A 57,671-nucleotide genomic window follows, 5' to 3' on the forward strand; every position below is an offset into this window, starting at 1 on the left:
TGTTATAACCCAGAACATCACAGTTCAATTGAATGCCTCGGGGACTGCAGTAATAACTTCAGCGCTAATTGACAATGGTTCTAATGACGCTTGTACTATTGATTCGATAATACTCGATAAAACAAGCTTTACTTGTAGTGATATAGGACCAAATACAGTAACGTTAACTGTTACTGATGTTAATGGAAATACAGCGTCTGGAGTTGCTGTGGTAACTGTTGAGGATAAAATAAAACCTACTGTAATTACACAAGACATCACAATTTCCCTTAGTACAATTGGAACTGTAAGCATTACAGCTAATCAAATTGATAACGGTTCTACAGATAATTGTGGAATCGATAAAAAGGAATTGGATAAAATGATTTTCGATTGTACTAACATCGGAATAAATACGGTAATCTTAACTATTACTGACCTTAATGGAAACTCTGAAATTGGAACTGCTGTAGTAACAATTTTACCAGTACCAGAGCCAATAATTCCAAGTTTATCACAAGAATTTTGTTCAATAGATGCCCCATCGATAAGAGATATTGATATAAACGATGCAACGAATGTAAAATGGTTTACTGATGCAACTTCTACTCAAACGTTATCCCTAAATGCAAGTATTAGCAATGGGATATATTATGCTGCTACTGCATATGGAAATTGTTATAGTAATCGTATTCCTGTTCAAATTAGCATTAAAGATGCACCTGCTCCAACAGGTAACGAGATACAATATATGTGTAAAGAAAAAGAAACTGTAATTACAGATCTTATAACAAACGAACAAGAAGTCTTATGGTATACTACAGCCACAGGTGGTAGTCCGTTGTCATCAACTACAATTTTAGAAGATAATAATAAATACTACGCGTCATATATAGGATCTGAATGTGAAAGTACGAAGAGATTAGAAGTAACAGTTCATGTGCGTTATTGTGATGTTTCGGTAAATAATGGAATTTCGGCCAATGGCGATGGTAAGAATGATTACTTTTTTGTAGAAGGCGCAACAACTTTCCCTGATAATAAACTCGAAATTTTTAACAGTTGGGGAGGCCTAGTGTTCGAAGCTAATCGCTATGGATATAATGATAATTTATTTAAAGGCTATGGCAATAAGGGAGTAGGAAGTGGGGCTGGTTTACTGCCTTATGGGACTTATTATTATGTCTTTAGCTTTACTAATCATGATAATAAGCGTATCACAAAAAAAGGCTTTTTACACCTAAATCCTTAATATTTAAACCAAAATACTCAAATGAAATTTAATTATATATTAGCCTTTGCGTTTACTTTTATTCTATTTTCTGCAAGAGGCCAACAAGATGCTCAATTTTCTGACTATAAACTTAATATGTCTAGTTTTAATCCTGCTTTTGCAGGATTCTTTGACGGAAGCGTATTATTGATTCACCGCTCACAGTTCACCGGATTTGAAGGGGCACCAGAAAGTAAAAATCTAAATATCAATATTCCACTTACAATGAATATGGGAACTGGAATTAATGTATCAAGTGAAAAATTAGGTGTAACAGAAGAATTAGTTATAGCAGCTGACTATTCATACACGATTTTTACCGATGAAATTAATATGCTTTCATTTGGACTTAAAGCTGGTTTTAATATGCTCAATGTAGATTATACACTACTTGATTTACAAAACAATAATGATATGAGTTTTGAGAATAATATCGAAAATAGAATAACTCCAAGAATAGGAGTTGGGTTTTTATTTAACACTCCTAAATGGTTTATTGGAGTATCAACTCCAAATTTTATTAGGGAAAGTTATAACCCAACTGTTAAAGGAATATCAGTTACAAAACCTCAAATTTATTTTACCACAGGATATCAAACTGCACTTACAGACGAATTATTATTTAAGCCTTCAATATTAGCAAAAGGAGTTCAAGGAGCGCCGTTAGCAATAGATTTTGCTTTTAATTTTGAGTTTAAAGAAAAGTTTAGATTTGGAACTTCATATCGTTGGAAATCAGCAATTACTGGGATAATAGGAGTAGATGTAGTTCCTGAATTTCAAGCAGGCTATGCATATGATCACAACATCAATGGATTAGGAAAATACGCACCATCATCACACCAGTTTTATATAAAATATACATTTAAGCAGTCAAAGTATATGCGTCGCGATTGTGGGTGCAGTTTTACAAGCCCAATTAATAATATTGGTTATTAGGTTGTAATTCTATGGGTTTAAATGAATTATTGCCCAGGTAGGAGTTGTTCTCTAATTACTTTAAACAAGTCAGTAGACAATAAAATTGAACTAGAAAGCCCAACCATAAAGTTGGGCTTTTTGTTGTTCTAACATTAAAAAATATATTTTAGATTTGATTAAATAATCTTAATGCTAAGAAATTTCGTGATTATTTAATTTATTAATTGTCCGTCTACATCATTCTTTTTTTTAGCTTTGTCCATAGCGTAATCAATATACAATCAAGAATATATTATGGATATAGGCAAAGAACTTTTATTCTTTTTTAGTGCTTTAGGAGCTTTTAACGGAATCATCCTAGGAGCCTATTTCTTTTTTTTTACCAAGAAAAAGTATTTTGGAAATTATTTTTTAGGCGCGCTTTTATTCGCGTTAAGCATACGAATAGCAAAATCGGTATTTGTCTATTTTGATCCCACTTTACCTAAAACATATCTTCAAATTGGACTTTCGGCATGTTTTTTTATAGGTCCTTTTTTATACTATTTTTTTAAAGCTTCAGTAAAGAATATAAATACAATGCCAAAAAACTGGAAGCTTACACTTCTTTTTTGGTTATTATTAATTGTCACTGTAGGAACATTATATCCGTACAAAAATTATCCAATGCTTTGGAATCTTTATTTTGTAAAATTGATCTATTTACAGTGGTTTATTTATATTGTTTTATCTGGTTTTACAATTAAAGCAATACTAAAAACTATTATTAACAGTAAACAAAAAGCCAGTCCAGCCGAAACATGGTTAGGAATGATTTATTTGGGAAATGTGCTACTCTTTACATTTTATTTTCTAGCATTAATTAACGCACCATCTGTTTCCTATATCAGTGGGTCTATTATTTTTTCATTCATTTTGTATCTGATTATTTCTGTCCTTTTGTACAGAAAAAAAACAGATGATTTGTTTTTACTTAATTCATCAAAACATTCAAGCAAAAAAGTAAATTCGGCTGAAGAAACAATTATATCCGAGAAACTTGAAAATATAATGCTTGAGAAAGAATTGTATAAAAATCCAAATTTAACTTTACAAGATTTAGCCAAAGAAATAAATTACACAAGCCATCAATTATCACAGTTCTTAAATTCTAACTTAGGAAAAAACTTCACTACTTATGTAAATGAATTTAGGATAAACGAAGCTTGTAAAATTATGACAACCAATGATAAAATTACTTTAGAATCTATTGGGTACGATGTAGGTTTTAATTCTAAATCTACTTTCTTCGCAGCATTTAAAAAGCATACAGGAACAACACCTGCTAATTATCAACAACGTGCTTTATTGACCTAAAATAGAGTACAGATATATAAATCCGTACTCCCGATTTCTACTTAGATTACCTCTCATAGCGATTTACGATTGACTTTTGTACCAACAAAAAATCAAACTCTTAATCGTACTATTTTATGAGAATACTTATCGCTGCTTTTATTTACACTTATTGCTTGCTAATTGCTTCCACAGGAATTAAAGCACAATCAATACAACATATTTCAGGAAAAATTGTCAATCATAATAATGAAGTTATGATGGGCAATGTATCTTTATTATCTGTACGTGATTCAACTTTAATTAAGCAAAATGACTTTTTGGACGGCACGTTTGAATTAGCCGCAATCAATCAAAATAAAGTAATAATTCGTTTTGCATCTGTCGAGTTCAATACCACTTTTATTGATGTAAACTACAACGGAAATGAACATATAAATTTAGGAACTATAATTGTTAAGGGAAATAACAATCAATTGAATGAAGTCGTTATCAAAAATCAAACTTCACCAATAAAATACGGCCCAAACGGATCTGTTGAAGTCAATGTAACCAATACAATACTATCTACTAGTAGTTCTGTAAATGAATTATTAGGTAGAGTCCCTAATGTTATTGTTACTGAGGGGCAAATAAGCGTATTAGGAAAAGGGGAGGCAATTATTTATTTAAATGGAATATTAATTAGTACTGAACGCTTTGCTGCAATTCCTGTTTCACAAATTGCAAAGATTGAAGTTATTTCTAATCCATCTTCTAAATATGATGCAGAAGGAAAAGCAGTAATTAATATTATTACAAAGAAAAACAAAGAGAGTGGAATTATGGGAACAGCAAATCAGCAAGTTACTGTTTCAAAATTTGCAGGTACAAGCACCAATTCATTATTGGATTTTAATTATAATAAAGGGAAATTTTCATTTATAACAAACTTCGGATTGCAATTAGGACACAGTCGGGAATTGTTATATACAACTAGAATAAGACCTGATCCAACCGAATATATGAAGTCTGAACTTACTACAGATTGGAAGCGAAGGTTTAATAATTATTCAAATTTTGGATTTGGACTACAGTATTCTTTTTCGGATTCTGATTATATTTCAATTGAATATAGTGGCAATATCGAAGATTTGGGTGGAGTAGTAGAAAGTCGCAATTCTATTTTGACAAATAGCAGTACTATTTTTTATGCCACAGATGTTGATAAAAATGATGTTAGACTGAATCAATTTATTAATTTAAACTATAATGTAGTTAATAGTACCAATGGGTCGTCATTATTTATTGGAATGCAATATTCTAATTATAATAGTATGGTTAAAGATCTTATAAGCGAAAACGGTTTGGTTGATGTTCTAAACTCAGGAAGATTCTTAAAAAACAATGCCGATTATAGAATTAACATCATAAATACTCAGGCTGATTACTCAAAGAAAATCAGTGATAATAGTAAGTTAGAGTTTGGTGCAAAGCTAAGCACTGCTGCTATTAAGACTAGCTCTTATTTTTTAATTTCGGATAAAAATAATCCTGAATTTGAGCTTAACGACCAACTTTCAAGTGATTTTAAGTATGATGAGCAAATAGGAGCAGCCTATTTTAATTACAGCAGCTCTCTATCAGATAAATTTAATTTTTCTGTTGGCGCTCGAGGCGAATGGACCAATTATGAATTGAATACCACAGCAAATGGCAAACAACAATTCAAAAAAAACTACATAAATATATTTCCTAATTTACTAGTGAATATGCCAGTTTCAGATGATTTAAAATTACACGCTTCTTATGTTTCAAGAATTACAAGACCAAGATATCAGGGGCTTAATCCGTATGTTATTTATCAGGATCCATTTACAACTATTGAAGGAAATCCAAATCTTAAACCTGAAAAAATTCATGCTTTTGAAGTTGGTGCTTTGTATAAAAAATTTGATTTTAAGTTGGGATATAACTATAAAATTGACCCTATAACTGGTGCTGCTCTGCGAGGTAATAACCCAAATAGCTACATTCTAAAGGGAATTAATATGGATAAGGAAGACAGTTATTTTGCCTCAATTTCAAGATCATTAGCTACAAAATGGTGGAGTTCAACCAATACAGTGAGTATGAATTATTCTAAACTAGTTGATAATACCTATTCATTTGCTTTAGGAAGAGCTACGCCTCAGATATATTTGTATTCGAATAATACGTTTACCATTCCTAAACTATTTAAGATTCAGTTGCTTGCTTGGTATCTGGGCGATAAAGGTTATGGTTTAGGAGAGGATAATAAACGTTCTACAGTGACATTAGGAGTAGAAAGAACCTTTTTAGACAATGCTTTAAAGTTGAATTTTACTGCAAATGATATTTTTAAAGGTTTTAATCGTTCCGGAAATTATGAAGTAGGACAAACAGAGATTTATTATCATAGAACGTATACTACCAATTATTTTAAACTAATCGCAACTTATAATTTCGGTAATTCCAAAAAAACGGATTATAAGAAAAAAGAAATTGAACAAACAGAAAATAGTAGAGCAAGGTAATTGATATAAAACAAAGTAGGCTTAGAAATTTAATTCTAAGCCTATAAGTTGTTACAAATTAAAATTCTAATTGGGCTATTCTATCGTTATTTTCTAATCGAATAGCAGTTTTGTTGCTTTCAGAAGGAGTTTGTGTTGGGTACCAATTTCGGTTAGGTTTTACAATAATTAACAGCCCTTCATCATCACCAATGGCAGTAAAAGCTTCACTATTGGCATTTTTGCTAAAGAAGTTGAGTTGGTACTTGTTTATCAAATCTTGACCTAGTACTAAAGGAGATTCATGCACAATACCGATTTCGCTAATACTGAGTATAGATTTAGTATCAAAGGATTTAGTTTCTGAATTAATAAGATCATGTCTTGCAATAAATTCTAATAAATTACCACTGTTGTCATAAAAGTAAACAGCATTGGCATTCCAAGTTTCGAATCTAGTGATTACATTTTCGTCTTCAATACAAATTAAATCAACTTTATTTCTACACCATTTTATAGCTTCATCAAGTTTATTATTAGGAATATTGAAGGCTAAATGATAAATAGAATTGAAATTTTTATCCTCAATGAATTCTAAAACCGAAATTCCTATTTGAAAAGATACCGTTGTTGAATCGTTTTTTAAAATTTGAAACCCGAGAGTTTGTGTATAAAACGCAATAGTTTTTGGGATATCGTTAGTTTGAATTTGTATGTGCTGTAATTTCATTTTTTATTTGTTAGACAAAGAAATTGGTTAAAATCTTAGTCGTTTATACAAATATATGAAAACACGATTGTACAAATAAAGGAATGTAATTGTATGCGTCTATAAGAGAATCATGTTTTTTTATGTTTCAATTTAAGTTGCATTTAAACTAGGAGTCAAGCCAATTCTTAAAATTATTAATTTCTTTTTTGCTCAAAATAATCGGGTCCGTGTCTGGGATAGCAATGTTTAATAACAATTCAATTTTCTGACTAGAATGTTTAACAATTTCCTGAATATGGTTTCTGTTTAAAATGAATTTTCGATTGACTTTAAAGAAAAGGGCGGGGTCTAATTTATAGATTAGATCTTTAAGATTACTATTGTAAAAATAGCTATTACCAGAGTTCGTATAAATAAACAAATGTTTACCTGTAGCGTAAAAATAAGCGATAGTCTGATCGTTTATTGAAATCAGTTTGTCTCTATGATTTACCAAAAAATGATGTTGAACGCTAGTTTGACTTTCAAGAGCAACGAGCGATTCTACAATTGGATTTGGGTTGAATACTTCTTTTATATTTTGATATTTTGATAATGCTTCAAGTAGTTCTTGCTCTTCATAAGGTTTAAGAAGGTAATCTATTGTAAAATGTTTAAAGACTTTTACTGCATAAGAGTCGTAAGCAGTAATAAAAATCACAGGGCATGAAACAGTTATTTTTTCAAATATATCAAGGCTTTTTCCGTCACCTAGATGAATATCCATGAAGGCAAGATCAACCGTGTTTTCTTTAAAAAAAGCAACAGCATCTTTTACAGATTTTATCAAAGTTATTTCACTTATAGAAATAATACTTTGTTGTTCCAGAATTGATTTTAGATAACTTGAAGCAAGATGTTCGTCTTCAATAATTACTATTTTCATTTGATCTTGTATTTTTTGTAAAGTTAAAAAAAAAGCCCCGTTAAACGGGGCTTATTAATTTACAATTCTGGATTGTTTAGTCTTGCATCTAATGGGAAAGGTAATGTATATCTCGGATCATTTTGAATCAAAGTATAAGTCTTGCCACCTATTGTGTGTTCGATCTGTTTTTGAGTAGTTCTTCTTAAATCAAACCAACGTTGCCCTTCAATAGAAAATTCACGTTGTCTTTCTTGATATACAAAATCAAGAAGTTCTGTTTGATTCATAGCACCAATCTTTGTGCTCAATTGAGCGAAACCTGTGGTATTATATCGGTTTTTTATGAAATTCAATAGTGTTGTTCTAGCAGTTGCAAGATCATTTAATTGCACTGAAGCTTCCGCTTTTGTCAAATATAATTCAGAAGTTCTAAACGTGTTTTTCTGATTTAATTCGCCTCCCTTTTTGAAGATTAATTGACTACCGCTTTTCTGGTAATACAAATTAAAACGCAAATCATTTGTTTGATCATACACATCTGTTAACGTAGGAGCTACATAGGCAGATCTTCTTATTTTGTTTTCAAATGTAATTTCAAGAGCCATTATTGACTCTTTAGTATCATAATTGTTTGGAAGAATAGGAGTGGTATTTAAATCAACTAATGCGTTATTAATCGCCAGTCCCTTTTCTGTAGCTTCTAAAGCTAGAGCCCATTGTTTTTGATACAAATAAACACGTGATTCCATTGTATATAAAGCAGCCTTAGAAAAACGATAGTTTAGTCCTTTTGCTTGAGTGTCTAGGTTCAATAGTTTTTTTGCAGCTTCTTTATCCGAATGAATTTGAGCGTAAATAACAGCAACACTTTCTGGTATATAAGCTTGTTCTAAATCTATTTTTAATGCCAATGGAACACCTGTATCTGAACTTGCAGTTGCTGCATTGTATTGTTTTCCAAATAAGTTAACTAAATCAAAGTAAGCTAATGCTCTTAGTGCGTAAGCCTCACCAATCAATTGATCTTTTTCTGCCGAAGCTTCAAGTTTACCACTAGCTTCATTAATAATTACATTGGTATAAAAAATACAGTTATATAATCCTGCATATGGAAATTTTGTAGAAATACGATCTGGATTTGCATCATTCCATATATAGTTATCTTTATAGAATGCTAAATCATTACTTTCTTCTTCCAGAATCATTTCATCTGTTCTTAAAGCAGTAAGTGATTTGTGTAATGGAAAAGTTGAATATCCTCTAGTAAGAACAGCTCTAAAATCAACAAGTGTTTCAGGAATTACTTTACCTACAGGCTTTACGTCAAGGTAATCATCACAGCTTGAAGCTACAATAGCAGCTACAAAAAGAAATAGGTATTTTGATATGTTTTTCATCTTAAATTAATTAAAAAGTTATGTTACATCCTATTGTTAATGATTTAGGAATTGGTTGTGCGTAAATGTTTCCATAAGTTTCTGGATCAAAATATCCTTTATAATCAGAACTAATAACAAATAAGTTTCTTCCTTCAATACTGAATCTGATGCTATCCATAAATAATTTTTGCATTGCTTTTTTAGGTAAAGTGTAACCAAAACGCAAACTACTCAATCTCATATAACTCATTTCATGTACCCAAGTGTCTAAGTATTTGTTGGTATTCATTGGATTTGCACCACCATACCACTTGTAAGCCATCCAAGAATCACCAGCGCCATCATTACCAACAATTCCTGGTAAGTTAGATCCTGTATTAGTAGGTGACCAAGCATTAAGAATATCAGTCGTAAAGTTTTGTCCGCGATCTACCAATGCCCCATTGTAAGGAGGTGTTTCAACAACAGTTTGCTTAATATTAAAAGTGGTAGCAACTGTAATGTCAAAATTATGAATTTTGAAAGTATTGGTAAAACCACCGGTAAACTTAGGATCTAAATCTCCAGCATAAGTAAATAAATCTCTTATCTCTTTAGTATCAAGTTTAGACTGTGTGAATTCTCCAGGAATGATATCAGCTAAAGCATCATACAATTGAAAAAAGGTTTGAGTATTAACCGTTTCTCCTTTTTTATTTACAAATAAAGGGTATCCATTTTCATCAACTCCATTAGTCTTTAAAGCAAATACAGCTCTTACTGGGTAACCTTGTAGCGATGGAGTAAGCTCATTTTCTCTTATTTGTACACGATCAACATGACTCTTATTGTGTGAGAAATTAATGTTAGTTGTCCATTTAAAATTTGGACGATCAATATTCTTAGTTGCCAATGCAATCTCAAAACCTTTATTAGTTACTTGTGCCCAGTTTAAAGTTGTGAACTCAAATCCGTTTTCTACAGCAAGCGATTGAACACCGATCAAATCACTACTTTTTCTTCCATACATATCAGTAACGATACTAATACGGTTATTGAATAAACCTAAATCCATACCAAAGTTGGTGTTTTCAGTTTTTTCCCATCTAAGCTTATCATTAGGAGGACTTAATATAGTAATAGTAGGTTCAGATTGCCCTGGTAAAAGACTTACATTACCATAATCTCCTACTACAAATGGAGATGTTCCTTTGTCTATATTCCCTTGTAATCCATAAGACGCACGTAATCTTAAGTTAGATATTATTTCATTACCTTTTAAGAAATCTTCTTCAGATACTAACCAAGAAGCAGAAGCAGCCCAAAGTGGTAAGTATTTGTATTTAGGATCTACACCAAATAAATCAGAACCATCGTAACGAACACTTCCGAAAAAGGTATATTTTCTGTCGTAAGTATAAGATGCTGTTGCAAAAAATGATGCAAATGCATTTTCATTCTTAGACTTTTTGTAGGCTCTATAAGCAGCATCATCTGCAAGATCAGCGCTAGGGAAAATTATTTGAATTGAAGTCAAGGTTTTAGGATCGTAACCAAAAGCTTTTGTCGCAATATTAGTATTGTAGTTTCTTCTTAATTCACTACCAGCCATAACTTCTAACTCATGTTTTTCATTGAAAACAGTAGAGTAGTTTAACATCGTTTTCCAGTTGTATTGGAAAAAATCGGTATTATTATTTTGAATTATACCTCCTTCTGGAAGAAAATAACTTGGTTTACCATTATTAAATCTACGTGTTTTTTCTCTTTCTTTTCTTGTAAAATAAGTGTCTTTACCAGCATATTTTTCACTTGAAGTATTGTCAAATTGTAAACCAATTTGTGTACTTGCTTTTAAGCCTTTTGTTATTCTGTAATCTACATCAAGGATAGCTTTAATAGCTCTATTTTTTAATTCGTAAGATGAATTTTCTCTTTCTTCTATAAAGTTAAAAGGAATGTAAGTATCAGAATAACCGCTAATATCTTTATCATAGTTATAACTTCCATCAGGGTTAAATGGAGTTAAATATGGGTTTACTGTTCTTGAATAATTTGATGGATTTGTAAAACCGTCTGTGTCCGTTATGTATGATTTTGTTTTGCTTTCAGATCCAAATAATCCAATACCAATATTTAATTTATCTGTTACTTCAAAATTGTTTTTTAAAGTAATATTATATCTATCATAACCAGTTCCTATTGTAGCACCTTCTTCATTATAGGCACCTAAAGAGAAATAATAATCAGATTTTTCACCACCACCAGAAAAGCTTAAACCATATTGCTTATTTATAGATGTTTGGTATAATAAGTCACCCCAATTTGTATTGTTATTTCTTAAACTATTAATAGCATTTTGTGTACCAGGTGATAATGCCGAAAAGCCACCATTTCTATAAGTTCCTAATTCATTAGCTTGATTTAAGATACGAGAAACTTCACCACCACTAGTTCTATATGTCAAGTCAGATCGACTAGCTAATCCTAATTCTAAATCAATTTTTTGAGAAGCATCTAAAAGATTTAATTTTGAAAGATCTGGTTTTTGAGTAACGAAAGTATTAGCAACAAAATTTACTTTCATACTTCCTTTTTTACCTTTTTTAGTAGTAACAACAATTACTCCATTTGCAGCTCTTGCTCCATAAATCGCAGTAGCAGCAGCATCTTTTAAGATAGTGATGTCTTTAATATCATCAGGATTTAAACCTGCAATAGAAAAATTGTTTAATTCATCGATATTATCTTTGTCAAAATTCTTTGGTACATCGTTACTCTCTAAAGGTAAACCGTCTAGTACCCATAATGGATCTTGAGAACCAGAAAGTGATGCAGTACCTCTAACTCTAATTTTTGCAATTGCTCCTGGAGCCCCTGTAGCTTGAGTAACAGCAACACCCGCAACTTGACCAACTAATAATTGATCTAAACTTGCAACACCCGCTTGTTGAATATCAGCCATATTAACTTTGGCTACAGCCGAAGTCAGTTTTCTTTTTTCAATTTTTTGGTATCCAGTCACAACAACTTCCTTAAGCTCACTTAAATCTGCTTTTAAAGAAATGTTATAATTGCTTTGAGAAGTAACATTAACAGTATAAGATTGGTACCCCATGTAGGTTACACGTATACTAGTAATATTATTGCCAATTTTTAATTCAAAATTACCATCAAAATCGGTAACTGTTCCAATACTAGCGCTTTCAATAACGCCCTTTTGGTTTGTACTGTTAGAAACAGAACTGTTCTCAACATAAACAGTTGCACCTGGAATAGGTAATTTATCTTGATAGTCAATTACCTTTCCTTTAATTGTTCGAGTTTCTTGAGCATACCCGACCACCGTCAGGAATATACTTAAGATGTAAATTAATTTTTTCATTTCTGGGTTTAATTGGGATAAAAGTTATAAAGTGGTATTTAAAGCTCTTTCTATTCGTTGAATCAAATCAAAATAATGGTTTTGAGTTTCTTGATTTCCAATATTTTTCTTCGTTCTTAATAATTGTAATACTTGTTTTAATTCTCCTTTTTTATCAGATGTAACTTCAGAAACTCTCTTAAGAGATGTCTGATTGATGTTACGTGCCATTCTTGATTCATCTAATTGATTACATAAATGAGGAATATTTAAATTCTCTTTTATTTCGATTAGTTTTTTACCATCTGTTTTCTCAAAAAGTTTATTTGTAGAAACGATAAGGACATCAACATAATTTTTTTGTGTCATACGCTCCATAATCGTTAAAGATTTATTCTGAATTGTTGGAGCGAAAATGCTTTGACGCATCGTTTTAAATAATTGTGTTACAGTAAACACATTTTCTTTAGCACCATTACGTTGAAATAATTCATCTTCTGTAATTCTCAATAAACGATCATCACTAAGCATACTATAGATAATACCGTATTGTAATTCTCTTGCTAGAGTATAAGGTGTGTACTCATATGGTCCAAGTGGAGAATCTTTTAATGGATTTGTTTTATCTAATATTGAATTAAAAAATAACCATTCAGGAATAGTGATACTATTTTTTAATAAATACGCAACCGCTCTTTTTTGGATAGCTGCAGGAACTGCTACATAACTTGCTTTATTATCACCATGAACAGTTGTGTTAAGGTAAACACCTCCAAGGTTACCTAATACGTGTCTGTTGTAAAGTTGCCATTGTCCTATAGTACCAATATAAAGTTTACCAGTTTCATAATATGATTCGTCTTTATCGTATGTCCAATCTAGAATACTATTAACAACTCTTTTTAAGTTTTTAAGCCCGTATTCACTTGCTTTCATAGCATCATTTCCTAAATCTTCTGATTGAGAACGAGGATCAATTATTTCTCCTTGTTGTTCACCATAAAAATAAATTGGATCATTTTGATGTTTTTCAATTAAGCCATTTAAAGCCGTGTGCTCTTCTTTTACTTCAGGATACCATCTGTAACCCCATTCGATAGCATATTTGTCGTATTCACCAATTTTTGGCGTAATAGCTTCTACATGGTCTTCTGGTTGAGCGATATAATTGTAACGAGCATAATCCATTATAGATGGAGCTGTTCCACCCATTTTAGCAGTAAAATCTTTAGAACGTAATGATTCAACATCATAAGCAAAAGAAGATCCCATATTGTGTTTTAAACCAAAAGTATGTCCAACTTCATGAGAAGAAACAAATCGGATAGCTTCACCCATGTGTTCGTCACTAAATTTATTTCCTCTAGCTTTAGGATCAATTACACCAGTTTGAATACGCATCCAGCTGTGTAATGAAGTCATTACATTATGCCACCAAATAATATCAGATTCAATGATTTCACCACTTCTAGGATCTACAACCGCAGGTCCCATCGCATTCGATTTTGGAGAAGCTACATAAGTAATAACCGAGTAACGTACATCATCGATATCAAAATCAGTATCTTCTTCTGTAGGCTCTTTTGCTATAACCGCATTTTTAAATCCTGCTTTTTCAAAAGCTACTTGCCAATCACGAACACCTTCTATAATATAAGAACGCCATTGTTTGGGAGTAGACGGGTCAATATAATAAACGATAGGTTTTTTAGGCTCTACCAATTCACCTCTACGGTATTTTTCAATGTCTTCTTTTTTAGGTTCTAATCTCCAACGAGTAATTAGTTCTTTTTCACGCATAGCATGTTGATTATCACTAAAATACCAGTGTTTTTCAGTAAAGTAACCAATTCGTTTATCTGAGAAACGAGGTTGCATAGGCACCTTGTCCAATAAAACAATATTACTAGTTACTCCAAGTGTAACCGATAGGGCAGGGCCACCACCTTCACTAATTGAAGTAGTAAGTTGTGATTTAACTACAATGTTCTTAGGGAATGACTTAGCAAATTCAATATATGAAAGTTCCGATTTTACAGAACCTCCAAAACCAATGTTGCTTAATATATCATTAAAGCTTTTTTGTTTACCATCAAAAACTTTATTTGCCTTAATTATAACCGAAGTTGAATCATTATTTTTTGCTTCAATATCAAAAACTTCTATAATAGATTCAGAAAAGTTATTCATAACAGAAGCAGTTATTGCGTCCCCTTTTGGAGAAGAAACACTTGGAACTGATGATTTAACCCAAACTTTTTTTGCTACAAGGTCTTTATGAAAAGTAATGATCTTATTCTCATAATTCATTCCTTTATTTAGACCAGCCTCATTAACTTGCATTGGGACATTAGAAATTTTATTTACCACAAGAAATTCTCTTTGAAAAAGAGAATCGTTTATTTCAAGATAAAGATCAGTCTTAACCTGTATTATATTAAATAAGCCCTTTTTTAGCGTACCGTCTTTAATAAGGTCATTATATTTTTTTCCTTTTTTGTTACTTGTAGAATCTTTAACTTGTTCCGTTTTGTCTTTTCTACTTTTTTTGTCTTTTTTCTGCGCAATAATAACACCACTATTAATCAATAATAGTAGAATTAATGTGTTTTTTAAATTTTTCATTAATGCCTTTTCCCTCATTTAAAGTTAAGTTTAGGTTAATTTTTCGCCTAAAATATCCCATCTTTTACGTTAAAAAAAACAAAACGGAGTGAGTGGCTTTTTTTTGGGAGTGAATGCTTTTTTTAGTCAATTAAGGGTAAAATACACACAAAAAATTCATCCGTTTTAAATGTCTCAAAATCGGTTTTTGAATAGAAATTATAAATACTCTTTAAGTATTTGTGACCAAATTTAGATTCCTTCTCGAAGTTTGGTTTTTCGTTTAGAGTATTAGTAATGATGACCATGTTTTCTTTAATAATAATCGTTATTTTTAAAGGGCTCTCATCTGAGGCAATATTGTGCTTAATTGCATTCTCTATGGCAATCTGAAAAGATAAATAAGGGACTTTCTTTGATAAAGCCTCATTATCTTCTACTGTTATTGTAAATTCAAACTCTTCTTTAAACCTAGTTTGTTGCAAGAAAATATATTTCTCAATAAAAAGAAGCTCCTCTTTAAGACTAACAATATTTTGCTCTGGTGGATTGATTAAATACCGATAAATTTTAGATAAATTCAGAGTGAATTTACGTGCCACTTTAGTATTACTCTCAATTAACATATAAAGAGAATTCAAAGAATTAAATAAAAAATGTGGATTTATTTGTTCCTTTAATTGTTGTAATTGGATTAATGCTTTTTCCTTTTTTATTTTTTCATTTTCTAAGAGCAATTTGTTTTTATCTTTTGCTAAATCTTCTTTCTCCTGAAAACTTTTACGCGTAAAAATTGCAAACAAATAGAAGAACACAAGTAGGATTACTGTAGTTATAAAGTAAATTAATGAGGCATATTTTTTTATAGCATCTACATCTTCATTTGCAATATTTTCGGGAAAGTTTACGCAAACGTACCAATCAGTCCCATCCACCTTTAGTTGTTGTGTGTATCTTACAATGTCTAGTTTTAAGTATTCTGAAAAAGCTGTTCTCTTGGAGAAGTCTTTTTGGAGTGCAAAGATTGTATCAGACGGAACGACATCTGTAGATTTAAAAACATTTTGTCTTATAAATTTGATTTCAGGATGATAAAGTATTGTTCCTTCTTTATCGTAAACAAAAGCATAATTTTCTGCCAATTGGTCTACAGTAGAAAAATAAGATTGTAATTCCTTTAAATCAATGTCATAACCATAGCGAACTCTTTCCCCATTTTTAGTTGTAGCTTTAAAATAAATGCGCCAAAAAAAGTTTTGATCCTCTTTAATAATAGTATTCAATTTAGCTTTATCATCGTTTTTAGCAATAAAAGCATTTATTTCCGTAGTTAAGTTGGGATTTTTTTTAGAGTTGCTAAATTCAATTTCACCATCATTTATTTGGAACCAATTGTTCTTAACTAAATTTTGATTTGCATGTATTGCACTTAAAACTTTTAAATTATCGGATAAATTGTTACGAGTACTAATTTCAATAATCTGATTTATTTCTTTTTGGATTTCCAGAAAACGTGAAAACTCTAGCGCTAAGACTTCTTGTTTTTTAATAAAACTACGTAGCGAATTGGTCGAATTTGATTTTTCGGATATCTGTGTTATTAAACTACTTAATATAAAAATAGAAAGCAGGGTCAGCACTACGAAAAGAATTCCTAGGATAAAGAAGTTGCGCCTAGAGAGGCTATTTTTTAAAGTAAATTTCAATGCAGTCTCTTAAAAATAGGGAATATAAAAAACCCTATCGTAATGTGGTATTATTTTTTATAAGGCTGCAAATGTAGTGTTTATTTTAAAGAATAAATGTTAATTTGTTCATAATGAACAGAAAAGGAGAGCGGTTATGATGGGATTACACAAAAAGACCACGAGAATTAATCAGTTCTTTCAGTTTATTATTAATATGATTTTTTAGGGGGATATTTCATTTCTTAACTTTAAACTAGTTGAGCAATAATTTACACACTTAGGAATCTATTACGATTAATAGCATCATCATGGTATGAGATTATTTATTAAACCTTTTAAATCTTAAATCATTATTGAATTATCATTTTTTATTAAACTTGGGCTTAGACATCGAAAATTTATCTGTATCAGTACCCCCAGATACATTATCATCTAATGCCATGTTACTTTGGATGTATATTTCTAACTCTAATGCGCTCCTTAAATCACTTAATGATTCAATCATAATTGCATTTCTACTATTAATAGTATCAGAAAAAAACACATTTGATGGATCTAGTCCTAATTCATCAATTTTTGTAAGAATAGCTTTTTGCTTTTTAATTTTTTGAATATCTTCATTTTCAACTTTTCTATGATTCGTATCTGCACAAGAATTAATAGATCCCCCAAACATTAAAAAAATCAAAATGATTACTGTCCTCTCCATGATAAAAATTTTATGATTAAATATATAACGATTTATTTGTAGTAAAATACAATGTTAAAATTATGTAAATATAATAAAATGTAATCTAAGTATTACTTTGAAAAGTGAAAAATTATAATTTATCTTTAATAAGTTAATTTATTAACTTATTAAATTATTTATCTGATTACCATTTTGAAGATTGTTACTTTTTTAAAACACGTTTAGAGCATTCAATTCGGAGGGAAAAACTTGACTCTTATTCGTATTTAAAATAAAGAGAATCAAGATATTATTAAATAAAGTTTTGAAGTGATATTAATAAAGTATAAGTGAAAATTTCGGAGTTTATTTTTCAATGCAAAAAGTCCCGATAAACTATCGAGACTTTACATTGAATGTGATTTTAGGAATGAACCTATTGCCCTTTTATCTGCAGATGCTCTAAACTTTTACCTACTAAAGTTTTAATACCGACTGATTTAAAGCCTAATTTTAAATATAATTTTTTAGCATTAGGGTTATCTACATCTACAAGCAAACCAAGAGTTTTATGTTTTTTTGTTACATATTCGTCTATTAAAAATTGTAATAATTTAGAACCGATTCCTTTTCCTTGGCATTTAGGATCTACTCCTAAAGTATCAATATATAATTCTCCTTTTTGCGTTTCGTCTTCAGGGGTAAAATCTTTATTGTAATGTGTTCTAACATATTGTACTATAGGTTCTCTCAAAAGATATAATTCGGCCCCATCATATATATTTACAGCGGCAATAATTTCATTATTATCTTCTACAACAAAGCAATTTTGAAACGAATATTGATTGCTTTCTTTTTCTATAAAATGCAATAAAAATTCTTTAGCTTCATTATAATTTTCTTTACCAATAAATTTATACACTATATCTTCCATTGCCAACATCAAATAGGTAGCAATAGCATCGGAGTCATTTATAGTTGCTTTTCTTATTATCATAGCCTGTTATTTTTTGTTACACAAAACTACCTTAAACTATAATATATACCAAAAGCAGATAGATATATTAAGTTTTATTTGGGTTTTCTGTAAATTAATTTTATAAAAAAAAAATATTAAAGGATTAAATCACAATTATCAATTTATAATTTCTATTTACTAGTGTTATTATCTTAAAATTATTATATTTAAAGTAATTATTTAAGAGTTTGTAATAATATTAGATAAAAATTTTTGTGAAATTTGTTGGTGTAGTTTTTTTTGATTTAAATTGCAATCTTATTCTTATTTTATGTGATAAAACTGCCTGATTTGTAGAATAAGTTCTGATGTGTAATTATAGAATGTTCTACATAAAGATAGAATTAAGTAGTTTATTTTTACCAATTTTTTTCATGAAAAAGAAAAAAATATCTATGAAATGAATAATTAAAACATGTAAATTGTATGAGTAGTTTTATTTTTCAATTTAATTAAAAGACCTTCCCCCAAATCTCTTTTAAATAGTTGTAATGATTTTAGTTTAGTATTAATTTTTGCATCAAAAATAAGGCTATAAATTAAGCTTGTTTTTTAATTGTAGCTCATAATTTAATATTTTAAAAAAGCAATATCTATTTTAAATTGTAGTACATGATACTACATCAAATACCTATATTAAAAACAGTTATTATGAGTTATTAATTTATAACTCCTATTTTATCTTAATAAAATATACATTTTGATTGAAAAAAAAATAATAAGCGATAGATTTGGTTTTACAAAACTAAAATTTGAACATAGAAAAGTAATTCATTATACTTTGCTAGCATTTGTAATTCTTTTACAAATTTTAGCAGTTGTTATTTGGTATAATGAAACTACAAATGAGGATAAAATGTCAAAATATTTTAACTCAATAAGTAACTTACGAAACATAAAACAACTCACTAATGAGATAAATGATTCATTTATCAATTCTCAAAAATACTACAATCAATACATAAGTAATAAAGATGAAGCTTCATTAAAAAATTATTCAGCTTCATTAATAGAAACTGGAGAATTGGTTAATAAACTGAATGAAGCTACAGACAAAAATAGTGAGTTTAAAAAAGTATTATTAGAAAAAAGTAAGTCAGAGATGGATATCCTTGCTTTAAAATCTACTATTGACTCTATTATTAATCTACAAACAGAACCCAAAAATAAAGAAGCCTTAAATTTATTAGATTTTAAAAAATTTGAATACAATAAAATTCTGGATAGTATAAAGACAGATTCTTATATGAAAGTTGACAGCGTTTCTAAAAAAGGACTTTTTTCTAGATTAGGCGATGCGTTGGCTGGGAAAACAGAAATACAAAAAGAACAATTAAATATCATTGTAACTATGAAGTATAATGATAAGCTTGTATCTGGAAGTATTGAAGATCAAATTAAAAATGTTTTTTTGACAACTAATAAATACTATGAAAACCAGTTTAATAATTTAAAAAAGACTTTCACAAAGCTTAGAAACCAAGATTTAAAACTTACAGAACTCAACAGTAAATTATTAAATCTAACCGCTACTGTATTGCCTAATTATAGCAAACCCATTAATGCACTCCAGGCTGATTCACAAAAAAAATTAGAGAATCAATACAAATCTAACATAACTGTTAGAAATTACACCTTATTGATATTAATAGTACTAATGTTTATTGTGTCTATAATTCTTTTTAGTTTTACTAGAATGGCTTTTGAATACGAGAAAAGATTGACCACGGCTCAGAATCTTATACGTCAAAGTTTGAACTTTAAGAACCGGATTATGGGTATGATTAGTCATGAAATTAGATCACCTTTAAGTATAATTTCTATGTATAGTAAGAAAATCAGCTCTTCGATACAAGATGTTGAAATTAAAGATACCTTTAAGTCTATTGAGTTTACAACTAATTCATTACTCTTATTATCAAATCAAATTTTGGAATACTCAAAAGAGGAGAACTATGAACTTAAGCTAAAAAATAAAAACTTTCATTTAAAAACAGAGATTAATCAAATCATAAAATCCTTATCTTCATTGGTAGAAAGTAAAGGCAATAAAATAAAACTCAATTCTAATTTAAATTCAGATGACGAAGTTTATTCTGATGCCACAAAAATCCATCAGCTCTTTTATAATATAGTTGGTAATGCCAACAAGTTTACAGAAAACGGTCTAATAGCAATTACAATTGATCTTGACAAAAATTCGGATTATGAATACAATTTGAAAATAGAAATAGAAGACAATGGGGTTGGTATTCCAGAAGAAAATTTAAAAAACATATTTGATTTGTATTATCAAGGTAATGTTTCTAATAAAATGAATGATTTAGGAGTTGGTTTAGGACTAAACTTATGCAAAGAAATAGTTGAATTATTTGATGGCGAAATTAATGTTGAAAGTAAAGAAGGAAAAGGCACAAAAATTGTATTTAATTTAATATTAAGTCCAGCTTAAAATGGAACAGTAATAAACGTTGTTTTTATTAATAAGTAATAAGCAGGTTTGTAATAATTTAACAGAGAGGTGATGAGTGCATCAAATAAATATAGTTTTTTAATTGCTGATGACCATGTTGTAGTGCGTCAGGGAATTGGTTTGATTCTAAAAGAATTGTTTTGGGATGTAACCATTTACAAGGCTACTAATTTCAATGATACTTTTAAAACCTTAAAAGAAGTTAAGATCGATTTATTGATTTTGGATATAAATTTTCCTGATGGAAATAGTATAAATATTTTGGCTGAAATCAAGGCGATTCAGCCTGATATAAAAATACTAATATTTTCAGCTCTAGAAGAAAATATTTACGCCATGAGGTATCTAAATGCAGGTGCTTCAGGTTATTTATCAAAAGACAGTTCGGAAGAAGAAATGAAATTTGCAATAAATTCAATGATTTCATCTGGAAAATATATTACACAAAATATAAAAGATAAAATACTGGACTCCTACATTTCTAAAAAACCAGCCAATCCACTAGAAGCGCTATCGAATAGAGAGATGGAAGTCGCTTTGTTATTTGTTAAAGGATACGGCAATCTTGAAATACTAGAGTTGTTAAAAATAAAAAAAACAACTGTTAGTACCTATAAAAACAGAATTTTTGAAAAATTAGAAGTAGATAACCTAGCTGCGCTTATAAAAATTTTTCATTTATATCACGAAGAAACGACTTAGTTTAAATGGTGTCACCATTTTATCGGCATAAATGTGTCAAAAGCGAGGAGTATAATTTCCTCGCTTTTTTTATACGTAATACAACCAACCAACAAGATTTTATTATGTAGTACAAGTTCTATATTAAGTAGTTTTTTGTACTATAAATTATTGTTTTTATAGGCAATATATTTGTAATGAAGATAATCCAATAAATATTTTTTGTGATACTATAATGTGTTTTTTGAGTTTACTTTAATTTACAAAAAAAGAGTTTGAGAGAATTTATTTTGTTCGATGAGCATTTTAAGTTTAGTATTAATTAGTTTAGAAATATATGATATGGTATACGATTTTTACAACAACGACAATTCTAATGCTATAAATAGTTTTCGCTCAAAATCTCGTGAAGATAGAAGTCCTATTTTTTCTGGAAAATTATTTAATGCATCCGAATTTAAAGCTCAAGAATTAAAACTTAAAGTTTTAGAAGAGCGATTTCAGTTTGCTTTAGAAGCATCAAAGACAGGAGTTTGGGATTGGGATATTAAAACAAATACCGTTTTTTATTCTTCACAATCGTTTAAAATACTTGAAATAAATTCGGGTGCTACATTCGATAATTCAGAGCGCTGGGACGATATTGTTCATCCAGACGACCTAGAAGAGTATCATGCAACTATTAAGGAGCATTTTGAGAATCATACTCCATTTTATGAAAATTATCATAGAGTATTAACGTCTAGTGGTAGATACAAATGGATTCTGGATAGAGGAGAAGTGATAGAGCGCGATAGTGACGGTAAACCATTACGAGTTATAGGAACACACACAGACATCACCTCTCAAAAAGAAAAAGAATTAGAATTAGTTAAAACTATGAAACTGTACAGTGAGAAAAACAGTCAATTGTTGAATTTTTCACATATAGTAGCACATAATTTAAATTCACATGCCGGGAATTTAAAATTGCTTTTAGACATGATTGATACTGGAAATTCAAGTATTGAAAATAGTGAGGCTTTTGGTTATTTAAGAACCGTTTCTAATGATTTAAATCAAACAATTACCGATTTATCTCAAATCGTAAACATTCAGAATAATATAAATATTGAAGTTAAGCCCTTAAATTTAAAAGATTATTTAAAGAAAGTCTTAGATGTTGTTAGCGGGTATAATTATAGAAATTTAGGAACGATTATAAACAATATTCCTAAAGACGCAACTATCAATTTTAATCCTGCTTACCTAGAAAGTGTCTTGTTGAATTTCTGCACGAATGCTATTAAATATGCGCATCCAGAGAGAGAATTAATAATTGAATTCGATTTTTTTATAGAAAAAGGAAAAAAGGTATTGACGATAACCGATAATGGGTTGGGTATAGATTTACAAAAATACGGGCATTTGTTATTCGGAATGTATAAAACATTTCATAAACATCAAGACTCACATGGTATTGGCTTATATATTACAAAGAATCAAATAGAATCAATGAATGGAGCTGTAAGCGTTGAAAGTGCAGTTGGGGTGGGAAGTACGTTTACAGTAACATTCAATGATTAAAATAATAGCATAGCCAAAATATAATACATAATTAATTTAAAAGAATGGAAAAATTTGTAATTGCAAAAAATGCAAATGATGAGTTTCAATTTTATTTTGTTGACAATAATGGAGATACAATCTTAAGAAGTAGCGGATACACTCGAAAATTCATGTGTGAAAAAGGAATTGAATCTGTAAAAACGAATTCGCAAGACAGTACAAAATTCTTTAAAAAAACCATTTCAGATGAAAAAGTTTATTTTAATTTGAAAGCTTTTAATGGAAAGATTATCGGAATGAGTAAAATGTATGAAGATAGAATATTGCGCGATCAAGGAATGGATCTTTTAAAAGATAAAGCATTTAATGCTCCCGTTGAAGATCAAACCAAATCAACGGATATAATTAAAAATATATCTTCTTTAGTATATTAATATTTAATTGGTTAAATAACTTACTTAAATAAGGAGATTAAAAAAGCCCTCTAAGATTTCTTAGAGGGCTTTCTATTTAAAAGAATTATTTTTTTGATTCTTCTACAGAAACTTTTCTGAATTCTTTTAATAATTTCTCTAATTCTAGAGTTGATTTACGAGCTCTTGGTCCTGCTGCTTTCACACCTTTATCCATTAGAGATTCATATTCAGTTTTGAATGTTTCAAATTCAGTTGCAATTTTGGCGAATAAGTCGTTCATGATATGCTTTTATTTAATTAGAGCGCAAAAGTAAAATTTTGTTTGTAAGAACTATATATTTTGCTGTTAAAATCATCAATTTTTTTATCTGCTAATATTCTGCCTCAAATTGTTATTATAAACACATAAAAAAGACTAAGTCACTGAAAATAGTACGGTAATTTATCAGTTTTAATAAACTTTAATAAATTGCATTTTTTCAATTCTTTTCAATCAATGCTGTTTTTTCACTCAATTGTATAAAATTTGCTCTTTTTTTCCTCTTGAAGGAACAAAAAATCGCTTACTCAGCCCTTCTAATTAGCGGAATGACCTTTGTTCCTATTAATTCTATAGCATTCATTAATTGCGTATGTGTTAGCCCGGCATTATCCATTTGAAAAGTAAATCTCGAAATACCTCCAAGAGCTTCACTATGTCTGATTATTTTTTCTGCTACTTGTTCAGGATCACCAACCACTAAAACACCTTTGGTATCTATAAGGCTGTCAAACTGAGTTTTCGTAACAGGTGGCCAGCCACGTTCTTTTCCTAACTTAGTCCAGAGTTCGGCATAACCAGGATAATAGTTTGCAATTGCTTTATCTGTAGTGTTACCTACATAACCTGGAGAGTGTAATCCAACTTTTAGTTCATTAGTAGCAAACCCAGCAGCCTGACCGGCTTCTCTGTACAGATCAATGAGTGGACGGAAACGATGTGTTTGCCCTCCAATAACAGCTACCATTAAAGGCAATCCAAGTGTTCCTGCTCTAACAAATGACTCAGGAGTGCCACCAACACCCAACCAGATAGGCAATTTTTCTTGCATTGCTCGTGGATAAATAGGAAGGTTGTTTAAGGCTGGGCGAAATTTTCCCGACCAACTTACAAATTCATTATCTCTAATTTGAAGTAAAAGTTCTAATTTCTCTTTAAACAATTGATCGTAATCATTCAAATTAAAACCAAACAAGGGGTAGGCCTCAATAGAGGATCCGCGGCCTACAACAATTTCAGCTCTCCCTTTAGAAATTAAATCGAGTGTAGCAAAACTTTGATATACTCGAACAGGATCGGCGGCACTTAAAACGGTTACAGCACTTGATAACCGAATCCGGTTTGTCTTTGCGGCCGCAGCAGCAAGTATAACAGCAGTAGCTGAATCTAAAAATTCCTTTTTGTGATGCTCGCCAATACCAAATACGTCAAGACCTACTTGATCGGCTAGTTCAATTCTTTGTAATAATTGCTCCATTGCATCTACGCTACTTAGCGTATTGTTATCCCCGTACATCGCCGAGGCAAAACTGTCTATACCTATTTCCATCATACTAGTAAAGATACTAAAATTTACTAAGTATTATTGTAGCGGTTTGTACGTGTTGGCTAGTCTGCAATGTATTTTTATTGTTATGCTATCGCAAGTTGGTTTACTATCTTTTCTAACATTCAATTATTGCAACTTAATTTATAAACCACTAGAGAATTCAGAAACAGTGGAGATCTACTTACTTCTTTCCATAGAATGGCACAATATTTGTTTTTAAGGTTACAAGGAAAGTTCCTTACAAACAATAAAATTAATTTGATAATATTATATAAAATGAGAAAAGTACAATTAGCTGGTGCTATTATGTTTGCATCCTTAATCATTACATCTTGTAAAAACGAATCTAAGGAAACTGTAGCTGACAAAGATTCAACTACTTTGACGACTATTGAGCCCGCACCATTAGAAGAAATTATTACAGATACTGTTACTAATAGCGAAGGAATTCAATTAATCACAAATTTTAACAACGCAAAAGGTACACTGACCATTGATTTGAGTGGAGAAAAAATTGAAATGGTTCAAGACACTATGGCTTCGGGTGTAAAAGCTCATAATGACAAGTATGAGTACACTAATTGGCACGGTGAGACAGAACTTAAAAAAGACGGTAAGGTTGTTTTCTTTTCTAAAGATAAAGAATAAGCTGTTTTTAATATCTCAAATATCTATTTAACAACTGTTAGATATGAAATCTTTTAAAAAGTGGAACCTAGGTACATACCTAAATTCCACTTTTTTTTATTAATTATTTGTTATTAAAAAATTGCCACAAACAGCTTTTTTATTAATAAGCCACAATTAGTTATTATTTAGTCGAAAATTAGTATTAATTTTTATATAGAATTATTCTAAATAATTTTTGTTAAAGGATTAATAATTTTATATTTGCCTTGTTTTTATTTAGAATGAATAAAAACAATTAATTAGCCAAATTTAAAATTGATGAAATATCATAATTCAAAACCGACATGGTTCGTCTTACTAATTAGTTTCCTATTTTCATTTCTAATTGGTTTTGCCCAACAAAATCAAGGGAAAATAAAAGGACAAATAACCACCTCTGATGGAAAACCTGTTGCTGGTGTAACTATTATTCTTAAAGTTTCAAAATTCAGTACTACTACAAAAGCCGACGGTAGTTTTAAATTTGATAAAGTGGGTAGTAACATCTATACAATACAAGCATCTTTAAAAGGATATGAGACCATTGAACAGGAGGTTAGTGTATCACAAAACGGAATAACAACTCTTAGTTTATTATTAAAAGCATCTAATAAGGAGCAAGTAAATGATAGTTCTCAATTAGATGAGATTATTGTCTCTGCCAGTAGAAAGGTAGAAACATTATCAAAAACACCATCATCTGTAACAGTAATTAATGCAAAGGATATTGACAACTTATCTATAGTAAGTCCAAATATTGCTAATATAATTGCTTATGCGGTACCTGGTTTAGGTTCAGCTACAAATAATACGGGTAATTATGGCCAAACTCTAAGAGGAAGAAATCCATTAGTACTTATAGATGGTATTCCGCAATCAACACCTTTAAAATCAGCAGGTAGAGAAATGCGATCAATCGACCCTTCGGTTATAGAACGTATTGAGGTAATTAAAGGCGCTACTGCTATTTACGGGAATGGGGCCGATGGAGGTTTAATTAATTACATCACAAAATCAGGTAAAACACAAAAGAAATTTGCTGGATACAGTGAAGCTGGTACTAATGGAAACATTAAAGGTGATAGTGTTATTGGATACCGACTTTTACAACAGTTTTATGGAAAAATAAAGAAGTTCAATTATTTCATTGGAGGTGTTTATGAAAAAACAGGCGTTTTTCGTGATGCAGAAGGTGAAGTTATCTCTCCTGAATATGGATTAGGCGAAACTAAAACATACAATGTGTTTTCTAAACTAGGATATGATTTAACAGATAAGCAAAGAATTGACTTCATGTATAATTATTTTAGTTCTAATCAAGATTCAGATTTTGTACTTAAAAATGGGGTTTACGGCGTTAGTCCAGCCATAGGTGTATTAGGTAACAGATTAGGAGCAGATGAAGGTACTCGGTACAATCATAATATGAACCTACAGTATACAAACAAAGAAATTTTTGGAAGAACTAATTTAACAGCCAACTTATATTATCAGGATTTCTTGACTATTTTTTCAAATTCAGCTTTCTTCTACGGCTCAGGACAGTCACAAACAGCCTCTACCAAAAAAGGATTAAGAGTTTACTTAAACACACCGTTTACAGTTTCTTCTTCTGTTTCTGGTGATGTTACTTATGGTTTTGATTTACTAAATGATAAAACAAATCAAAAATTAGTAGATGGTAGAATTTGGGTTCCAAACATCGATATGGTTAATATTGCACCTTATGCACAATTATCTACACAGCTATTTGGCGATTGGACCTTAAAAGCAGGCTTGCGTGCAGAAAACATAAAAATTAACATAGACGACTACAAAACTCTTGCTACTGGCGCTAATGGAGCAGGAAGTATAGCTGTAGAAGGAGGTGAACTTAATTATGATGCTTTCGTAATTAATGCAGGTTTAAGATATTCTAAGTTTAAATTCTTTAATCCTTTTGTAAGTTTTTCTCAAGCATTCTCCATATTTGATTTAGGTAGAGTGCTAACTGCTGCAAAACAAGACGCAATATCAAAATTAGAAACAGAACCAATTATCGTTAATAATTATGAAGGCGGTTTTAGTAGTCAATTAGGGAAGTTAAATCTTAGCGCTTCTTATTATTATAGTACTTCTAAACTCGGAACCAACCTGATTCAAGTCGATGGTTTCTTACTTGCCGAACGTTTACCTGAGCGAGTTTGGGGTTACGAAGTGCAATTAGATTACCAATTAATTAAAGAACTTACGATAGGTGGAAATTATGCTTATGTGCAAGGTAGAGGAGACAAAGATGATGACGGACATTTTTATGGCGACAATGATATTTATTTAAAGTCGAATAGAATACCGCCAGTTAAAGTGACTAGTTATGTGAAATTTGGAAACGAACGATTAAATATTGAAGTGTATTGGATGTATGTTGGTGATCGTGATTATTTTAAACCTAATGCCAAAGGTGCTTATGCTATTGGAGAAGGGCCAATAAAATCATTTAACTTATGGAACTTGGCCACTGCTTATAAAGTAACAAGCCAAATTAGACTGAAACTTGGTATTGAAAATCTTCTAAACTCATCATATTATACAACAACTTCTCAATTTTTTGGTACTAATGCTAATTATACGAGAGGAAACGGTACAAGATTTAATTTAGCTGTTGGGTATAGTTTTTAAAAAAAACTATTAGGTACTTGATTTTAAAAAGAAAACGTTGAAAGAAATACTTTCAATGTTTTCAATTATATAGCGCTAATAAAAATCATTTTTATTATAAGATCGCTATGAAGTTTTAATTGTAAAAAAAATGAATTGTTATTAATTATTGCATTAGCGATTCTATGACAAAGTCAACGTTTATAGGCTATAAAAGTGATTTTTGTTTAGGGTTTTAATAAAAAACCTTATATTTTTATACTATAAATTATAACCAATAATTATTTAAAAAATAACTAGCTATTGAGCTGTGTATTTGTTACAAAAAGAACTTAACAATAGTGTTGAGTATAATTTTAGAAAACAGTCTTATGAAAATGAACAAAGAAATTTTAAGAAGCATTGCCCTTTTTGTATTTTTCCTTTGCACAGCAATTACTGCAGTAGCTCAGAATAAAGTTGATACTAATATTATGCTAAATAATGATGAAATGGAAGGTAACATTGTATTGATAAAAGATGATATCATTAAATTCGCTGATAAAGGACAGGCGTATGAATATGTGTTTAAAAAGTCTGAAATAAAAGTAATTGTATTTGCAAGTGGCAGAATACTGGAAATTAGTAAAGATGTGAATCCTGAAATAGTCTCGAACTCGACTATTGCTAAAGGAAGAAAAGGAAAAATTGCAATAACACCAGTTGAATTCGTAACCAATAATCCTTCGGCTAATTTCAACTCAATGGAAGAACAATTATAGATATAAAGTTGTGATTCGACTAAAGAGGAAAACACTTAAATATAAAAAAAAACAGCTTAATTTTAACGTTAAAATTAAGCTGTTTTTTTTTATTAATATCAATAGTGAGTTTTTATTTAATCAAAAATATTCATCAAATGAGTTAATGTATTTAATTTAAATGCAACATCTATATTATCAATCTATTAAATCACTTTATGTTAAGTAAATTATTAATATTTTATCAGAATAGAATATCTATCAAAATCGCACATTTTTGTCATTCATTTTGCACTAATTTTTAATAGTAATTCGCTTTTTTCTTTACTAATAAATTTATGTCGAAAACGATAAAATATTTTTTACGTATCAACATATGTAAATGCATTTGTTTTTTTTACTTCTGAAATTTGCATTTCAATTATAAATAAAAAAAATGAAAACACTATTTTTTACAACACTATTACTTGCTTCGTCATTAGCAATTTCTGCTCAAGATATTATTCATAAAAAAATATTCAGTGCAAAAATGAATAAGGATATTGAAACTGTAATAATCACACCTAAACTTAAAAAAGGAGCAACCTATAAAACTGTTTATATACTCCACGGTTATAGCGGAAATCCCGATAGAACTTACACAAAAGATATTCCAGATCTTGTTAGTAAATCTGAAATGTACCAAACCATCTATGTTTTACCCAATGGAAATTTTAATAGTTGGTATGTAGATAGTCCTGTTGATAAAACTTCACAATATCAAACTTTTATCGGAAAAGAATTGGTGGAATATATAGATTCTAATTATCCATCAATTAAAAATAGAAAATTTAGAGGAATTTTAGGTTGGAGCATGGGCGGTTATGGGGCAACAAATATTGGAATAACTTATAAAAATACTTTTTCAATTGTCGGAAGTACTTGTGGAGCAATTGATTTTAATCGTTTTGGAGAAAACTTTCACAATTATCAAGTAGACAAGTTTCTGGGAGAGTATAAAAATTTACCTCAGGAATATTTAACTTTTAATAAAGCTGATAAAATGAAAGAATCAAATCAATTTTATTACTTTGATTGCGGCACAGAAGATGGTCAAATGATTGATATGAATAGGGATTTTCATCAACTTTTAACCAATCAAAAAATTGAGCATTTTTACATTGAATCTCGTGGAGGACATGACACTAATTATTGGAGTAAAGCACTGTCTAATCAATTAGCTTTATTTGAAAATCAATTTAATATCCAATAAATTAAAAATTGAAAATTTATTCTTGTTTTTGAATCTACGAAGTAGTAGGTAGTAAAATTAAAATAAAAAAACACTACAGATTTGCTATGGCAAATACAACGTAGTGTTTTTTTTGAGTAAATAATCTATTGTAATACTGCTTTATAACAGTGTAGTTGTTTCAATAGATTCCTTTATAATTGAATTAATAATGGACAAGGTAAGAGGATCTTTTTCTCCAGAGAAGAAGGCGTCCAGTACGTGCTGAAAAATTGGGTTGCTATTTTCTACCATGGTAAAAAGAGTCATCGAAGAGCGTAGCTTTCGTGATTCTAACTCTCCAAGGATAGATTCAATAGATTTCATTTTAAAAGTCAAAATCAATTCTGAGATCTCAATAAGATGCTTACCTAAAATCGGGTGAGCAACAAAATCTGTAGCTTCATTTAAATCTGTAATAGCATAAAATTTAGAAGTATCGCTAGTGCCTAATCCTACAATTTGAGGGAAGATAAACCACATCCAGTGGGTTTCTTTTTTTCCCTTTTTTATTTCAGAAAGAGCAGTAAGATACAACTGGTTTTGTGCTTCTAAAAAGCGGATTAAATCTTTGTTTGTGTTTGGCATTATAATATCATGTTGGGTAAAAAAAGAGTGCAAAAGTACTTAAAAATATAGGTAAATCCAAATCAAAGACGCAGGTAGTGTGTGTTTTATGATGAAGTAGTGTAATATCTTACTTTAATTGTTGTATAAAATAACTTCAATTCTTAGTTGTAATTCAATAGTAAAATTACTCTAATTGTGACTTCATAACACCAATTGAAACTCCCTTGTATTCTTACTATGTTCACTTTATTTTTAAGTTCATGAACACTACAAATATCTTACTTTAACCATTTATAGATTTCCTATTATTATTGATGATTTTAATGTGAAAATTGTAATTTTATTAGATAACAATTATTTTTTATGAAGTATAGTTATATCTTTACCTAAAATTTTGGTCTATTTTTTCTTAATAATTTAAGCAAAAATAGTTAAAAGGGAATCAGGTGTAAATCCTGAACAGGCCCGCTACTGTAAGTTCTATATAAGTCTTTAAACGTTACTTATGTCACTGTTTGCTCCAGCAAATGGGAAGGCAGTTTTAAAGATAGAATAAGTCAGGAGACCTGCCAAAATCACATAGTTTAAAACTTTCGAGGAACAAAGTTGAAGAACAAGAAAACACCCTATTATTTTATAATGGGCTTTTTTTCTTATGATTCTGTTTTATTATACCTCGCTAAGTTTTTATAATTTATTAAGTGATGTATAATAGAAAAAAAAGATTCTTATTTATTTTTACGTTGTGTGCCCCATTCGTGCTTTATTCTCAAGCATCAAATGATAGTATTCGACCTTTAAAAGAAGTAATTCTAAAAGGAAAACCTTTTCAAGAAGTAATTCCAGTACAAAGTCTTTCAGGGAAATTACTAGAAAATTTAGCCAGCCATAATGTTGCCGATGCCCTTCGCTACTTTGCTGGAACTCAAATTAAAGATTACGGAGGACTTGGAGGACTTAAAACAGTCGATGTACGTAATATGGGTACCCATCATGTGGGTGTTTTTTATGATGGAATTCAATTGGGTAATGCCCAGAATGGAGTTACTGATTTAGGTAAATATTCCTTAGACGATATGGAGTCGCTTACGATGTATAATGGACAGAAAAGTGAAATTTTTCAGTCGGCAAAGGACTTTGCGGCAGCTTCAGCAATTTATCTAAAAACAAAACGCCCTGTTTTTGATGATAATAAAAAGACACATTTGTTAGTACGCTATAAAACGATGTCTATAAATTACAACAATCCTTCTTTTAGATGGGAACAAAAATTAAGTGATAAAGTAAGCATGAGTGTAAGCTCAGAATACATCAAATCAAACGGTCAGTACAAATTTAGATATAAAAGAGACAATCAAGATGGTACCGTGGCATATGATACTACAGCAACAAGGCATAATAGTGATATAGAAGCATTACGATTTGAATCAGGTATTTATGGTAAAATCAATAACGGTACGTGGGATGCAAAGGTGTATTACTATGATTCTGATAGGGGAGCACCAGGAGCTATTGTTGAAAACAAGTTTTCAGATGGATTCAGACAAACTGATAAGAATTTCTTCGCACAAGCATCTATAATAAAGGATTTTACAAAAAAATATAAATTTCAGGCAAAGCTTAAATATGCAGATGATTACACACATTATGTTGCACGAGATACCACAAGCATATTAGGCGAAATAGTAACAGAAGGAGCACAGTCCGATGATAGTTATTATCAAAAAGAAATATATTTCTCTGCAGTAAATATGTACAGCATATTACATACGTGGGACGTTTCGCTATCAACCGATTTTCAATACAATAAATTAGACGCAACAAGAAAAGGAATACAAACGCAGTTTTCGTTTCCGCAACGCTATACGGCATTATTTTCATTAGCAAGTTCTCTTAGAGTTGGACAATTTAAGGCTTTAGGTAGTCTTGTTGGGACTTATGTGCAGGAAGAAGTACGTTATAACGCCAAAGCGCCAGATAAAAAAGAGTTGACTCCTGCTTTGTTTATTAGTTATACCCCTTTTAAAGATTATGACTTTAATATTAGAGCATTTGCAAAGCGCATATTTAGAATGCCAACTTTTAATGATTTATATTATACTATGGTTGGTTCTAGTACACTACGACCTGAATATATGAATCAATACGATATTGGTTTTACTTATAATTTGCCCGCAGGAAAAAGTTTCTTTGATAAATTTTCTATTCAAGCAGATGCCTATTATACTGATACTAAAGACAAAATAGTAGCAGCTCCTACAGGAAATTTATTTCGTTGGATGATGACAAACATGGGACAAGTAAAAGGACATGGTATTGAAACGGTTATCAATATGGGAAAACAGATTAATAAATTAAATCTAACCGCCAATCTAACATATACTTATTCAGAAAGCAGGGATTATACAAAATTTTTAGGCTTAGAAACTTCGTCATATGGAGATCAAATTCCTTACACACCATGGCATAGTGGATCTGGAATCCTAAATGCTAACTATGGATCTTGGAATTTTAACTACAGCTTTATTTACGTTGGAAAACGATACAATGGAAATGTAAATAATATAAAGGTGAATGAAGTTCAACCTTGGTATACTCATGACTTGTCGCTACAAAAATCTTTTGCACTTAGCCATTATCTAATAAAAGGAACTGTAGAAGTTAATAATCTTCTTAACCAGCATTACGAGGTTATATACAATTATCCTATGCCGGGTCGTACACTAAAATTTATAATCAGTATTGAGCTATGAGAAAGACAATCACAAAATTACTATTAGGCATATTTGTAGCTCTTGCCTTTATTTCTTGTAGAGAAGATGAAGTTATTTTTCTTTCTTCGGATAAGAGCGTTGCTGCACCAAGAAGCGATGGAAATATAGAAGGTTTTTATCTTCTTAACGAGGGCAATATGGGAATGAACAGAGCAAGCATAGATGTATTTAATTACCGAACAGGTAACTATACAACCGATGTTTATTCTGAACGCAATCCAACTGTTGTTAAAGAGTTAGGTGATGTAGGAAACGATATAAAAATATATGGTAATAAAGTTTATGCAGTAATCAATTGCTCCAATAAGGTAGAAGTAATTGATAAATGGACTTCAAAACGCATAAAAAAAATAGATATTCCAAATTGTCGTTATGTTGCTTTTTATAAAGACAAAGCGTATGTAAGTTCTTATTCTGGTCCTGTGGCCATAAACCCAAATGCAGAAATAGGCTTTATTGCAGAAATTGATACTACATCATTAGAAATAAAACGTAAAGTAAACGTTGGCTATCAGCCTGAGCAAATGGTAGTACATAACGGAAAATTATATGTTGCTAATTCTGGTGGCTATAGAGTCCCTAATTATGACAGAACAGTATCTGTAATTGACCTTGCTACATTTACTGAAATAAAAAAAATAGATGTAGGTATCAATCTCAATAGCATGCAAATAGATTCTCGTGGTGATATTTATGTTAGTTCAAGAGGTGATTATTACAACACACCATCGAATCTTTTTGTAATTGACACAAAAACAGATGAGAAAAAACAGCAACTGGATATACCGGTTATGGGTATGTGTCTCGTAGATGATTTGCTATATCATTATAGTGTTTCGTGGAGCTACCTTACCAATAGCAACAAAGTAAGCTATGGAATATTAGACACAAAGACAAAAAAGGTAATTAGTAATCAGATAATTACAGATGGCACTGACAAACAGATTATGATTCCTTACGGTTTACAAGTAAATCCCGAAACAAAAGAAATATACATAACCGATGCACAGAATTATGTTGTTACAGGTTATATCTACTGTTTTACTCCAGATGGAAAATTAAAATGGAAAACTACAGCAGGAAACATTCCAGCTCATATCGCATTTATAACCAAAAATAAATAATAAAACATGAATTATAAAATTTTAGAATATTTGAAAACGCTATTATTTTTATTTCTAGCGATTGCAGTTACTAATTGCTCGAGTAGTGATGAAAACTCAGATGATAAAAAGCCGCCACTCGCAAACAATGAATTTAGCACACAAAGAGCTACAATAACTCCCATTACTATCAATAATAGTGTCAGTGCAGATGCTACCTATAAATGGAGTGTAACAACTGCTCCTTCTGATAATTACTCTTTGGCTAATACCGAAACAAAAGAAGCCTTATTTGTAGCAACAGACATTGGAGTTTATGAATTGGAAGTTGTTATAAATGATAAAGGTACCACACAAACCCAAAAGGTTAAAGTAACTGTTAGCAAAGAAACTAAAGAGTATAAAACCTATATCGCCAAAGTATTTGACTTTAAGCCAGCACCAGGTCAATTTATAAACGATTTGCCTTCGGCTAATGACGGAGAGACTTATGATAAAATTTTAAGCCGAGCGAATTCTTTCTTAACTAAGAAAAATGGAGACTTAATTTCGCTTGGCGCATTTGGAGGTTATATTGTTTTTGGATTTGATCACACGATTGCAAATGTAAAAGGAAAACGTGATTTTAGAGTTTTGGGTAATGCGTTTTGGGCAGAGGCTAATCCTAATCCAGATTCAAATATGCGTGGTGGCAGCAGCGAAGCAGGAGTTATAATGGTGTCGTATGATAAAAACAAAAATGGATTACCTGATGATGAATGGTACGAGATAGAAGGAGCAGGGCACAAAATGGAAAAAACCATCCAAAATTATGAAATTACTTATTACAGACCTGACCCAAATAAAACTCCCGTTCCTGGAGGTGGTACAGGTACAGTTCTTTTTACGGATATAGAATACATATTATGGAAAGACAATCAAGGTAAAACTGGATATTTAGCACAAAATAACGCTTACAATCACTCTTTAGATTATTGGCCAAAATGGCTAAAAGACCAAGACAAAATCACTTTTAAAGGCACAAGATTACCCGATAATGCGGTTGATGAAAGTGGTACTGGAAGCTATTATGTTCAATATGCTTTTTTATACGGATATGCTGATAATGCACCTAATAACGACAATGATTCAGCAATAGATATTGATTGGGCAATAGACAAAAACGGAAATAAAATTCACCTTCCAGGAATTGATTTTGTAAAAGTTTATAATGGTCTTAATCAGCAAGCTGGATGGCTAGGAGAAACTTCTACCGAAATAATGGGAGCAACCGACTTGCATCTTTTGGGAGAAAATATTCCTACCAGACCATAAATTAAATAGTACGTTAAATTTTAAATTATTATACCAAAACCATGAAGAAAAACTTTACCCATTTGTTATTCATTGCCTTCTTAGTTATAGGATGTAGCAGCAATGATGATGATGCAAAAACAGGAGAAGAGGGCATAAAAGCTACTGAAATTACTCTTAAAGAAAAACATGATATAAATACTCTTACTGTATTAAATATTACTGGTTCAACTACTAAAAACAACCCAACTTTTGAATGGGTGATTACAAAAAATCCAATTAACACAAAAACGGATTCTATTGTTGGAAATTCTAAAGACTTAAGGTTTATTGCATTATACGCAGGTACCTACGAACTAACATTGAATGTTGCCGCAGATGGAAAAAAAGGAAGCAAAAAAACAGTCATAAATGTTACTAACGAGGTAAAAAATTACAGTCCGTATGTAACAAGTATTTTTGATTTTAGTCCTGCACCAGGTACGTTTGCCAATGATTTTTATAAAGTTGGTTTTACAAAAGAAGATGTAATGCGAATTGCATTAGGTAGAATTAATGAAACTAGTGTAGGTTACCCGATAGACTTAGGAGGATTTGGAGGATCAATTGTTATAGGATTTGATCATACAATTGTGAATGTCTCTGGAGAAAAAGACTTAAGAATTTATGGAGGTACTTTAACTGATAAAGCCGACCCACCAGCACCAGGATTAATATATGTTGCCTACGATAAAAATGGTAATGGAAAGCCTGATGATGATGAGTGGTATGAAATAATTGGTAGCCAACATACTAAAGAGAATACGGTTAAGAATTTTAAAGTTACTTATCATAAACCCGCAAATGGAAAGCCTGTAGTTGTAGGTGGCCCTAATGACCCTTTCTTAGACCGTGAACATTTATTCTGTGAAAATAGTGCAGGAGAAACCTATTACTTACCAAGGTCTAAAGGAAAAAAAGAATATTACCCATTATGGGCTTCTCAAAATACAGTTGCTTATGAAGGGCTTAAATTAAATGTCAATTTTCAACCTGCTCGTGCTGGACAAACTACATTATGGAATTATAACGCTCCTGAATGGGGATATGTAAATGCAGTAAACCCAGATATTGATATTGATTGGGCGGTAGACAAAAACGGAAATAAGGCAAACCTGCCTGGAATAAATTTTATAAAAATTGTTAACTGTATTAGCGAGCCAATGGGACTTTGTCATCAGCAGTCATCTATGGCAACAAAATTCTCTGGAGCAGCAGATCTTCATATATTAAAAAAATATAATCTAAGAAAATAAAAGAATAAAAACATGAATAAGTATATCAAATATAGTTTGTGTGCATTGGTTGTAAGCGTTTTATATTGCTGTAGTAACGATGACTCAAAACCAGATCCAGTTGCGCCACCACCCGTTTTAGAAGCTTCTTTAGCAATAAAATTAGAGTCTAATTTTACAACAGAAAGATACAAAGTAGCAGTCCTTAGCCCTGAAGTTAGTATAGAAAACGCAAACAATGCTGTTGCACAATATAAATGGACAGTTAAAACGCCTGGTAAAAGTGGTGTTATCAAAGACTCAATTATCGGTGACACAAAAGAATTAAGCTTCATAATGCCAAAATCAGGCGATTACTCGGTAGACTTTTCAGTTACATTGGGTAAACTAGTGAAACAAGCAACAACTAAGGTATCGGTTTCTGAAACAGGTAAAAAATACACTTCTAGTTTAGTATCGATTATAGATTATTTACCATCTCCTTGTTATAATATGGATGATTATCCGTTTGCGACCAAAGCAGAGGCTATAGAACAAATGAAGTTCAACCTTGATGACGAATCACCAGTACCATTAGGCACATTTGGAGGTTATGTTGTAGTTGGTTTTGATCACACAGTAATAAACGCTTACGGTAAACGTGATTTTATAGTTAAAATGTCTACTGCTAGTAGTTTAAAATTATCACCAGTTAGCATTTATGTTGCTTATGACAAAAACAAAAATGGTATTCCTGATGCAGATGAGTGGTATGAAATAGCAGGAAGCGAACACTATAAATCGACTACTATTAAAAATTATGAGGTTACTTATTTTAAACCAGATCCGAATAAAGCTCCTGTAGCAGGTAAAGCAAACTGGCAATATGATAAAGAATACCTTAAATGGACAGATAACAAAAATGCGTCAGGAACCATTACAAAAACAGAAAGATGGACTTATTCTGATTATTTCCCACAATGGATGGGGGGTAGTTATACAGTAAAAGGAACAAAACTAAATATTCCTGTAAAAGATGTTAGTGATGGTGAAGGCTTAAAATTTAACGTGGGAACCTATGATTGGGGCTATGGCGGAATAAAAGATCCTACAATAGATATTAGCTGGGCTGTAGATGCAAACGGGAAAAAAGTGCATTTGCCTGGAATTGATTTTGTGAAAGTTTATGTATCCACATTTGTTGAATTAGGTTCTTTAGACCTACTTACCAATTATTTTGAAAAAGCAGAAGATATCAATTTTGTTAAGACTAAATAATTAAAAATCATTTTATAGTAAAAGTATATTAACCCCCTAATTTTATATATAATGAAAAAAGTATTTTATTTTTTGACAGTAGGCTTGCTTTTAGGTCTTTCTTCTTGTAGTAATGAAGATGACCAATTAGTTAATGGCTCCTCAAATGCAACTGTAAACTCCGCAAACTCAACCAAAAGAATTGTTGCAGATCCTGCAATAGGAACTACTACAACTCTTAATCTTACTAGTGCACTTTTAGCTAATGGAATCTCAACAACAGGTGGTAAGTACTGGGAAAACACCTATGTATCGAACACAAAGTTAGATGTAGATATCTTTACTTTTTCGCATACAGCGGTATCTTCAGGTTACAATTATTGGGACGGATTTATAGTGTCAAACGTAAACGATATTACAAATTATGGCTCAGGAGAAGGATCTGGAGGATCTAATGGTTGGGTACCTAACCAATGGGGAACTATGGCAGGAAGTGGTTTTGGAACATCGACTACAACTACTGCCGGGAGTCCAGGCACACCCGGCGATCCTTATATAGTGGCATACTGGTCAAGTTATCAAGATCCTAAAAATCCTGCTGGTACCACTTTTAATGAGTCTAGTTTTTCAAACTGGGTAAAAATTGGAGATTCTGGACTATACGATGTTAAAGGATTAAAAATAAATATGCATCCATGGCCTTATTATGGCTGTTTATACGGTGATGGTTTTGCACAGCCATTTAATCAAGGAGATCGTTTTGAATTATTGATTTATGGAGTAAACCAAAACGGAATCATTTCAGCACCTATTGTACATTCATTAGCAGATTATACAGGATCTTCTTTAGTGATGCCAACAGGTTGGAAAAATGTTGACACCTCTAACCTCCAAAATTTAGGAAAAGTTAAATACCTTATTTTCCAAATGTATTCTTCAGACTCACACCCAATCTACGGAATGAATACTGCAGCTTACTTTTGCTTAGATAAACTTTCTGTAAAACGAGCAAACTAAAACATAGATTACTATTAATAGACAAAGAGCCATTCGAAAGATGGCTCTTTTTTTGTTTACCTAATTTTAAAATGAAATTCCGTGCCGCAAAAGAAATGCTCGCTCATATACAATGTCATTAGGTTAATATTTTTATATTGTATCTTTTTGATTTTTAAACACTAAAGGTCTAATTCTATTTATATATTTACCTAGTTCAATTTATACATTTGGAAGAGTGACCTCTCAAGATCATAACAAATGTGGAAGTTATCTGATATACATAATAATTTTAAAGAATTATTGAAGAAATAAGTAAAAACTAATCTCCTAAAAAATGGATACAAATACCAACTATTGAAAAGATGAAAATTAGTCAGAATCCTAAAACGACAATCAAAGAAGGTATTGCGATAAGAAATGCTGGAATTGTAATTATTAGTCCTTTTTTCGTAATGCTGTTTGATCGACTAGGTTTGGTTCGGGCAAATAAATTTACAACGCGTGAGAACCAAATAAAAGCAGTACAATATTTACAATATGTAATCACAGGATTAAGTAATACCGAAGAAATTTATCTTCCACTAAATAAGGTCCTTTGTGGCTTGGCTTTGTCAGAAGCTGTTCCCGACGAAATTGATGTTTCTGAAGATGATAAGGAATTGATCAATAGTCTAATATCAGCTGTTATTTCTCACTGGACCGCTATAGGTAATTGCTCAATAGATGGATTTAGAGGTAACTGGCTTGTTCGAGATGGAATCTTAGTAGAATTTGTTGACAAGTGGGAACTTACAGTAGAAAAAAGAGCTTATGATATATTAATTAATAAATCACCTTTTGCTTTCTCCATTATTAAATACCCCTGGATGGAAAAACCATTGCATGTAATCTGGCCTTATTAAAAAGTAAAATATCATTTACAAAAAATATTTAACTCGATGGCAAAGACAAACGTAACAGTAGCGCAGAAATTAAACTCAGATCTGTAGACAACGGTAGCGCGGAAATATAGATAAAACACAAACTCATCAAGGAGGAAGCTTTAGCTACTCTGGATCAAGGGGGATGGTAATCCTAATATATATTTAACAACATAAAAAATATGAAAAAAACTTATAAGTATTCGCTAATTGTAGTTATAGGTACAGCAATAGTAATTTATTTTATAATCAATTTACACAGAAATACAGTTGTTAATAATTTGATAGATAAGAATAAAACAGTAACATCAATGTGGTCTGAATTATATATGAATAGTAATATTCGTTTAAAATTAATTGATACATTGATAAGAGATAATAAAATTAAGAGTAAGGTTTTAGACAGCTTAAAAATTGCGTTGAAAGATATTAAACAAATAGAAAATTTATATAAAAAAGAATCTTCAATAGAGTTTGTGAAAAAACAATATGACTTAAATAAAATATACATAAATGTTTTAAAAGAATATTCAAATGATAGTATCTTGAAACAAAATCAAAGCGATAAAGTTTTAACTAAATTAGAAGAAGCTGATTCAAAATCTAATGTTTTAATAGATAAATATAATGATTCAGCCTTGGATTATAACAAATATATTTCCATTTTTCCAAATTTTTATTTTGCTAAAAGCAATGGATTTCATAAAAGAAAATATTTTACAATTAAATATGGTTCAGAAAATGAGGACCCTATAATTGAAAGTAAAAGATTACCATCTTGGGCTAAAGATCAAGACACTATATAAATGGGATAATGTATTAATGTGTTGGTGGTTGATTATTCTACCCGCTAGCTGTTCCGCAGAAATTCTTCCCATAGCCACAAAATAAAATTCAACAAAAATATGAAACCTCCAGCAATTAAATTGCCAAAAAAAGAGTGTTATAAAAAATTACACTTGTGCATACTTTGTACGATTCCTTTTTTAACTTATCTTCGTCGCTTGTACATTTTTAATTAATTAAAAAATCTAATTTGTGAAGAAAAACCACGAAGACGTAGAAGAAAATCAGCTTAAACGCGGGCTGACGAATCGCCACATTCAGTTAATTGCCTTAGGGGGATCAATTGGAACAGGTCTTTTCCTAGGTATTGGTCCAGCTGCTGTATTAGCAGGTCCATCAGTTATTTTGGGTTATGCTGTGGCAGGAATTATTGCTTTTTTTATAATGAGACAGCTTGGTGAAATGGTTGTTGAAGAGCCTGTTTCAGGAAGTTTTAGCCATTTTGCTTATAAATATTGCGGGTCTTTTGCGGGTTTTGCATCGGGTTGGAATTATTGGATTTTATATATTTTAGTTAGTATGGCTGAACTAACAGCCATTGGAGTTTATGTACAGTTTTGGTGGCCAGAAATTCCGCTTTGGGCATCCAGTTTGTTTTTCTTTCTGGTTATTAACGCTTTGAATTTTGCTTCTGTAAAAGTTTATGGTGAAACTGAATTTTGGTTTTCAATCATAAAAGTGGTTGCTATTATCGCTATGATTCTCTTTGGTACTTACTTGTTAATGAGTGGAACAGGAGGAGAGCAAGCAACAATTCAGAACTTATATAACGACGGAGGCTTCTTTCCTAAAGGATTCTTTGAAAAATCTTCTGATGGTAGTTTTCAAGGTTTATTATCGGCAATGGCGCTAATTATGTTTTCTTTTGGTGGTTTAGAACTAATCGGAATTACCGCTGCAGAAGCTGAAAATCCAGAAAAAAATATTCCAAAAGCAACAAATCAGGTAATTTATAGAATACTTATATTTTATGTAGGTGCATTGGTTATCCTATTTGCTTTATCACCTTGGCAGCAAATTACAACAGATAGTAGTCCATTTGTAATGGTTTTTCAAAACTTAAACGGAATGGAATTTGAGTTGTTTGGCAACAAAATATATTTTACGCGCCTTATTGCAAATGCACTTAATTTAATTGTATTAACTGCAGCTTTATCAGTGTATAATAGTAGCGTATATAGTAACTCACGTATGTTGTATGGTTTAGCAGATCAAGGAAATGCTCCTAAGTTTTTAATGAAATTAAACAAACAAGCGGTGCCTATTAATGCGATTTTAATTTCTTCATGCTTTGCAGCTATCTGTATTATAATAAATAAATTAATTCCAGAAGAGGCTTTTAGCATTTTAATGTCTTTGGTTGTTTCTTCTTTAATCATTAACTGGGTGATGATATCTTACACTCATTTAAAATTTAGAGAAGCAAAAAACAAGGAAAATACAACAACTAAATTTCCTTCATTATTTTATCCAATAAGCAATTACATTTGTTTCGTATTCTTGTTAGGAATTTTATCAATCATGTGGATTACTAACATGAAATTATCTGTAGAATTAATCCCGATTTGGTTGGGTATTCTATTTATATGCTATAAAGTTTTTAAAACAAAAAAATAAGTAGTTTTCACTACATCATTCTTTTATGAGGCATTGATAATCAACATAAAGTTGATTATAAATGCCTTTTTTAATAATATCCTTTTGTTGCTAAACTATTTATATTCAAAAGATTTAAAAACAATATCAATTATGATTTTTCTGTGATTGAGTTTAAAGAATAATTGTTAAAATTTTTCTTATACATTACATGATATAAAATTAAATTACTGTTCTTTGTAGCTTATTAGATTATCAAGGTTAACAAATAACTTCTTTTTAAAATTCTTTACTTAAAATTGTTAAGTTTTTAAATATAAAAAGAATAAGAGCTACTATAGTTAAGATTGGCTATCATATTTAAGTTATGGACAATAAAAAGTTTATATTGAGTTTAAAAAGAGGTAATGAAGCCACTTTCAAAGCCGTTTATCTAAACTATTATGACCGACTCATAGGCATAGCCAAAAGATTTGATTTTAAAGTTCTAACTCCAGAAGATTTTGTACAAGAAACATTTTTGAGACTACATGACAAAAGAGAATTGCTTCATGAAGATATTCTATTTGATAAACAATTGTTTACCATCTGTAAGAACATTATCATTAATCATATAAACAGAGAAAATAAGATAATTCAGCTCGATCCTTTTAAGTCAGAAATCGCTGATGAAGTTCCTGATACAGGAAATTTTGAAGAAAGGAAAGAATTATTATATAATTACATTAATCTACTTCCTGAGCAGCAACAAAAAATATTCACTTTACACAAACTAGAAAACCTTAGTTATAAAGAGATTGCAACGATGACAGATCTTTCTGAAAAGACCATTGCCAATCATATTTATCTTGCCAGTAAATTTATTCGAAAAAAAATCGAAGAGCATTAGGAACTTTTCTATTCTCGTTTGTTATATATAAAATGAGACCATTAAAATGGATATAGAAGTTTATCAAACTGATGTTAAAACAAAGAAGGATGCAAGATATATTGTAGCACTTCTTCAATTCGTTATTTCCGATTGTATCATGAATTTTGATATTGTCGGTAGTAATCATATTCTAAAAATTGAAACCAATAGAGATATTAAAGAGATGGTTTATCGTGTTTTTAATAAAAACGGATTTTATTGTCAAAAACTTTAACGCCCCAAAGATATGGATGAGAAAAAACTAGAAGAAGAATTAAAAAAATTATGGCATGAAACTCCCATAGAACATTACAAAAGTGTGAAAGAAACTTCATGGGAAAAATTCCAATCTAAAGCATTCCCTTCAAAGAAACGAACTTTTACTTGGCGTAAATATGTTGCAGTGGCTGCAGTGATTTTAATGTTTTTTGGAACGGGTATTTATTTGACCAACAATACACAACAAACCAACATTTCATTTGCAGGAACGATTATCGAAAACCCTACGTCTAAAGTAAAAACGGTGTTCCTACCAGATAGTTCAAGGGTTGAATTAGCTGCTTATTCAAAAATCGAATATGCTACTAATTTTACTAACAATAGAAAAATTGGAGTAGAAGGAGAGGCTTATTTTAAAGTTAAAAAAGACAAAGAACATCCTTTTCAGGTATTTTGTAACGAAACCACTACGACCGTTTTAGGAACTTCTTTTATAGTTAAAGGCAATGCCAAAAAAGAAGTGGTTGTAGCGCTTTATGAAGGAAGTGTACAAATGAGCGTAAACGGACAGGATAGAAAATGGATACTAAAACCAGGTGAAAAATTCACATACAACAACAATACTGTATTAGTGGTAAATTTTAACCGATTTATAGACTTCGATAATCAAAATATTAATGAAGTAATTGCCTATGTTAAGAGTAATTACGGTTATAAATTAATTCTTCCTACGGAATACAATAACAAGAGAGTAACAGTACGAATAAATAAAAAAGAAGATTTAAAAACTATTGTCCAATTAATATCAGAAATGTATAACCTAAACTTCGAAACCAATGAAGAACTAAATCAAATTACTTTTCAATAGAAAAGAAAAAAGGATGCACTAGCCGCGAAACTAAACATCCTCTCCCTTAGTCAGGATAGTAAAAAACTATCCCATTTAATAATTTTCAAAAATACGAAATTTTATGAAGTATATAATTTCAGCATGCTTTTTTTTACTCAGTCTGAGTATGTTCTCCCAAAAAATCAATGTAACAATTGATCAAACAATTACGCTAAAAGAATTGTTTAAGCAAATAGAAAGTCAAACTGATTTTAAATTTGCTTTTACAGATCAAATAGACACCAATCAAAAATATTTTACTTCAAAACAGACTTATAAGAAACTCGAAATAGAGAAACTTATCCCTGAATTGAACAAGGTAACATCAATTCAATTTTCAATTGTTGGAAATAATATTTTTGTTAAGCCTAAAACGTCCAAAGGATCTAAAAAAAAAATTAAGTTGACAGGGGTGATTTCTGATGAAAAAAAACAACCCGTTATAGGTGCCAATGTTTATATCAAAGAAATAAAAACGGGTACTACAACAGATCTTAATGGAAAGTTTACGATCGAATTACCACAAGGAGATTATACGGTTTTAACAAGTTATGTAGGATATCGAAATCAAGAAAAACAAATTACAATTACAGATGATATTGTAATACGTTTCTCGATGGAATCAGATAGCAACCAATTAGATCAGGTAGTCGTTACAAGCTCTAAAGCTGTTGATGTAAAAAATACTCAAATGAGTGTCAATAGATTAACAATGGAAGAAATAAAAAGAATTCCATCTGCAATGGGCGAGCCAGATCCTTTAAAGTCGATATTAACCTTACCAGGGGTAACAAATGCAGGAGAAGGTTCTTCAGGATTTAATGTACGTGGAGGAGCTGCCGATCAAAATTTAATTCTTTTAGATGGAGCGCCTGTATTTGGTGATTCGCATATGCTTGGTTTTTTCTCTATTTTTAATGCCGATATCGTTAACGGATTAGATTTATACAAAGGAGGTATTCCGTCTAAATTTGGTGGTAGGGTTTCATCTGTACTTGATGTAACCCAACAAGCAGGAGATTTTGAAAAGTTTAAGGTAAATGGTGGTATCGGACTTATCTCAAGTAGGCTTCTGGTACAGGGGCCAATAAAAAAAGATAAAGGTTCTTTTATAATTTCTGGACGTACCTCTTATGCACATTTATTTTTAAGATTGGAAGATGGTAATACCAATGTAATTAAGTTTTATGATGTCAATGCCAAGCTAAATTATCGGTTTAATGCGAATAATACGCTTAGTTTCTCGGGATATTTAGGAAGTGATGTTTTTAGTTTTAATAAAGATTTAACTACCTCTTTCGGGAATATAATGGGGACAGTAAACTGGAAACATCGTTTCTCAGATAATTTAAATACAAATCTATCTGCTTTTTACAGTGAGTATAAATTCAATCTTGGCATAAAAACCGATAAGTTTGATTGGGAGAATACGGTTAAAACATATGGACTGAAATACAATTGGAATCAATCGATAACTCAAAAGTTTAAACTAAACTATGGAATTGAAGCGATATATTACAATTTTAATCCCGGAACAATACGACCTAGAGGGACTGATTCAGAATACAATTACCAGCAATTTGATAAAAAATATGCTTTTGAGTCTGCTATCTACATTGATTTAGAGCATCAGATTACTGAAAAATTAAACCTTCGCTACGGACTTCGTTACAGTTCATTTTATCGTATGGGTAAAGAGAATGTATATACTTATGAAGATGGAAATCCAGTAGTATATAATCCAGTGTATAACATTTATCAAAGAGCAATCCCAACGGGTATAACTTCCTATAAAAGTGGTGAGATTATAAGTAATTTTAATAATTTTGAACCTCGTGCTTCATTATCTTATGCTTTTAATGATAATAATTCTGTTAAGGCAAGTTATAATAGAATGGCACAATACATTCATATGTTATCTAATTCTAGATACCCACTTCCGATGAATATCTGGACTCCAAGTGGTCCATACGCAAAGCCACAACTAGCAGATCAATATGCGGTAGGTTATTTTGCGAATCTCAATGATCGTGCTTATTCTTTTGAAGGTGAATTGTTTTATAAAAAAATTCAAAATAGAATTGATTATATCGATGGGGCAAATATAGTCGCCAATAATCAGATAGAAAGAGTAATCCTTAACGGAGATGCTAGAGCATATGGAATGGAACTATTATTTAGAAAAAATACTGGTAGGTTCACAGGATGGGTATCTTATACATTATCCAAAGCTGAACAAAAAACTCCTGGAAGAACACCACAAGAACCTGGTATAGCTAATGGCAAATGGTATCTATCATCATATGATAAGTTACACAATTTAAATGTTGTGGGTAGCTATGAGCTAAATCATAAATGGTCTTTTAATGCTAATTTCACTTTGCAATCTGGGCAACCAGTTACTTATGCAGATGGTTATTATGAACTAGCCGGATTTAATGTACCGAATTTCATGCAGAGAAATGAAAATAGACTCCCTACATATCATCACTTAGATTTGGCAGCAACTTATACACCAAAACCAGATAAAAAGAAAGGATGGCAAAGCTATTGGGTATTTAGCATATATAACATTTATAACAGAAGAAATGCGGCGACTATGTCGTTTTCTACAAATGACAAAACGGGTATAAATGAAACAAAAAAACTATCAATCTACGGATTGGTACCAGGAGTTTCATATAATTTTAAATTTTAATAGCATGAAACAGTCCATAAAAAATATTTTTAAAAGTAAGCCACTAGTATTGTTTAGCCTATTTTTTATAATCTTATTATCCTCTTGTGAGGAAGTTGTAACACTTGACTTAGAAACGGGAGAAGCTAAAATAGTGGTTGATGCTGAAATTCTTTGGAATAAAGGAACTGATGGAAAAGAACAAATTATAAAAATTAGCAAAATGGCACCTTATTACAATAATTCTGTGCCTAAAGTTTCTGGAGCACAGGTAAGAATTGTAAATAGCAATGGTGATTCTTTTGCATTTACCGAATCTGCTCCAGGTTCGTATGTATGTACTGATTTTGTTCCTGTTCTTAATATGGAATATACGCTACATGTTGTGGTAGAAGGCAAAAGCTTCACAGCGGTTGAAAAACTAACATCGGTAACTCCTATTAAAAGAATTGAGCAGAAATATGTACCTGACGTAACGGGGCCCGATTTACTTGAGCTAGCATTTTTCTATGATGATCCTGCTGATGAAGACAATTTTTATCTGACGAATTTTAAAACAGATTTCCTTATATTACCATCTTATGCAATGTCAAATGATGATTTTTCTAATGGAAATGAAATGAACGAAAGGTTTTCGGATGAGAAGTTGAAACCAGGAAAAACTATTGGAATTATACACCGTGGTATTTCTCAAAATTTTTATAATTATATGAGTTTAATTATTGAAGCATCAAACTGGAATCCATTTACTACAACACCAGCAAATATTAGGGGGAATGTTATAAATTCAAATGATTCAAGTGATTATGCTTTTGGATATTTTAGGCTTTGTGAAGCCGTTACTACTTCATATACAATGAAATAACAATAGAATTTAGAATTTTTTTGTTTAAATACGCCTAACATATGAAAACTACGTTAGGCATATTTTTTTATTTTAAAAGGAAGTTTTAATTTATTTTGAGATTGTTTTTATAAGTGCGTCCTATTGGCAATTCTTTACCATTTTTTAGTAGTACAGTACGCGAATTAAAAGAAGCGATATGATCTTTAAGAATAAGATAGGATTTGTGGATTCTTATAAATCCGAGATGGCGATGCATCTCTTCAAATTTAGTCATTCGTTCCAGTACCATATGATTTTTGTATCGGGATACAATTTTTATATATTCACCAAAACCTTCTATCCAATATATATCATTGAGTTTGATCTTATTAATAATGTAATCGGACTTAAACATAATAAAATCCTCTATAGTATCTTTTGCATGTTTAAAAAGATAATATTCTTTTGCTTTGGTTATGGCTTTTTCAAAACGTTCAAAACTTATCGGTTTTATGAGATAATCAATAACATCAAGTTCAAAAGCCTTAGCTGCATGTTGCTCTTCTGCAGTGATAAAAATACAAAGCGAGTTGTTTTTAGTGCTTTTTAAAAGTTCTATGCCGTTTATGTTTGGCATATTTATATCAAGAATTAATAAATCAACCTCGTTTTGATTTAGGAACAAAATTGCATTTTCAGGATCATTAAATGTATTTAATAAATTGATTCCTTTAAGATTTGAACAATAGGTTTTAATAAGCTCAAGAGCAGGATACTCATCGTCAACAGCTATAGTTTGTAAATCTTTCATATTTTAATTTTGAGGGTAGAAAAGTACGTTTTATTTGACGATTCTTCAACTAGTTCATAATTTTCTGCATATTGAATACTTAATATTTTCCTTAATGCTGTCATTCCCATTCCTTTGTAAGTATTGTTTTTAATATTGCTATCGTGCTTAGATATAGAATTGGCAACTTTGAGAACAACATTATCTTCGTCCTTGTAAAACTGAATATTTATATACGCCTCCTTTTCATTACCAATGCCAGAATGTTTTAGTGCATTTTCAAAAAGCGCAAAATATACCGAAGGAGGTATTTCTAATTGTTCCTGAATTTCTTCATCATTGAGTTCAAATTCTATAGCAAGTGTATTGTTATATTTTAGTTGATATAAACCAGCAAGTGCTTTAATCATTTCAAACTCCTTTAGAATTGTAATTGTATTCTTGTCTGTTTCATATATAACATACTGAAGTAGCTGGCTTAATTGTAATATAGCTTCCGAAGTATTTTTTTGTGGATTATAACTTCCTGAATAGATGTTATTAAGGGTGTTTAATAAAAAGTGTGGATTTATTTTAGACTTCATTAAATTAAGATCTGTCTCATTTTTTTTAGATTCTAAATTTTTATAGTCATATTCTATTAAAAATTTATGCTTTGATATTCCTAAAAATGAGGCTACTAAGATTATAATACTTTGAGAAGCATAAACGCTAATTAAAAAAAGGCTTTCATTCGAGTCATAAATAGGATTAACATAAAATTTTGGTTCTACAAGTAAACGCAGTAAAGAAGTAATTATAAATAAAATCAGCGCATACAATATATACTCAGGATATTTATTTGTCTGATAATAAGTAGGAACGAGATACGAATAACATACAATGTAAAGTACGCTATTCACTACCATCGTAAACAGTACGCTATAAAGTGCATCGGGCATAGTAGCAAAATGAAGTGTACTATATATAATGACTACAGTATAGGTGATAAAAAAAATACAATGTTGAAATGTTATTAGATTATTCCACTGTTTTGTCATTAATCGACTTATAATCTTTTGTTCAAAGAGAAGTCGGAATGCAATTAGCAGAATAATAATGTTTATTAGTAAAATCATACTTTTTTATTATAAAAATTACTTACCGCTCAAAAAAAAGCATTTAAAATTACATATATCATTTTATTCAAATAGTCTTATTGTGTAGTTCACTTATTAAATATGTCGTTCATTGAAAATTAGATTTTTTCCAGATACCATTCGCATACTTTTATCACAACCAAAATTTAACAATAACCAAAATGAATGTAAAAAATATATCAATCCTATTTTTTTTAATGCTGTTTTCTATTACGAGTAATGCACAGCAAGATAATCTTAATACATGGTTTCAATATACTATGTCGGCAAAATTAAATAAAAAATACAGCTTTACTGCTTTATCGCAATATCGCTCATATGATTTGGTCAAAGATTCACGGCTTTTTTTAGTATCAACCTATTTAGAGAGAAAGTTAGATAATGATATTTACCCGGCTATGGGATATATGTTTCTTATTTTAGAGCCCTACACGAATGACACGGAAAAAAAAATACGTTATGAAAATCGACCTTTTCAACAGATATCTTTTAGAAATAAAATAGGAAGAACATCATTAACGCATCGTTATAGGATCGAAGAACGTTTTTTGACAAATCCAAATGATTTTATTGTGAGACTTAGGTATCTTCTTTCATTTAAAATCCCATTAAATAAAGCAACAGAAAAAAATATTTTATACGGTATACTTAAAAATGAGATACGTATGAATGTTGTAAAAGACGAACAGTTCGACAGTAATAGACTTACCGCAGGTCTTGGAATCAATATGGGCGAGAAAGCAGCTTTAGAATTCTCTTTTATCAATCAACTCAGCGATTCAGATACTAGTAATTATGTGTTACTAGGTTTTAGAAATTCATTCGACTGGTCAAAATCTGAAAATTAATAACTTAAAACATTTTATCATGCTCACAATATTAGGTTTTGCAATGATTATCGTATTCATGTACCTTATCATGTCTAAAAAACTATTTCCGCTAACAGCGCTAATACTTATACCAATAATTTTTGCTCTTTTTGGTGGTTTTGCATCAGATATAGGTACTATAGTTATGGATGGCTTAAAGAATATTGCTCCCACGGGTGTGATGCTTATTTTTGGTATCCTCTTTTTTAGCATAATGATTGATGCTGGACTATTTGATCCATTAGTCAATTTGATACTCAAACAAGTAAAAGGTGATCCTGTGAAAATTGCGTTCGGTACAGCAATATTAACAGTTCTAGTATCATTAGATGGAGATGGAGCCACAACGTATATGATTGTGGTAGCAGCAATGTTACCATTGTATAAAAAATTAGGGATGAACCCATTAGTTTTATCCTGTATCATAATGCTTGGTGGTGGCGTAATGAATATTCTCCCTTGGGGCGGACCTACTGCAAGAGCTATGACTACACTTCAGATGGATGCAACAGAACTTTTTGTACCAATGATACCTGTAGTAATTGGCGGTGTAGTTTGGGTTCTTTTATGTTCAGTATGGCTCGGAATAAAAGAAAAAAAGAGAATTTCAAAACCTGATTTTGTAAATCCATATTTAGATAACGAAGAAATAATAGGGGTACAACGCCAATTAAAAAGACCAGGACTTATATGGTTTAATCTAGCATTGACACTTACACTTATGGCTACAATGATGTTTAATGTATTGCCTCTTGCTGTTTCATTCATGATTGCTTTTTGTATAGCTCTTATCATCAACTATCCTAAAATAGAGGAGCAACAAAAAGTTCTAAAATTACATGCTGCTAATGCGCTATCGGTAGCATCAATGATTTTTGCTGCTGGTATATTTACAGGTATACTATCTGGAACAGGGATGATGGATGCTATGGCAAAATCAATGATATCTGTAATACCAGATACTTGGGGTAGTTTATTTCCAATTATAACTGCCGTAACAAGTGCACCATTAACATTTTTTTTAAGCAATGACGCTTATTATTTTGGAATATTGCCTCTTATTACAGAAACAGGACTTCATCTTGGAGCTACAAAATTAGAAATTGGTACTGCTTCATTAATAGGTCAAGGCGTACACTTGTTAAGTCCATTGGTACCATCTACTTATCTATTAGTCGGTTTAGCAGGAGTTGACTTTTCAGATCATTTAAAGTTCACATTAAAATGGGCATTAGGATCGTCACTTGCAATGCTAATTACCGCAATTATTATGGGACTAATTACTTTTTAAATAACCTATCTTTGTTAATTGTCTAATAATACATAATGGAGAATCAACACTTTATAAACACAGCTGTATCAGGAAAATTTGTAAAAAATTTAGCTTCGTATGTTTTCGCAGCATTGTTACTTGGTGTTTTTGTAGGTCATTATTTTCCCGAAAAAGGCATTAGCTTAGATTTTTTAGGAACAAGTTTCCTTTATTTAATAGAACCATTTATTCAGCCTGTTATTTTTTTAACTATTGTAATAGGAGTAAGTGGGGTAGGTAACTTAAAAAAAGTTCGAAGTATCGGACTTAAAGCAATAGCCTATTTCATTATAATTACCACAGTAGCAATTTTATTGGGCGTAGCAAGCGCGCTATTTATTGAACCAGGCAAAATTAAAAAAAACGGTATTGCAAGCTTTGATATACCCGCAAAGATTAGTGATACAGAATTTACTAATGATTGGTTTAATTATTTGATACTAAACAGACCTTTAATATTACTATTGGTAGCCATATTATTTGGAATTCTATTAAGCTTTTCCCGACATAGAGAACAATTAGTCATTAAGCTAGAAAAGGTATCACAATTTTTATACAAACTATTAATGTATTTATTTTGCCTTATACCAATTGCTGCTTTTGGTGGTATGGCTTATTCTGTTTCTAAGTTTGGCATAAATAGCTTATTACCGTTAAGTAAGCTATTAGCGACAACCTATATTACAATGGCCTTTTTCCTATTCGTAGTCTTAGGCCTTATATTAAGGTATTATAAAATTAGTCTTTGGAAGTTGTTAATCTACATGAAAGAAGAACTACTGATTGTTTTTGGTACTTCTTCTTCAAGAACAGCTTTTCCGTTAATTGTTGCTAAACTTGAAAAAGCAGGTTGCAGTAAAGCTGTTGTAGGATTATGTATACCTCTGGGATATAGTTTTAATTTGGCTGGAGCATGTATATTTTTACCTATTTGCACATTATTTGTTGCTCAGTTATTTGAAATACCGCTGTCTTTAGAGGAAATTATAACTATTATTTTGGTAATCTTGGTAACTTCAAAAGTAGCGTCTGGAGTACCCGGATCAGGTTTTATAGCATTGACAATTACCTTTACTACACTGCATACGTTCCCACTAGAAGCTTTGGTGCTTTTATATAGCGTTGATAAATTTATGAATGAAGCCAGAACGATTACCAATTTTATTGGTAATGCTGTTGGTGCAATAGTTATCTCAAAATTTGAAAATGATTTTATTCCTAATCCAGAAGTAGATCTTTCGATCAAAAATTGAATTTAAGCATTAGCTAGAATTATATTTTTAATTCTACTTCTTGAAATTAGAACATGGATAAAACAGATTTGATTTACAAAAAGCAGCTTTAGAAATAATAAAAAAACTACGTCGAATATTCTAGTTTATGCTGAATTCCTGAGCGTGTTGAATCTTAATCTCTGCTCACAAAAAAACAACTAACTTTTCTAATTTAGTATCTCTTTTTTTTACCAAATACTAAAATTAAAATTGTTGCATAAACTTGAGCTACAACTTGTAATATTGTAATAATACCATTTACAAGATGCAAAGCAAGTTCCTCTTTTATTACTGGTGGCAAAGTATTAATTCCGATAATAATTAAAACTAGTAGAATATATTTAATCCATGAAACTTCAAATCTAATTGCTAATCCGATTACAAAAATCAAAAAAATAGTCGTAACGCTAATTATTATATCTGTTTGTGAGGAAAGAATCTCGGGGGAAAGAAAAAAATTAATAATGCCAAGTCCGGCAGATATAAAAAAAAGATTAGATGCCTTAATATAATTTGGGTTCAAAGAAAATTTCATCAGCAGTTATATAAATTTGATGGTATAAAAGTAATAAAAAATTAAAGTGAAAATATTTATAATACAATTTAGATTACTAAATATGCACACAATTATTTGACATATAACTTGACTGATTTTTAAAAAGTCTTTATTGTTTTTTATCTATTTTCTCCAATAAAATATACCTTTGTGATATATTTTTCACCTACAAAAAAACATAATTTTATGGATTATGATAAATTTATTTTCTGCTTAGAAGCTGTTGCCGATGTAGAAATAGATATAACTACAGAAGTTATAAAAAACTTAGAACAACTTGCTTTCGATCAAGGTATTTCGAGTATCCACAAAACTTGTGACACAATTGAGGGATTCGAGGATAGCCTAAACGCATTACTTTATGACGACCATAACTTTAAAGATTATGAAATAATATATTTTGTGATGCCAGGGGAACCAAATAATGTTTGCCTCAATAATTACTACTATAGTTTAGAAGAAATAGCCGAAATATTTGAAGGAAAAATGAAAGGTAAAATTCTACATTTTTCAAATGCTAAAATACTAGATCTAAGCCAAGAAGAAGCACAATATTTCCTTGATATTACAGGTGCACGCGCTATTTCAGGCTATGGAACTACTCTTAAAAAAATCACTAGTACTAGCACACTCGATAAAGCATTCTTTAGTTTATGTCAGGATGAAGATGATATAGTTGAAATAGTTGAAGAATTACATCAAAAACACTATGATCTTTGCAAACACCTTGATTTCAGATTGTACTATTAGATACAGTCATCATATCAAATTTTAAAAAATCCTTTCCTTTTAATTTTAGCAATTAATTGATTAAACATTATTTAATCAGCTTATTTTAAAAATGGGGATTAGAGATGCATTAAATTTTGAATTTAATAGCTAATTTTTGTCTTTGCAATGATCTTTAATAATCGATTTTCCTTCTGACACAAAGGGGCTTTTAAATGTTTCAAAAGTGCTTATCATTTTATAAATATTGAGCAAATTGGTATTGTTGTAATCATAATTTTCATTATTTTCTTCTCCAGCTACATAATTGTATTTACTTATGTAAGCGTTTCTTTTCTCATCTAAATAATAATTCTGTTTAAAAAGATCTGTTTCAAAATCAGACTCGTTCATATTGTATAGCGGGGTAGATACGATTATTTTTGGTGAGAAATCTATTTTTGAAATCTGAGCAAATTCAGATTCACTTAATGCTTCTTCTAAGTTTTGCTTTTCACCAAAATGCTTGCCATAATGTAAGCCACCGTCTTTGTATAGATATGAAAATGGAGTAAAATTGCCATCTTTCTTAAAATAATACACAATGAAATCATTGAATTTGTCCGTGTTATAAAACGTATAAATTTTTGATTGATAATCTTGAGCCGCTACATCTAAATAATACGGTAGAGAAGTAAATGATATTGTATCCGTTTTTTTGTCAGTAGTATATACCTCGGGAAACTTAATGCATCTATGCCCTTTTACATAAATTGGTTGAAGTCTTGGTTTTAAACCATCGAGTTTACCAACATGGAGAAATGTTTCTTCTTCATACAAATTATTTGAAAGCATGAACTTAGAATTTTCTTTTAATTCAGGTGTATGTCTTCCGTATACCAAAAATGATTCTTTAGGCTCATCAGGAACAAAATTCACTATACCATGTTCTTTTAAAAACCATTTCCCAGTAATCAAGGTAGCATAACCTAATATTACAAAGGTTCCATCGGGTTTTAAGTAATGGCTTCCGCCTCGTAATTGATAATAACCAACTACCTCATTTTGATTTTGTGCATTTGCATTATAATTAAAAATAATAACTGCAAATAGGATAAATATATTTTTCATAAAAGAACTACAAATCAGCTTGTGTTGATATAAAAGAAAACTATAAAGCTTGTTTGGTTCTCACTTTATATAAAAAACTTTTTTAAGCTAATATAGCACTCTTTTTATTACAAATAATAAAAACACTAAAGGCAGGAGTGAAGATCAATATCTAAAAGTTTTAAAAAGTTGAATGCAATATCGAACACTCTGACAAAGAATAAAAAGTAGGATAACGAAAACAAAAACTGTGAATGCTTTTAGAAATAGAAAAAGAGGAAGTAAAAAAAGAATTAGATCTTTTAAATGCAACTTAATTGTACTTAAATTAAGTTGCATTTTTTATTTTTTAGCACCATTAATGTGATACCGATTTTAAGCCAATAATAGAACCTACCAATGTAGCAATAAAGAATAATCTCCAAAAGTTTGTTGGGTCTTTAAAAACAAAAATCCCTACTAAAACTGTTCCTACAGCTCCAATTCCTGTCCACACAGCATAGGCCGTTCCAATAGGCAATGTTTCGGTACTCTTAATAAGAAGCAACATACTGATAATAAGTGAAGCTAAGAAACCTCCGTACCAAAAATAAACATCATTTCCTGTAGCTTCTTTCGCTTTTCCTAAACACGAAGCAAATGCTACTTCAAATAAACCTGCAATAACCAATAGAATCCAATTCATATCTTAAAATTTTAATAGGGCAAAGATCCTGCATGGAATTGAATATTTTTTTTACATATGATAAAAAATATTTTTATTTTAACTCTGCTCGAATGCGACTTAAACTTACTTGTGTAATTCCTAAATAAGAAGCAATATGTCCTAATTGAACTCTTTTAATTAAGTCTGGATTATTGGTAATTAAATCTTTATATCTTTCTGAGGCAGTCATGAATTGTCTTGAAATTAATCGTTCTTCGGTTTTTATAAGCTCTCTTTCTGCAAATTTCCTTCCCCAGTTTGCTATATGGACATCGTCTTCAAATAATCGTTGCAAATTGGCAGTTTTTAATTCATACAATTCACAGTCTTCCAATAATTCGATGTCTTCATACCCTTTTTGGTTCTCAACATAACTTCTCATAGAAAGAATGGTTTCACCTTCATTGCCAAACCAAAAAGTAACATCATTATCATTCTGATTCACATAGGCTCTAACAATTCCTTTTTTTATGAAATAAATATTTGGCTCAATTTTTCCAGCTTTTAATATCACATGTCCCTTTGGAAATCGAACCAAAGTAATATTTTCTTCCAAAGCTTTTCTTGAGTTTTCGGGTAGTTCAGCTATTTTGTCAAAAATGTTATTGCTATTCATTGTGAAATAATTGTGTTGATTATAAGAATCAAAATCTGATTAATGTAAATTTTAAAGCTTTATTAATAGCTAATATAAGGTTATTAATTAT

47 protein-coding genes and 1 riboswitch (1 of these 48 cut by a window edge) are annotated in these 57,671 nt (G+C 30.6%); of the genes, 30 read left to right on the plus strand and 17 right to left on the minus strand.

The window, feature by feature from the left end; all coding sequences use genetic code 11:
- The 4 genes from QWY99_RS09495 to QWY99_RS09510 all read left to right on the plus strand — a co-directional run.
- Nucleotides 1-1,231: the final stretch of a T9SS type B sorting domain-containing protein gene (locus tag QWY99_RS09495; protein ID WP_290264167.1), read on the plus strand. It extends 6,017 nt beyond the left edge of the window; the window shows 1,231 of its 7,248 coding nt (coding positions 6,018-7,248); the start codon falls outside the window, past its left edge; the stop codon is at nt 1,229-1,231.
- A 21-nt stretch (nt 1,232-1,252) separates the two neighbouring features.
- Nucleotides 1,253-2,191, plus strand: coding sequence for a PorP/SprF family type IX secretion system membrane protein (locus QWY99_RS09500; RefSeq protein ID WP_290264168.1), 939 nt, complete (start codon nt 1,253-1,255; stop codon nt 2,189-2,191).
- Nucleotides 2,192-2,467: 276 nt separating this feature from the next.
- A complete protein-coding gene (locus QWY99_RS09505) occupies nt 2,468-3,529 on the plus strand; it encodes a helix-turn-helix domain-containing protein (RefSeq protein WP_290264170.1) in 1,062 nt (353 codons plus the stop codon).
- Between the two features lie 116 nt (nt 3,530-3,645).
- Complete coding sequence (locus tag QWY99_RS09510; protein WP_290264172.1) at nt 3,646-6,045, plus strand: TonB-dependent receptor; 2,400 nt, start codon at nt 3,646-3,648, stop codon at nt 6,043-6,045.
- Nucleotides 6,046-6,103: 58 nt separating this feature from the next.
- Here the strand turns inward: QWY99_RS09510 and QWY99_RS09515 are convergent, their stop codons facing one another.
- The 8 genes from QWY99_RS09515 to QWY99_RS09550 form a co-directional block, all read right to left on the minus strand.
- On the minus strand, nt 6,104-6,754 hold the full coding sequence (locus tag QWY99_RS09515) for a VOC family protein (RefSeq protein ID WP_290264174.1): 651 nt from the start codon (nt 6,752-6,754) through the stop codon (nt 6,104-6,106).
- Nucleotides 6,755-6,902: 148 nt separating this feature from the next.
- A complete protein-coding gene (locus QWY99_RS09520; RefSeq protein WP_290264176.1) occupies nt 6,903-7,661 on the minus strand; it encodes a LytR/AlgR family response regulator transcription factor in 759 nt (252 codons plus the stop codon).
- Nucleotides 7,662-7,720: 59 nt separating this feature from the next.
- Nucleotides 7,721-9,040: a RagB/SusD family nutrient uptake outer membrane protein gene (locus QWY99_RS09525; RefSeq protein WP_290264178.1), complete on the minus strand. Its 1,320-nt coding sequence runs from the start codon at nt 9,038-9,040 to the stop codon at nt 7,721-7,723.
- Nucleotides 9,041-9,050: 10 nt separating this feature from the next.
- Nucleotides 9,051-12,386, minus strand: a complete 3,336-nt coding sequence (locus tag QWY99_RS09530) for a SusC/RagA family TonB-linked outer membrane protein (protein ID WP_290264180.1) — start codon at nt 12,384-12,386, stop codon at nt 9,051-9,053.
- A 24-nt stretch (nt 12,387-12,410) separates the two neighbouring features.
- A complete protein-coding gene (locus QWY99_RS09535; RefSeq protein ID WP_290264182.1) occupies nt 12,411-15,008 on the minus strand; it encodes a zinc-dependent metalloprotease in 2,598 nt (865 codons plus the stop codon).
- 104 nt (nt 15,009-15,112) lie between these two features.
- Nucleotides 15,113-16,675, minus strand: coding sequence for a histidine kinase (locus tag QWY99_RS09540; RefSeq protein WP_290264184.1), 1,563 nt, complete (start codon nt 16,673-16,675; stop codon nt 15,113-15,115).
- A 343-nt stretch (nt 16,676-17,018) separates the two neighbouring features.
- Nucleotides 17,019-17,366 (minus strand): hypothetical protein, encoded by a 348-nt coding sequence (locus tag QWY99_RS09545; protein WP_290264187.1) that lies wholly within the window; start codon nt 17,364-17,366, stop codon nt 17,019-17,021.
- A 397-nt stretch (nt 17,367-17,763) separates the two neighbouring features.
- On the minus strand, nt 17,764-18,324 hold the full coding sequence (locus QWY99_RS09550; RefSeq protein ID WP_290264188.1) for a GNAT family N-acetyltransferase: 561 nt from the start codon (nt 18,322-18,324) through the stop codon (nt 17,764-17,766).
- Between the two features lie 721 nt (nt 18,325-19,045).
- On the opposite strand from QWY99_RS09550, the gene QWY99_RS09555 reads away from it, so the two are divergent.
- The 4 genes from QWY99_RS09555 (at nt 19,046) to QWY99_RS09570 (ending at nt 23,481) form a co-directional block, all read left to right on the plus strand.
- The gene (locus tag QWY99_RS09555) at nt 19,046-20,797 is read left to right on the plus strand and encodes a sensor histidine kinase (RefSeq protein ID WP_290264190.1); all 1,752 of its coding nucleotides are present in this window, start codon (nt 19,046-19,048) and stop codon (nt 20,795-20,797) included.
- A gap of 72 nt (nt 20,798-20,869) precedes the next feature.
- Entirely contained in the window at nt 20,870-21,520 is a 651-nt protein-coding gene (locus QWY99_RS09560; protein ID WP_290264193.1) for a response regulator transcription factor, read from the plus strand.
- 276 nt (nt 21,521-21,796) lie between these two features.
- Nucleotides 21,797-23,065 (plus strand): sensor histidine kinase, encoded by a 1,269-nt coding sequence (locus QWY99_RS09565; protein ID WP_290264195.1) that lies wholly within the window; start codon nt 21,797-21,799, stop codon nt 23,063-23,065.
- 44 nt (nt 23,066-23,109) lie between these two features.
- Nucleotides 23,110-23,481, plus strand: coding sequence for a YegP family protein (locus tag QWY99_RS09570; RefSeq protein ID WP_290264198.1), 372 nt, complete (start codon nt 23,110-23,112; stop codon nt 23,479-23,481).
- An 85-nt stretch (nt 23,482-23,566) separates the two neighbouring features.
- On the opposite strand, the gene QWY99_RS09575 is transcribed toward QWY99_RS09570, so the two are convergent.
- Nucleotides 23,567-23,743, minus strand: a complete 177-nt coding sequence (locus tag QWY99_RS09575) for a BF3379 family histone-like protein (protein WP_264287786.1) — start codon at nt 23,741-23,743, stop codon at nt 23,567-23,569.
- A 283-nt stretch (nt 23,744-24,026) separates the two neighbouring features.
- The gene (locus tag QWY99_RS09580) at nt 24,027-25,052 is read right to left on the minus strand and encodes an LLM class flavin-dependent oxidoreductase (protein WP_290265375.1); all 1,026 of its coding nucleotides are present in this window, start codon (nt 25,050-25,052) and stop codon (nt 24,027-24,029) included.
- Nucleotides 25,053-25,328: 276 nt separating this feature from the next.
- On the opposite strand from QWY99_RS09580, the gene QWY99_RS09585 reads away from it, so the two are divergent.
- From QWY99_RS09585 to QWY99_RS09600, 4 genes are all read left to right on the plus strand, one after another.
- Complete coding sequence (locus QWY99_RS09585) at nt 25,329-25,700, plus strand: hypothetical protein (RefSeq protein ID WP_290264200.1); 372 nt, start codon at nt 25,329-25,331, stop codon at nt 25,698-25,700.
- Nucleotides 25,701-26,000: 300 nt separating this feature from the next.
- The gene (locus tag QWY99_RS09590) at nt 26,001-28,379 is read left to right on the plus strand and encodes a TonB-dependent receptor (RefSeq protein WP_290264202.1); all 2,379 of its coding nucleotides are present in this window, start codon (nt 26,001-26,003) and stop codon (nt 28,377-28,379) included.
- A 350-nt stretch (nt 28,380-28,729) separates the two neighbouring features.
- The gene (locus QWY99_RS09595; RefSeq protein WP_290264204.1) at nt 28,730-29,119 is read left to right on the plus strand and encodes a hypothetical protein; all 390 of its coding nucleotides are present in this window, start codon (nt 28,730-28,732) and stop codon (nt 29,117-29,119) included.
- 415 nt (nt 29,120-29,534) lie between these two features.
- Nucleotides 29,535-30,350 carry an alpha/beta hydrolase gene (locus QWY99_RS09600; protein WP_290264206.1) on the plus strand — a complete coding sequence of 272 codons (816 nt, stop codon included), beginning with the start codon at nt 29,535-29,537 and terminating at the stop codon, nt 30,348-30,350.
- Nucleotides 30,351-30,491: 141 nt separating this feature from the next.
- On the opposite strand, the gene QWY99_RS09605 is transcribed toward QWY99_RS09600, so the two are convergent.
- Entirely contained in the window at nt 30,492-30,956 is a 465-nt protein-coding gene (locus tag QWY99_RS09605) for a DUF1810 domain-containing protein (protein ID WP_290264208.1), read from the minus strand.
- A 360-nt stretch (nt 30,957-31,316) separates the two neighbouring features.
- Nucleotides 31,317-31,526: riboswitch (cobalamin riboswitch) on the plus strand.
- A gap of 116 nt (nt 31,527-31,642) precedes the next feature.
- Between QWY99_RS09605 and QWY99_RS09610 the strand changes: the two genes are divergently transcribed.
- The 14 genes from QWY99_RS09610 (at nt 31,643) to QWY99_RS09675 (ending at nt 48,539) form a co-directional block, all read left to right on the plus strand.
- A complete protein-coding gene (locus QWY99_RS09610) occupies nt 31,643-33,691 on the plus strand; it encodes a TonB-dependent receptor (RefSeq protein ID WP_290264211.1) in 2,049 nt (682 codons plus the stop codon).
- Complete coding sequence (locus tag QWY99_RS09615; protein ID WP_290264213.1) at nt 33,688-34,836, plus strand: YncE family protein; 1,149 nt, start codon at nt 33,688-33,690, stop codon at nt 34,834-34,836. The genes QWY99_RS09610 and QWY99_RS09615 overlap by 4 nt, the downstream gene beginning before the upstream one ends.
- Before the next feature lie 6 nt (nt 34,837-34,842).
- On the plus strand, nt 34,843-36,129 hold the full coding sequence (locus QWY99_RS09620; protein ID WP_290264216.1) for a cell surface protein: 1,287 nt from the start codon (nt 34,843-34,845) through the stop codon (nt 36,127-36,129).
- Between the two features lie 41 nt (nt 36,130-36,170).
- Nucleotides 36,171-37,403: a hypothetical protein gene (locus tag QWY99_RS09625; protein ID WP_290264217.1), complete on the plus strand. Its 1,233-nt coding sequence runs from the start codon at nt 36,171-36,173 to the stop codon at nt 37,401-37,403.
- Nucleotides 37,404-37,415: 12 nt separating this feature from the next.
- Nucleotides 37,416-38,639 (plus strand): hypothetical protein, encoded by a 1,224-nt coding sequence (locus QWY99_RS09630; RefSeq protein WP_290264219.1) that lies wholly within the window; start codon nt 37,416-37,418, stop codon nt 38,637-38,639.
- Between the two features lie 51 nt (nt 38,640-38,690).
- A complete protein-coding gene (locus QWY99_RS09635; protein ID WP_290264222.1) occupies nt 38,691-39,635 on the plus strand; it encodes a DUF4465 domain-containing protein in 945 nt (314 codons plus the stop codon).
- Nucleotides 39,636-39,979: 344 nt separating this feature from the next.
- Nucleotides 39,980-40,519, plus strand: coding sequence for a contractile injection system tape measure protein (locus QWY99_RS09640; protein WP_290264224.1), 540 nt, complete (start codon nt 39,980-39,982; stop codon nt 40,517-40,519).
- Nucleotides 40,520-40,719: 200 nt separating this feature from the next.
- Entirely contained in the window at nt 40,720-41,343 is a 624-nt protein-coding gene (locus QWY99_RS09645) for a LemA family protein (protein ID WP_290264226.1), read from the plus strand.
- A gap of 232 nt (nt 41,344-41,575) precedes the next feature.
- The gene (locus QWY99_RS09650) at nt 41,576-43,000 is read left to right on the plus strand and encodes an amino acid permease (protein ID WP_290264228.1); all 1,425 of its coding nucleotides are present in this window, start codon (nt 41,576-41,578) and stop codon (nt 42,998-43,000) included.
- Nucleotides 43,001-43,346: 346 nt separating this feature from the next.
- Nucleotides 43,347-43,868: an RNA polymerase sigma factor gene (locus tag QWY99_RS09655; protein ID WP_290264230.1), complete on the plus strand. Its 522-nt coding sequence runs from the start codon at nt 43,347-43,349 to the stop codon at nt 43,866-43,868.
- A 46-nt stretch (nt 43,869-43,914) separates the two neighbouring features.
- The gene (locus QWY99_RS09660) at nt 43,915-44,124 is read left to right on the plus strand and encodes a hypothetical protein (RefSeq protein WP_290264232.1); all 210 of its coding nucleotides are present in this window, start codon (nt 43,915-43,917) and stop codon (nt 44,122-44,124) included.
- A 12-nt stretch (nt 44,125-44,136) separates the two neighbouring features.
- The gene (locus QWY99_RS09665) at nt 44,137-44,976 is read left to right on the plus strand and encodes a FecR family protein (RefSeq protein ID WP_290264234.1); all 840 of its coding nucleotides are present in this window, start codon (nt 44,137-44,139) and stop codon (nt 44,974-44,976) included.
- Nucleotides 44,977-45,079: 103 nt separating this feature from the next.
- The gene (locus tag QWY99_RS09670; protein ID WP_290264236.1) at nt 45,080-47,695 is read left to right on the plus strand and encodes a TonB-dependent receptor; all 2,616 of its coding nucleotides are present in this window, start codon (nt 45,080-45,082) and stop codon (nt 47,693-47,695) included.
- 4 nt (nt 47,696-47,699) lie between these two features.
- Nucleotides 47,700-48,539, plus strand: a complete 840-nt coding sequence (locus QWY99_RS09675; protein ID WP_290264238.1) for a DUF4249 family protein — start codon at nt 47,700-47,702, stop codon at nt 48,537-48,539.
- 85 nt (nt 48,540-48,624) lie between these two features.
- On the opposite strand, the gene QWY99_RS09680 is transcribed toward QWY99_RS09675, so the two are convergent.
- Both QWY99_RS09680 and QWY99_RS09685 read right to left on the minus strand, forming a co-directional pair.
- A complete protein-coding gene (locus tag QWY99_RS09680) occupies nt 48,625-49,311 on the minus strand; it encodes a LytR/AlgR family response regulator transcription factor (RefSeq protein ID WP_290264240.1) in 687 nt (228 codons plus the stop codon).
- Nucleotides 49,308-50,408, minus strand: a complete 1,101-nt coding sequence (locus tag QWY99_RS09685; protein WP_290264242.1) for a sensor histidine kinase — start codon at nt 50,406-50,408, stop codon at nt 49,308-49,310. The genes QWY99_RS09680 and QWY99_RS09685 overlap by 4 nt, the downstream gene beginning before the upstream one ends.
- A 182-nt stretch (nt 50,409-50,590) precedes the next feature.
- On the opposite strand from QWY99_RS09685, the gene QWY99_RS09690 reads away from it, so the two are divergent.
- The 3 genes from QWY99_RS09690 to QWY99_RS09700 are packed head-to-tail and all read left to right on the plus strand — an operon-like array spanning nt 50,591 to nt 53,863.
- The gene (locus tag QWY99_RS09690; RefSeq protein WP_290264245.1) at nt 50,591-51,277 is read left to right on the plus strand and encodes a DUF2490 domain-containing protein; all 687 of its coding nucleotides are present in this window, start codon (nt 50,591-50,593) and stop codon (nt 51,275-51,277) included.
- Nucleotides 51,278-51,296: 19 nt separating this feature from the next.
- Nucleotides 51,297-52,589: a CitMHS family transporter gene (locus QWY99_RS09695; RefSeq protein WP_290264247.1), complete on the plus strand. Its 1,293-nt coding sequence runs from the start codon at nt 51,297-51,299 to the stop codon at nt 52,587-52,589.
- Nucleotides 52,590-52,624: 35 nt separating this feature from the next.
- Nucleotides 52,625-53,863, plus strand: a complete 1,239-nt coding sequence (locus tag QWY99_RS09700) for a cation:dicarboxylate symporter family transporter (protein ID WP_290264251.1) — start codon at nt 52,625-52,627, stop codon at nt 53,861-53,863.
- Between the two features lie 193 nt (nt 53,864-54,056).
- On the opposite strand, the gene QWY99_RS09705 is transcribed toward QWY99_RS09700, so the two are convergent.
- A complete protein-coding gene (locus QWY99_RS09705; RefSeq protein ID WP_290264255.1) occupies nt 54,057-54,419 on the minus strand; it encodes a hypothetical protein in 363 nt (120 codons plus the stop codon).
- A gap of 207 nt (nt 54,420-54,626) precedes the next feature.
- Between QWY99_RS09705 and QWY99_RS09710 the strand changes: the two genes are divergently transcribed.
- Nucleotides 54,627-55,190 carry a DUF6642 family protein gene (locus tag QWY99_RS09710; RefSeq protein WP_290265377.1) on the plus strand — a complete coding sequence of 188 codons (564 nt, stop codon included), beginning with the start codon at nt 54,627-54,629 and terminating at the stop codon, nt 55,188-55,190.
- Nucleotides 55,191-55,319: 129 nt separating this feature from the next.
- On the opposite strand, the gene QWY99_RS09715 is transcribed toward QWY99_RS09710, so the two are convergent.
- From QWY99_RS09715 to QWY99_RS09725, 3 genes are all read right to left on the minus strand, one after another.
- Nucleotides 55,320-56,279 carry a hypothetical protein gene (locus QWY99_RS09715; RefSeq protein WP_290264258.1) on the minus strand — a complete coding sequence of 320 codons (960 nt, stop codon included), beginning with the start codon at nt 56,277-56,279 and terminating at the stop codon, nt 55,320-55,322.
- A gap of 337 nt (nt 56,280-56,616) precedes the next feature.
- Complete coding sequence (locus tag QWY99_RS09720) at nt 56,617-56,943, minus strand: DMT family transporter (protein WP_290264260.1); 327 nt, start codon at nt 56,941-56,943, stop codon at nt 56,617-56,619.
- 73 nt (nt 56,944-57,016) lie between these two features.
- The gene (locus QWY99_RS09725; protein WP_290264262.1) at nt 57,017-57,580 is read right to left on the minus strand and encodes a Crp/Fnr family transcriptional regulator; all 564 of its coding nucleotides are present in this window, start codon (nt 57,578-57,580) and stop codon (nt 57,017-57,019) included.
- Nucleotides 57,581-57,671 lie beyond the last annotated feature (91 nt).

It is taken from the genome of Flavobacterium branchiarum (assembly GCF_030409845.1).
GTDB lineage: Bacteria > Bacteroidota > Bacteroidia > Flavobacteriales > Flavobacteriaceae > Flavobacterium > Flavobacterium branchiarum.

What these genes read in the sequence shown, in the direction of transcription:
- QWY99_RS09560 (WP_290264193.1), top strand. Translation starts at nt 20,870, where the DNA reads ATGAGTGCATCAAATAAATATAGTTTTTTAATTGCTGATGACCATGTT.
- QWY99_RS09530 (WP_290264180.1), bottom strand. Translation starts at nt 12,386, where the DNA reads ATGAAAAAATTAATTTACATCTTAAGTATATTCCTGACGGTGGTCGGG.
- QWY99_RS09580 (WP_290265375.1), bottom strand. Translation starts at nt 25,052, where the DNA reads ATGGAAATAGGTATAGACAGTTTTGCCTCGGCGATGTACGGGGATAAC.
- QWY99_RS09575 (WP_264287786.1), bottom strand. Translation starts at nt 23,743, where the DNA reads ATGAACGACTTATTCGCCAAAATTGCAACTGAATTTGAAACATTCAAA.
- QWY99_RS09515 (WP_290264174.1), bottom strand. Translation starts at nt 6,754, where the DNA reads ATGAAATTACAGCACATACAAATTCAAACTAACGATATCCCAAAAACT.
- QWY99_RS09535 (WP_290264182.1), bottom strand. Translation starts at nt 15,008, where the DNA reads ATGAGGGAAAAGGCATTAATGAAAAATTTAAAAAACACATTAATTCTA.
- QWY99_RS09725 (WP_290264262.1), bottom strand. Translation starts at nt 57,580, where the DNA reads ATGAATAGCAATAACATTTTTGACAAAATAGCTGAACTACCCGAAAAC.
- QWY99_RS09630 (WP_290264219.1), top strand. Translation starts at nt 37,416, where the DNA reads ATGAATAAGTATATCAAATATAGTTTGTGTGCATTGGTTGTAAGCGTT.
- QWY99_RS09505 (WP_290264170.1), top strand. Translation starts at nt 2,468, where the DNA reads ATGGATATAGGCAAAGAACTTTTATTCTTTTTTAGTGCTTTAGGAGCT.
- QWY99_RS09585 (WP_290264200.1), top strand. Translation starts at nt 25,329, where the DNA reads ATGAGAAAAGTACAATTAGCTGGTGCTATTATGTTTGCATCCTTAATC.
- QWY99_RS09705 (WP_290264255.1), bottom strand. Translation starts at nt 54,419, where the DNA reads ATGAAATTTTCTTTGAACCCAAATTATATTAAGGCATCTAATCTTTTT.
- QWY99_RS09520 (WP_290264176.1), bottom strand. Translation starts at nt 7,661, where the DNA reads ATGAAAATAGTAATTATTGAAGACGAACATCTTGCTTCAAGTTATCTA.
- QWY99_RS09655 (WP_290264230.1), top strand. Translation starts at nt 43,347, where the DNA reads ATGGACAATAAAAAGTTTATATTGAGTTTAAAAAGAGGTAATGAAGCC.
- QWY99_RS09570 (WP_290264198.1), top strand. Translation starts at nt 23,110, where the DNA reads ATGGAAAAATTTGTAATTGCAAAAAATGCAAATGATGAGTTTCAATTT.
- QWY99_RS09715 (WP_290264258.1), bottom strand. Translation starts at nt 56,279, where the DNA reads ATGAAAAATATATTTATCCTATTTGCAGTTATTATTTTTAATTATAAT.
- QWY99_RS09510 (WP_290264172.1), top strand. Translation starts at nt 3,646, where the DNA reads ATGAGAATACTTATCGCTGCTTTTATTTACACTTATTGCTTGCTAATT.
- QWY99_RS09645 (WP_290264226.1), top strand. Translation starts at nt 40,720, where the DNA reads ATGAAAAAAACTTATAAGTATTCGCTAATTGTAGTTATAGGTACAGCA.
- QWY99_RS09670 (WP_290264236.1), top strand. Translation starts at nt 45,080, where the DNA reads ATGAAGTATATAATTTCAGCATGCTTTTTTTTACTCAGTCTGAGTATG.
- QWY99_RS09685 (WP_290264242.1), bottom strand. Translation starts at nt 50,408, where the DNA reads ATGATTTTACTAATAAACATTATTATTCTGCTAATTGCATTCCGACTT.
- QWY99_RS09625 (WP_290264217.1), top strand. Translation starts at nt 36,171, where the DNA reads ATGAAGAAAAACTTTACCCATTTGTTATTCATTGCCTTCTTAGTTATA.
- QWY99_RS09590 (WP_290264202.1), top strand. Translation starts at nt 26,001, where the DNA reads ATGAAATATCATAATTCAAAACCGACATGGTTCGTCTTACTAATTAGT.
- QWY99_RS09615 (WP_290264213.1), top strand. Translation starts at nt 33,688, where the DNA reads ATGAGAAAGACAATCACAAAATTACTATTAGGCATATTTGTAGCTCTT.
- QWY99_RS09565 (WP_290264195.1), top strand. Translation starts at nt 21,797, where the DNA reads ATGAGCATTTTAAGTTTAGTATTAATTAGTTTAGAAATATATGATATG.
- QWY99_RS09695 (WP_290264247.1), top strand. Translation starts at nt 51,297, where the DNA reads ATGCTCACAATATTAGGTTTTGCAATGATTATCGTATTCATGTACCTT.
- QWY99_RS09610 (WP_290264211.1), top strand. Translation starts at nt 31,643, where the DNA reads ATGTATAATAGAAAAAAAAGATTCTTATTTATTTTTACGTTGTGTGCC.
- QWY99_RS09600 (WP_290264206.1), top strand. Translation starts at nt 29,535, where the DNA reads ATGAAAACACTATTTTTTACAACACTATTACTTGCTTCGTCATTAGCA.
- QWY99_RS09710 (WP_290265377.1), top strand. Translation starts at nt 54,627, where the DNA reads ATGGATTATGATAAATTTATTTTCTGCTTAGAAGCTGTTGCCGATGTA.
- QWY99_RS09500 (WP_290264168.1), top strand. Translation starts at nt 1,253, where the DNA reads ATGAAATTTAATTATATATTAGCCTTTGCGTTTACTTTTATTCTATTT.
- QWY99_RS09690 (WP_290264245.1), top strand. Translation starts at nt 50,591, where the DNA reads ATGAATGTAAAAAATATATCAATCCTATTTTTTTTAATGCTGTTTTCT.
- QWY99_RS09665 (WP_290264234.1), top strand. Translation starts at nt 44,137, where the DNA reads ATGGATGAGAAAAAACTAGAAGAAGAATTAAAAAAATTATGGCATGAA.
- QWY99_RS09595 (WP_290264204.1), top strand. Translation starts at nt 28,730, where the DNA reads ATGAAAATGAACAAAGAAATTTTAAGAAGCATTGCCCTTTTTGTATTT.
- QWY99_RS09675 (WP_290264238.1), top strand. Translation starts at nt 47,700, where the DNA reads ATGAAACAGTCCATAAAAAATATTTTTAAAAGTAAGCCACTAGTATTG.
- QWY99_RS09680 (WP_290264240.1), bottom strand. Translation starts at nt 49,311, where the DNA reads ATGAAAGATTTACAAACTATAGCTGTTGACGATGAGTATCCTGCTCTT.
- QWY99_RS09635 (WP_290264222.1), top strand. Translation starts at nt 38,691, where the DNA reads ATGAAAAAAGTATTTTATTTTTTGACAGTAGGCTTGCTTTTAGGTCTT.
- QWY99_RS09550 (WP_290264188.1), bottom strand. Translation starts at nt 18,324, where the DNA reads ATGATAATAAGAAAAGCAACTATAAATGACTCCGATGCTATTGCTACC.
- QWY99_RS09700 (WP_290264251.1), top strand. Translation starts at nt 52,625, where the DNA reads ATGGAGAATCAACACTTTATAAACACAGCTGTATCAGGAAAATTTGTA.
- QWY99_RS09660 (WP_290264232.1), top strand. Translation starts at nt 43,915, where the DNA reads ATGGATATAGAAGTTTATCAAACTGATGTTAAAACAAAGAAGGATGCA.
- QWY99_RS09605 (WP_290264208.1), bottom strand. Translation starts at nt 30,956, where the DNA reads ATGCCAAACACAAACAAAGATTTAATCCGCTTTTTAGAAGCACAAAAC.
- QWY99_RS09720 (WP_290264260.1), bottom strand. Translation starts at nt 56,943, where the DNA reads ATGAATTGGATTCTATTGGTTATTGCAGGTTTATTTGAAGTAGCATTT.
- QWY99_RS09640 (WP_290264224.1), top strand. Translation starts at nt 39,980, where the DNA reads ATGAAAATTAGTCAGAATCCTAAAACGACAATCAAAGAAGGTATTGCG.
- QWY99_RS09545 (WP_290264187.1), bottom strand. Translation starts at nt 17,366, where the DNA reads ATGGAGAGGACAGTAATCATTTTGATTTTTTTAATGTTTGGGGGATCT.
- QWY99_RS09525 (WP_290264178.1), bottom strand. Translation starts at nt 9,040, where the DNA reads ATGAAAAACATATCAAAATACCTATTTCTTTTTGTAGCTGCTATTGTA.
- QWY99_RS09620 (WP_290264216.1), top strand. Translation starts at nt 34,843, where the DNA reads ATGAATTATAAAATTTTAGAATATTTGAAAACGCTATTATTTTTATTT.